We start from the raw sequence: 54,078 nt of genomic DNA, 5'->3' as shown, positions 1-54,078 counted from the left end.
CGGCGCGAAGCCTGCCACCGCGCAAAGTCCGCCGGGCTGTGCGCCACGACCACAAACCCCATCAGCGCGTGCGGGCCGCCGCAATATTCGGCGCATTGCCCCTTGTAGACACCCGGCGCATCGGCCTCGATCAGCAGGCGATTGGTGCGCCCCGGGATCATGTCCATCTTGCCCCCGAGCCGCGGCACCCAGAAACTGTGGATGACGTCAGCTGCTTCGAGTTCGAGCAGCACGGGCTGCCCTACCGGAATGTGGAGCTCGTTCGCATCGCGCAGCGTCTCGCGGCCCTGCCCATCCTGATAATGGACGCGCCACCACCACATCTCACCGATGATCTTGACGCGCATGGCGCCCTCGGGAACGCGGGCCGCCGAAAGCGAACTGGTGAGCAACAGGCCCCATACGAGCAGACCCGTGAGCACGACCGAGGGGAAGGCAAATCCCAGGATCCAGATCGCCTTCTCGCCGCCGAGCCGGGTCTTGAGCCGTGGCGATCCGCGCATCGCAACCCAGAGCGCGGCAAGCACGATCGCCAAGATGACGGTGCCCCCGACAAGCAGTACCCAAGCAAGGAGGGTCACAGGCTCCGAATAGGGTCCGGCAGGATCGAGGACGGCTGGCGGCCACCCTTCGGAAGGCAGCGCTGGCTCAGTCATCGAGGCTCAGCAGCCAGGCGGCGATGTCGTCGGCCTCGGCTCTCTTCATCGGTATCGCGGGCATCGCGGTCCCCGGCACCATTGCCGGCGCGTCGGTGACGAAGGCGGCAAGTTGGGGCGCGCGATTGGGGAGGCGGCCAGCGATCAGCGGGCGGGCGCCGAAGCCCGCGAGCGGTGGTCCCACCCGCCCTTTCGGCCACGCGATCCCGGGCATATCATGGCAGGCGCCGCAACCGAGGCGCGCCGCTGCGTCGCGGCCGCGCGCGACGGCGTCCGTGTCGGCGGGCGCCGTTTCGACCGGCGCGGGCGCGCAGGCACCAAGCAGCATCAAGACCGAAATCGCAGCGCCCCCTTTCATAGCCGTTCACCGTCCTCGTTTCACTTTGGGAACCACCTCGCGCAGCCATTGGTTCCCGATGCGTGCGCAAAGCCCCGTTTCTCCTCCTCTTGCTTCTGCCAGCATGCCATGCGCCGGCACCGCCCGATCGGTTTCGCGCGACCGGAGAGACGATCGCCATGAGCGGCAGCGACGCGGGCGCCGAGGCGGCATGCTTCACCTGTCACGGACTGAAAGGCGAAGGCGACGGGCGCGACACACCGCGCCTCGCCGGGCTCGATGCGGGCTATCTCCACCGCCAGCTCGACGATTATGCGAACGGTCGCCGCGAGCATCCGGCGATGCGCGCAATCGCCCGCAAGCTCAGCGACAACGACCGCTCGAAAGTGTCGGCATTCTACGCAGCGCGGCAGCCGGTAGCCTGGCTTGTCGAAGCCGCATCTCCGGCGGGCGCCCGCCTCTACGACGAGGGCGATCCCGCGCGCGGGCTCCCGTCCTGCGCCTCGTGCCACGGTATTATCGGCGGGGGCGATGCCGCCAACCCGCCGCTTGCCGGTCAGCCCCCCGCCTATATCGCCGGTCAACTTCGCGCCTGGCGCGAGGCAAAACGCTACAATGACCCGCTGGGCGAGATGCGCCGCGTCAGCCGCCTGCTCTCGCCCGCCGAGCTTGCGGCGGTGTCCCGTCATGCGGCGTCGTTTCCGCTCCGTCCTCCGGAAGCTCGGGCAGCATCCCCCGCAATACATCGTGCCGATCCCAGAAATGATGTTTCAGAGCCGCGCCGACGTGCAACGGGATCATCGCGACAAGAAGAATGATCAGCAGCGCGTGGATGCCTTCCGCCCAGTCGAGAATCCACCATTGGAATCCCTTATCCAGACTGTCGAAGGGCATGTGCGGCCAGGGAAGGATCCCCGCGACTTCGAGCGGCTCGCCGCCGACCACCGACCACATCGCCCAGCCGGAGAGCGGAAGACCGAAAAAGCAGACGTAGAAGAGGATGTGCGTGACATAAGCCGCGACCGTCTGCCAGCCGAGGCGGTCGGCATCGTTGACCGGTCCCGGCACGATCATCCGCCAGATCGCGCGGAGCACGGCCAGCACGAGCATCAGCAGGCCGAGTTCGGCATGAACCCGAAACGCCTCCAGCTTGTCGCCGCCCGCATCGATGCGGCTCATTCGCCAGCCCCAGCCGAGCTGGAACAGGATGAGCGCAGCCATCGTCCAATGGAATATCTGACCCACAGGCGAATAGCGTCCGTCAGCGGCATAACGCGCCGCCCACGCCTTGATCGCCTCGATCACCCTGCCACCCGCGGAGGCTCGCCGAGGAGGTGCCAGCCCGTCCACAGCGCCGCGCCGAGGTAGAGAAGTGCGGCGGGCGCCCACATGATGAGACCCGCGAGTTGCTGATCTTCGAGCGGTCCCAAGCCCCATGCCATCGTCGTCGCAAGATGGGGCGCGTAAAGCGGTGTCCCCGCGAAGGTGATGAGCGCCCCGAGCAGACCCATCTGCACCATCATCGCAAGCAGGAGGCCGATCACGAGCGGCGGCGACGATGATCGGAGCGAAGCCCAGAATCCGATCGCGGTCGCGAGCAACGAAAGCTGCATCAACCAGAAGGCGCCGTCGCTCGCCAAAGCGAGAGCATAGGGCGCCGGCGCATGCCAAACCCAGAAGGCGAGGATGTGCGCGGCCGCCCATAGCAATGCACCGCCGCGCGGCGGAAGCCGCGGCAGGCCGAAGGCAAACAGCGGAGCCGCGACTGCGGTCAGGATGATATGATGCGCGACGCGCACCGAGAAGAGCGCGGACGAAAGAGCGCACAGCGGCGACACGAACAGCAGGACGATCAGGGCGAACCCGGCCCAGAAAGGGCCGCGGGCCTGCTGCCGCATCGCGATCAGCGCCGCAGCGACCAGCGCCGCCAGCAGCCAGGGATCGAGATTCGAGCGCGTCACCCAGTCTCCCGGGATCGGCGCGGGACCGCAATAGGGTATCGAGGCAGGATCCATCGAATTGCCAACGTCGCGCCCTGCGCGCGGGTTCCGGGAAACCATTGGGCGGTCGGCGCATTATCCAGACGGGGGCCTGCATGGAGATCAATATGGCAACGGCCCCATCGCCCCGCATCGACCCGCCTTATCGCCGACACGCCCCTCATCCGCTGCACACCATCCTCCTCGCATTCCCGGTCGCCCTGTTCAGCAGCGCGCTCCTTTCCGACATCACCTATCTCAACAGCGCCGAGATGCAGTGGAGCAATTTCTCGGCCTGGTTGATCACGGGCGGGCTGATATTCGGGGCTCCGGTGCTTCTGTGGTCCGCCATAGCCCTCTTCCGTGGCCGGAAGCGGCCCACGCGGACGCCCGCTTTCGCCTATTTCCTCCTGATCCTCGTCATGTGGATCGCGGGCCTCGTCAACGCCTTCAAGCATAGCCAGGATGCCTGGAGTTCGGTCGGCACGACCGGCGTGACACTCTCGGTCCTATCCACGCTTGCAGCGATCGCCGCCGCCTGGCTTCTCCACGCCGTAAAGGAGCCGCGCGCATGAACCGCCAGACCTCCCTCGGCCTCGTCGCCGCCGCGGCGCTAACGGCTGCGCTCTCCGGCTGCGGCAAAGGCGATGAAAAGCTCGACCAGACGGGTGCCAGCCCGAACCTGCCGAAGATCGACGAGACGCTCGTCCCGCCGATGAAGATCGCCAAGCCTGCAGGCTGGAACGGCGAGCTTCCGACCGTTCCAGCAGGTTTCACGATCACGCCAGTCGCCACCGACCTCAAGATTCCGCGCCAGATCCTCATCCTCCCCAATGGCGACATTCTCGTCGCCGAAGGGTCGGGCGGCCATGCACCGAAGCTCCGCCCGAAGGACGTGATTGCGGGTTATATCAAGAGCCTTGGCAAATCCTCGGTTAAGGGCGGCGACCGCATCACCTTGCTTCGCGATACGAACGGCGACGGCAAACCCGAACTGCGCACGAGCTTCATCGAGGATCTCGACGCGCCCTATGGCCTCGCGCTGGTCGGGAACAACCTCTACGTCGCCAACCAGGGCGCGCTGCTGCGCTTCGCCTATACGCCGGGCGCGACGAATATCGCCGGCAAGGGCGAGGAAGTGACCAAGCTCCCGGCAGCAATCAATCATCACTGGACGAAATCGCTCGCCGCGAGCGCGGACGGGACAAAGCTTTATGTCGGCATCGGCTCGAACAGCAACATCGGCGAGCGGGGGATGAGCGTTGAGGAAGATCGCGCGGTCGTCTGGGAAGTCGATGCCGCCACCGGCGCGAGCCGCATCTTCGTCTCGGGCATCCGCAACCCGACCGCCCTCGCCTTCGAGCCATCGTCGGACATCCTCTGGGCAGTAGTGAACGAACGCGACGAGCTTGGCGCCGAGCTGGTGCCCGATTATCTCACCTCGGTGCGCGAGGGTGCATTCTATGGCTGGCCCTACAGCTATTGGGGACGCCATCCCGACCCGCGCGTCCATCCGCAAAAGCCCGAGCTCGTCAAAACGGCAGTCACTCCCGATTATGCGCTCGGTTCGCATGTGGCGCCGCTCGGGCTGAGCTTTGCGACCGAAGGGGGTCTCCCGGGATATGAGACGGGCGCATTCGTCGGAGAACATGGCAGCTGGAACCGCCAGACTCTCGCCGGCTACAAGGTCAGCTTCGTCCCCTTCGCGAACGGTCGTCCTGCCGGCAAGCCGAAGGATTTCGTGACCGGCTTCATCAAGGACGGCAGGGCGCGCGGACGCCCGGTCGGCGTCACCTGGGACCCGGCGCGCGGTGCCCTCTGGATCGCCGACGACCTTTCCAACACGGTGTGGCGCGTCACCGGCCCCCGCGCACTCGCGATGCGATCGCCGGTCTCGTCGGCGGCGGGTCAGAAATGATCAGTTGGCGCCGCCAGGCTTGAAGCGGATCACGCGCCAGACATAATAAGCGAAGAGGGCTGCCATGATCGCGGTGCTCACCGGGCCGACCCACGTCTCGACGCCCTCGAAGCGCTCGGCGAGCAGATAGCCCGCGATCGCGAGCGCCGCGGTCCAGACGCCTGCGCCGAGCGCCGACAGCAAAAGGAAGCGCGTCGGCGGCATCGCGAAGATGCCGGCCGGAATCGAAATGAGGGTACGAAGTCCGGGAATGAGATGGGCGAGCGGCACCGCCCATGTGCCGTGGCGGCAGAACCAGCGTTCGATGCGCGCGACATCGTCGCCGCTGAGCGTGATCCAGCGCCCGTGACGATCGGCCCAGCGGCGAAGCCGCTCGTCGCCGATCCTGCGCGCGATCATGTACCAGAAGAGCGCTCCCAGAAGGGTCCCGGCCAGCCCTGCGGCGATCACCAGCGGCAGGCTGTAGCGCCCATCGGCGGCGCCGAAGCCCGCGAGCGGCATGATGACCTCCGAGGGGATCGGCGGGAAGACATTTTCGAGAAACATGAGAAGGACAATGCCGGCATAGCCCATCGTCTCGACGAGGTCCGTTATCCAGTCGGTCATGCGGCGGCTCCCCCATCGCAATTCCCTCGGACGATCCGCACCGGCACCGATTTGGCGGCGGGCACATGGCTCTCCTCGGCATGATGATCGAGCGGCATCAGCAGATTGCATTCGGGATAATAGGCGCCGAGGCAGCCGCGCGGGATCCCATAGGGGGTCGCGATCAGACCATAGCGCCGGCGTCGCCTGCCATCACCGGCGTCGCTCTCGAGCGCGACGATCTCGCCTTCGGCGATCCCGGCCTCCGCCATGTCCTCGGCGTTGATGAACACTATGTCGCGCGTCCCCTTCACGCCGCGAAAACGGTCGTGATAGCCGTAGATGGTGGTATTGAACTGGTCGTTCGACCGCAGCGTCGTCAGCCGGTACCGGCCCGGGACATCGGCAAAGCCTGCCGCGGACAGCCCGGAAGGCGCGTGGAATTCGGCCTTGCCGCTCTTCGTTTCCCAGACGCGTTCGGCGGCCTTGTTGCCCTTCCAGAAGCCGCCGCGAGTGAAGAGCCGCTTCTCATAATCGCCGAAAATGTCGGGATAGGTCTCCGAGATCGCCGCGCGGATGCGGCTGTAGTCCGCCACCCACGCGTCCCAGTCCAGCCGGGGATTGGGGGGCAGGATGCGCTTCGCGATTCCCGCGACGATCGCGGGTTCTGACAGGAGATGCGGGCTTGCGGGCGGCACCTTGCCCCGCGACCCATGAATGCAGCTCGTCGAATCCTCGACCGAGACGGCCTGTGGTCCGCTCGCCTGCAGGTCGCGCTCGATCCGGCCGAGGCACGGCAGCAGGAAAGCCTGCCTGCCCGGGAAGAGATGGTTGCGGTTGAGCTTCGTCGCAATCTGGACCGAGAGGTCGAGGCTGGGCCAGGCAGCTTCCATCGCTTCGGTTTCGGGTACGGCCCGCAGGAAATTGCCTCCCAGCCCGACAAAGGCCCGCACCGACCCGTCGATGATCCCGCGGCAGGTACCGACCGTATCGAGCCCCTTCTTGCGCGGCGCGGTGAAGCCATATTGCGCCTCGAGCCGCTCGACAGGCACGAGTTCGGTTTTTTCGGTGATGCCGACGGTGCGCTGCCCCTGCACGTTCGAATGTCCGCGCACCGGCGTCGGGCCGGCGCCGGGCTTTCCGATGTTGCCGCGCAGCAGCAGGAGATTGACGACCATGCGGACATTCTCGACGCCCTTCACATGCTGCGTCAGTCCCATGCCGTAGATCGCCATGACCGCGCCCGCGCCTGCATAGACACGCGCCGCCGCCTCGAGGTCGGCGCGCGGCAGACCGGTTTCGGCCTCGATGTCGCCCCACTCGGCTGCCCGCACCGCATCGGCGAATTCATCGAAGCCGACCGTATGGCCGGCAAGAAATGCATGATCGAGCACTTCGGGCTTGCCGGCGGCGCGTGCCTCTTCGTCCCACAACAATAGATACTTCGCGATCCCGATCATCGCCGCAATATCGCTGCCCGCGCGCAGCTGGTGATATTGGGTCGAGATGGACGTTTCCGTGAGGGTCAGCATCTCGAGAGGATTCTGCGGATCGGTGAAGCGCTCGAGGCCGCGCTCGCGCAAGGGGTTGAAGGTCACGATCTCGACCCCGCGCTTTCGGCAGGCGCGCAAATTATGGAGCATGCGCGGCGCATTCGAGCCGACATTCTGACCGAAGAAGAAGATCGCGTCGGTCTTATCGAAATCCTCGATCCGCGTCGTGCCGACCGGCACGCCAAGCGCTGCCTTCAACCCGACCGACGTCGATTCATGGCACATGTTCGAGCTGTCGGGCAGATTCTGGTTCCCGTACATCCGCGCCATGAGGCCATACATATAGGATGCTTCGAGACTGGTCCGGCCCGAGGAATAAAAGGCGACCGCGGCAGGGTCGAGCGGGCGCAGCGCGGCGCCAATCGCGTCGAAGGCCTCGTCCCAGCTGCAGGCTACATATTTGTCGGTTGCCGCATCATAGCGAAGCGGGTGCGTGAGCCGCCCCTGCTGCTCGAGATCGTAATCCGTCCAGCCGCGCAGCTCCGACAGGCTGTGCTTCTCGAAAAAGTCCGGCGTCGTGCGGCGTCGCGTCAGTTCCCAGGCGGTGGCTTTCGCGCCTTCTTCGCAGAATTCGGCGGGATGATGATCGGCGGGCTTGGGCCAGGCGCAGCTCACGCACATGAAGCCTTGCGGCTTGTTCTGGCGCAGCAGCTCCCGGTACCCGCGTGCGTCGATCCGCTCGCGGGTCAGGATATCGGCGAGCGAGCGGACCGATCCCCAGCCACCCGCGGGCCCGCCGAAGCTGTAGATATGAGGCCGGTCGCCGCGTTGCCCCATCGTCAGACCGTGACCCGCGATGGCTCATGATAGGGGCAGGCGTTGAACGCGGCGCGGAAGTCGGCGCTGTGCCGGTAGGTATCGCGCCGCGCGCGGTTGATGTTGCCGAGCGGACGGTGCGCCTCGAGCCCGGTCCAGACCGAGAAGCGCATCGCCTCGTCGACATGTGAAAGGCGGCCCGCCTCCCAGCTGTCCTGCGCACGGGCGCGAAGCAGCGCGACGCGGCGGAACGGAAAGGCCTCCTCGTCCCATTCGACCGACGCATCCTCGACCGGCTGCTTGGCCAGGTCATGGCAGAGCTGGACCCGAAATTCCCAGAGCGCCTCGAACTCCGAAAGTTCTCGGCGCAGTTCTTCGCGGATCGCATCCTCGCGCCCCGCGACGTCGATCGTCCGGCCGGTCAGCGCCGTCATTTCGGGCGCGAGCGGCGCGAGACTGAACTTTGCGATATAATCGCCGAAGCGGAAGGCGGTCGCCGAATAATAGGTTTCGCCGAGCGGCTCGCTATTGGGCGCACCCCCGAGCGTATCGACCGCGGCGGGTGCATCGAGACCGACCGCCGCATAGGCGTGATGCACGCCGCGGAGCGCCGCCGATACGACCTTCTTCGTTCCCTCAAGCCGGTCGGTGGTCTTGGCGAGCAGCCTGAGGTTCGCGAGGAATTTATCGGCGGTTTTCGCCTGGAAGATCGGGCCGTTGACGAGAATGAAATCCTGCGCACCGCCCTCGGCGCCGGCGAGCCGCGCGCCCTCGGCATCCTCGACCTTGATGGCGATACCGCGCGGCAGGCTGATCGCGTCGGGCAGGATATCGCCGGCATTGGTCGAGATACGGATCCAGGCGCGGTGCGAGCCCGGTGCTGCGAAGAGGCCTTGCGCCAGCTCCTCTGGAAGGCCTTCGTCAACGACGAACTCGGCTTCGAGGACCGCGTGGGCCTTCGCATGAACCGCGCGCACGGCGTGGCCATAATCTTCCGACGTCTTCTCGAGGATCGTATCGAAGGCCGCGTTGATGTCGGCGACCGTCTCTGCCTCGTCTGGTAAAGGGGTCTCCATAGCGGGGGTGTAACGCACAGGGCTGGACATTGTCGTTCTCCATATCCCCGCTCCGGCCGGCTGGCCGCCTGCAGTCAACGAGCGGTAAGCCGGATGGATGCCAGAGGTCCAAAAAAGGCCCGGACACCGGCCCTTCCCTCGCTTCGCTCGGATGCCCGCCGGCTGGCCGGGCGGGTGCCAGCGATGCGCGAGAGGCAACCGCCGGGCCAGCCGACCGTTTGCAGCCCATGGCCAAGTCCCTTGCCGTTCCCGCAGCCCGAAAAGGCATGCCCAGCCCCAAGCTGCGCAAGGCCGAGTTTCTCGCCCGTTATCTCGAACAGTTTCGCGACCAAGGCTTCGACGCGGTTCGCGGCGAACTCGACGGCATCGCGGCCATCGCCTGGGAGGCCTATCGCTGCGAGCGGAAGAGCCCGCAAACGCGAAAGGCCGGCAAGGGCTTTGCCGATCCCGACTATGATCTTTCGGTCGACTGGCTCGCAGCGCACGCCGCGGTCGAGGAAGCGCGCAAGACGCACGCCCGGAAAGATGGCCCGTGCCGCATCCTGATCGTCAACGGATCGGCGTGATCGGAGCATACATGTCCCGGAGAAATGTCGAAGAGCTGGCGGATTGCAGAGATCGCGAAACGCGTGCTGGATCAGAAGGACACCGAGGTCGAGATGCTCGACCTCAGCCGGCTGAATTCCGAATATGGCCGCAACATCCACCCCTGCAAGGCCTGTTACTCCACCGCCGCGGCGCTCTGCCATTTCCCGTGCAGCTGCTATCCCAATCATTCGCTCGGCCAGACGCAGGACTGGATGAACGATATTTATCCGATGTGGATGCGCGCGCACGGCGTCTTCCTGATCTCACCGGTCAACTGGTTCATGGCGAGCTCGCCGATCAAGCTGATGATGGACCGGATGGTGTGCATGGACGGCGCCAACCCCGACCCCTCGTCGACCCATGGCAAGGAGGCGGGGGAAGCGAAGGCACTCGAACTCGCCGGCTGGGACTATCACCGCGAACTGGAAGGGCGACTGTTCGCCGTCGTCGTGCACGGCGATGTCGAGGGCGCCGAGAATGTCCGCCGTTCGCTCTCCGACTGGATGACGTCGATCCATATGGTGCCCGCGGGACCGCGCGCCGAGCTCGATCGCTACATCGGCTATTTCGAATCCTATGCGACGAGCCACGAGGCTTTCGACAAGGACAAGGCGGTGCAGGCCGAGGTCCGGAATGCCGCGCTGACGCTGATCGAGGCGGTGCGCGCCAAGCGAGCCGGCACGCAGGTTGCGGCAGGAACAAAGCTGAAGCAGCCGCGCGACAAGTGAAGCGGCGCCCCGGCGCCCTGCGCCGGATCTGCCCCTCTCGGCACGGCCCCTTTCCGGCCCTTCCCGCACCGCGCTGCAACCAGCCGCCAACGCAGGTGTTTGTTTCGCATAAGAAACAAGGAGCATGTTCCCATGTCGCACAAGAAAATCTCCCTTCTCGCTGCAAGCGCGATGCTCGCGCTATCGCTTCCCGCCGCTGCGCAAACGGGCAGCGAGCAATCGCAGGATGCGCAGGAAAATCGCGTTGGTGCGATCATCGGCGCGCTGTTCGGCGACCGCCTCGGCGCCTCGACTTCAATCGAGCGGCAATGGGCCGCGGGACGCAAGCCGCTTGCTACCCAGCAGAGCCAGTTCAACAGCCGCATCGACGCCGACGTCCGGTCGGGCGCGCTAACCAGCAGCAACGGCTCGCGCATGAAGAGCGAATATGGCGAGCTCGTCGCGCTCGAGGCGCGTTTCGCGGCCGATGGCCGTTTCACGACGCAGGAACGCACCGAGCTCGGCGATCGATACGGCGCGCTGACACAGGCGTTGTCTGAAGGCGGTTATGGTGACGATGAGCAAGATAACCGCAGCGTCGCCGATGGACGCGCCGAATTCGAACGCCGCGTCGATGCGGCCGTTTCGGCGCGGCGCCTCAGCCGAACGCAGGCGAGCACGCTCAAGCGCGACTATGCCGCGCTGATCCAGACCGAAGCCAGCTACGCGCGCGACGGCCTCAGCAGCCGCGAACGCGACGATCTCGATGCGCGCCTCGATGCGCTCGACGCGCGCGTCGGAGATACAGCCTATGGCGGCAATCCGGTCCTCGACAACCGCACGCGGCTCGCGAACGTCGAGCGCGCGCTCTCGGGCAGCGGTATCGGGTCGGCGGCGCAAGCGCAGATCCGCGTCGAGCTCGGCGATCTCACGCGGCTGGAGGCGGCTTATGCGAGGACATCGCCGAGCAGCGACGACCGGGCCTATATCGAGCGGCGTATATCCGACCTCGAAACGCGCGCTCGCGTACGGCGCTAGTCGCGCCGCGCCGAGGCGGCCATGGACGATGGGAACGCGTCCCGGGAACGTGAGACTTCGCCGGGCGTAGCTGTTCCATGACGCCTCGCATCGCCCGCCCATCGACCTGTAATGCAACTGCCTTCGGTTGTGCAGTCAGCGCGATCGTCGGCCGATGGTAGGCCAACCGCAGGCCGGAGAATCTCGCTCGCCGGCGCATCACATCAAGGCGAACATCGTGCTCTACGGAGCGCTTTTCGCCAATCTCGGTATTGCCGTCGCCAAATTCGTCGCGGCGGCGATCAGCGGCTCCTCGTCGATGCTATCGGAAGGGGTACATTCGCTCGTCGACAGCGGCAACCAGATGTTACTTCTCTACGGCCAGGCGAAGGCGAAGCGCCCGGCCGACAATCGCCATCCCTTCGGTTACGGCCGCGAGCTCTATTTCTGGGCGTTCGTGGTCGCGATCCTCATCTTCGCCGTCGGCGCCGGAATTTCGATTTATGAGGGCTGGATCCACTACCGCGATCCCGAGCCGCTGCGCGATCCCACGATCAACTATGTCGTGCTCGCCATTGCCTTCCTGCTCGAGGGAGCGTCGTGGACGATCGCGGTGCGCGAATTCAACGCCGGGCGGCGCGGCCTCGGCTGGTGGACCGCCGTGCGACGATCGAAGGATCCGGCAGGCTTCATCGTGTTGTTCGAGGACAGCGCCGCGCTCGCCGGGCTCGCGATCGCCGCGGGCGGCATCTGGCTGAGCCATGCGACCGGCGACCCCCGGATCGACGGGATCGCCTCGATGGCGATCGGCGCAATCCTCGCGGCGGTCGCGATCCTTCTCGCCCGGGAAGCGAAGGAGCTGCTGATCGGCGAAGCGGCGGATCCCGAACTGATCACGCGCATCTGGGCAATCGTCGAGCGGCACCCTGAAATTACCGCCGTCAATCATGTGCGGACGATCCACACCGCGCCCAATTCGATCTTCGTTGCGGTGAGCGCCGACTTCGAGGATCATCTCGCCATGGGCGAGGCCGAGACGCTGGTCGAGGCCATCGAGACCGAGCTCAAGGCGGCGTCGAGCGATATCAGCTCGATCTATATCCGGCCTGAAAAGCAGTGCGATGCGCTCGTCCAGCCTCGCCCGTCTGCGGCGCCCGATCCCGCGTCGCGGCCTCCCGGCAAAAGCTAGGCTTTCAGCTCGCCGGGTCGCAACTGGATCCTGATGACCGCGCTTGTTCCCGGCATGTCGCGCGAGGCATCGACCGCGCCGTAAGTCACGCCGGCCTTGTGGGTCCGCGCCAGCGCTTCGATGAGGCGCGTGCCGAGACCTGTGCCGCGCGCCGTCCCGTCCGCCGGCATCCCGGCGCCGTCGTCGACAACCGCGAGTTCGAGCGATGTCTCGTCGGCCCGGCGAAGCGATATCCGGATCTCGCCATCATGGCTGTCGCCATAGGCATATTTGCAGGCGTTGCTAACCCATTCATTGGCAATCATGCCAAGCGCCACCGCCTTGTCGGTGGCGACACGCATGGGCTCCACGTTCGCGATCACGCGCCGCGCCGCGACCCCCGTCGACCAGGTCGCCGTGAGATCTTCGGCGAGGCCTCCGAGATAATCGTCCATGGCCACATATTCGACATCGTCGGTCGTATAGAGGCGCCGGTTGACTTGCGCGACCGTTGCGATCCGTTGCTGCGTCTTCTGCAGCGCCTCGCGGGCTGCGGGATCGGCGAGCGTCTTCGTCTGGAGGGCCACGAAAGACATCACCATCTGGAGATTGTTCGCGACGCGGTGGTTCACTTCCTTGAGCAGCGCCTCGAGCCGGGCATTGGTCGCGCGAAGCTCGGTTTCCGCCTCCGCCCGAGCGCGGCGAAGCTGCGCGCGTTCGAGCACCTGCTCGAAACTGGAAGCCAAGAGATCGAAGAAATCCTCGCCGACCGACTTCACCACATAATCGTCGGCGCCCGACTTCAGCGCCGCAACGGCGATGCGGCTTTCCTCGGAACCTGTCACATAGACGACGGGCGGGCAGTCACTGAGTGCGCGAAGGGCCTCGAGCGTCGCAAGGCCGTCCTGACCGGGCATATAATGATCGACGGCAATAAGATCGAAGACAGTGACCTTCGCCATATCGACGCCCTCGGCGCCGCTCGCCGCGAGGCTGACCTCATAGCCTTTTCGGCCAAGCGCGCGCGACGCAAGCCGCCGCATGCCATCGTCGTCATCGATATAAAGGATGTGGGCCAGGGCGGATCTCAAACCGGATCCGGATCGGGAACCTGGATCACCGACAGGAAGAGACCGAGCTGGCGGATGGCGTCTGCGAAATTCTCGTAATTCACCGGCTTGGTGATGTAGACGTTGCAGCCGAGATCATAGCAGCGCTGGATCTCGACCTTGTCGTCGGTGGTCGTGAGCACGACGACGGGGGTGCGGCGGAGCGGACTGCTGTCGGCCTTCAGCTTGGCGAGAATGTCGGTCCCGCTCATGTCGGGCAGATTGAGGTCGAGCAGCACGAGCGCGGGGCCGTTGCGTACCGGGCCGTCCGCTGCATCGTAGAGGAAGTCGAGCGCCGAGGTACCGTCGAGGAAGTGATGGATCTTGTTCGAGATGCCGGCGCGCCGGATATTCTTCTCGATGAGGCGCGCATGCCCCTCGTCGTCCTCGATCATCACGATGTTGACGGGCAGTTGGTCAGGCATCTTCTTCTCCGTTTTGCCACACGAGGGGCAGGATCAGCCGAAAGGTGGAACCCGTGCCGAGTTCGGACTGGATTTCGATATTACCGCCGAGGCGATAGGCAAGCGCGCGGGCGTGGGCAAGGCCGATCCCCTCGCCCTGCTGGTCCTGGACACCGGACCTCCGGAAGAGGTCGAACACGCGTTCGTGATCGCGGGGCTCGATGCCCCGACCATTGTCGGCGACCGAGACCCATGCGCGCCCGAGATCCGTTCCGCCGTCGACCCGGATGATACCGGCCCGCCCCGGCTGCAGATATTTGAGGGCATTCTCGATGAGGTTCGAGAGGATCTGCTCGACCGCGACCCGGTCGTTGATCACGGTCGGCAGGTCAGACACCTCGACCGTCGTACCGGTCTCGTCGATGCGGTGCTGGAGGCTGCCGACGATCGCGCCTACGACGTCGCCGAGCGCAAGCGTTTCGGGTGCGAGCGTACGGCGTCCCTGGCGCGAGAGATTGAGGATCGCGTTGATCAGCCGGTCCATCTTCTGCGTCGACGTACGGATGAAGCCGATCGATTCCGGCAGATCTTCCTTGATCGCGAGCCGGGTCGCGGCGTCGGGTGCCTGCCAGCCGTGCGTGTCCCCCTGATCGAGATAGCCCGAGATCGCCTTGCGCGCGGTTTCGAGTTCGGCGGTGAAGCCCATCACATTGACCAGCGGCGAGCGCAGATCGTGCGACACGATATAGGCGAAGCGCTGGATCTCGGCGTTGGCGCGCTTGAGCTCGCCCGTCCGCGCATCGACCAGCTCCTCGAGCCCTTCGTTGAGGCGGCGCAGTTCCGCCCGCGAGACCCGGAGCTCGACGAGATTGTTGCGGACGAGCAGCAATGTCGCGGCGGCGACAACCAGCAGGAGAATGCCGGTGCCGATCAGCGTCAGGGTGAACAGCGATTGCGTGCGCTGCTGCCGCGCTTCGCGATCCTTGAGGAGGGCGAGTTCGCCCTCGAGCATCGTCTCGACGAGCGCGCGCGCGGCACGCACCTCGAGCACCCCCTTGTCGTTCGCGAAGTCGGCGATCAGCGCCGCGCGGTCTGCGCCGCGCAGGCCGAGTGTCGCCCGGTAATGGCGGCCATAGGCGTCGAGATGCGCGCGAAGCCTGGCGGCGCGGCCGCGCTGGTTCGGATTGTCGCTGATCAGCGCCTCAAGCGATGCGAGCTGGGCGCGCGACCGGCCCTCTGCTTCGTCCATGATCGTCGCGAACGCCGGGTTCTGCGTCAGGATCAGCCCGCGGCGCGCCGTCTCCATCCGTTCGGTCGCGCTTGCGAAGGCCCCGAGATTGGCTTCGACCGCGAGCGTATGCGCGACCATGCGGGCGTCGGCCTCATTCTGGCGTTGCACATAAAATGCTGTCGATGCCGCAGCGAGCAGCGCAGCAAATCCGATCGTCAGGAGAATGATGATCAGGCGGCTCGCCCGCGTGTCGCGGCCGAGCGACGAGATCCTGGCCGATTCCATGTAAATGCCCCTCGGCCGGTCGATCTGTGTCCGCTGTGCATGCACTGCAGAGCCCGTCGTGGCAAGCAGCAGCGCCGGCTCATCGAGCCCTTAACGCGCCGCGTTCGATCACGGATTAACATGGATCAATATGATTCTGGATGAGTGTCGCAGATACGGGCGCGTAGGTGCGACACAGCAACGCCGATCACCGGAATGCCCCGGACAGTCGAACGTTCTTAGCCGCGCCACGGGTGCCTCGAAGCTGTTGACAGGGAATATATGCCCAAGAGGATATTGGTCGTCGAAGATGATCCACTTGTCGCCATGATGCTCGAAGATGCGTTGGAGGCGCTGGGGCACGATATCGTCGGCGACGCTGGCGATATCGCATCGGCGCTCGGGCATATCGCGAAGGGCGAATTCGACGCCGCGATCGTCGACGTATACCTCGAATCCGGCTTGCCGTGCGATGCGGTAGCAGAGGCTCTTGCGGCGCGGTCGATCCCTTTCCTCGTCGCGACGGGCGGTTTCGTCGGTCAGCCAGGCCCCTGTTGGAGCGGCAGGCCGATCCTTGCGAAGCCTTTCACGATCGATAGCCTCGAAGCCGCGCTCGCCAGCCTCGCACAAGAATAAGGCGAGCGCGCGCCGCCGATCAGAGTCCGGCCTTCTCAAGGGCGGCGGCGACCTCATGGTCGAGCCCATCATACCCTTTTGGAGACATGCGGTTGAGCAATGTCTGTATCCGCTTCAGGGCGACCTGCAGGGCCTTGTGGCGCACCTCGCGCTCGCGGTTCGTCCGCCAGGATCGGCTCTCGCCAAGCAGCGCGGCCCATTTCGCCTCTTCAGCGGCAAGTAGGGCGAGGGCAAGCCGCAGACCGTCGCGTTGTCCGCGGGCATTATCGTCACTCATCGAAGCCTCCCCACGTCACCGGCAATCGCAACGAAAGGGCTTGCGCCAGACGTCTTCCCGCTCGCGGCTCCATCTCCGGGAGGAACCTTTGCCGCGCACGCGGGCTGTTTTGCGGAAAGGAGAGAGATCATGAAGGAAGAACCCAAGAAAGGCGACGAGGTGACCTGGAAGAGCCACGGCGGACGCGCCGAGTGCAAGGTCGTGAAAAAAGTGACGAAAGCGATGGACATCAACGGTCATCATGTCGCGGCATCGCCGGAAAACCCCGAATATCTCGTAGAAACGGCCGAAGGCAAGCGAGCGGCCCACCTAGCCGGCGCCTTGAAACGAAAAGAGCCGCGTTAAGGGCGGCTGCCGAACTCGGCCCCGCCCCGGCCTCTGGTCTCGCCCGCCGAAGCGCCTGCGATCCTCGTTCACGAGGCCGCATCGATCATGATCTGCAGTGCTGCGGCGACCGCCTGATCGAGAACATTGCGGCGGCCGATATCGCCGAAATGAAAATTCTCGACATGTACCGCGTCGGCAGTGGCCACACCGATGTAGACCAGTCCGACTTCCTCACGACCTTCGCGAGGCCCGCAAAACCCCGTGATCGCAACGGCGATATCAGCGCAGCTTTTGCCGAGGGCGCCCGTCGCCATCGCGGCCGCGACCTCGGGATTGACCGCCCCGCCCCGTTCGGCGTCTTTCCGAAGGACACCGAGCATCTCGCATTTGGCGTCGATCGAATAAGCGACGAAGCCGCGCTCGAGATGGGCGCCGAGCGCGGCGTCGGCGGCGAAGATGGCTGCGAGCTGGCCGCCGGTGCAGCTTTCGGCTGTCACGAACCGCAGCGACTTCCCGGCGAGATGCCGGGCCAGCTTGCGCGTCCGCCGTTCGATCAGCGTCGCCGCGCTCACCCTACATGGTGGCGAGTTCGGCGGGCGGCAGCCCTGCAGTCTCGGCCTGGCGCTTCAGCTCTTCCTTCCGGGCGAGCATCCTCTCGCCGAGCGCGTCGAGGTCGACATCGGCGGCACGCGCCTGCTGGAACATATTGTCGTGCTGCTTTTCCTCTTCTTTCACATGGTGCTTGATCTCTTCAGATAGCACCGCGACCTTTGCCTCGAAAAATTCGTCGGCGGGTCCCGAGGCGACGATGTCGTTGATCAGGATCTTGGCGCCGTCATGCTCGACATAGGCTTCCTTCAGCAGGTCGTCGTCGATCTTTCCCTTGAGCGCCGGGTAGAAGACCTCTTCCTCGATCTGCGCGTGAATCTTGAGCTCGGTGCAGATCCGGTCGGCGATCTTCGCCTTGCGGTCGCTCCCGCGGGCTTTCTCGAATTCCTCGAACAGGGCTTCGACCGCCCGGTGATCGGCTGCAAGGATATGGGTGGCGTCGGTGTCGATTTCGGTCGGTTTCATGGCAGTCTCCATCGTCATGCCCCGCGCCTGTTCAGCGCGCGGCGGACCCGAAAGTTGCGATCGACTGATTCACACCGCGCCATCCTCGGCATCGCGCTGTCGGGCTGTGCCGTCCGAGCGCTTGATGAAGCTGATCTTGCCTTGCGGTTCGAGGATCGCCCATTCGACGTCGGAGAGGTGGGCGATGCCTGCAAGCCGCATCTCGGATTCTATTTCGTCGGTGGTGAGCCGGTCGCGGCGAAGATTGTCGCGGATGATGTCGCCCTGCTTCACAACGACGCGCGGGTGGCCCTCGAGCAGATTCTTGAGCCGCGGAAAGAGATAGGTCGTCCAGCTCAGCGTAAGCGCCCAGAAGGCGAAGGTCACGATCGCGAGCAACGCGCCGGTCAGGCTGAAATCATTATGGGTGACGCCTTGCTGAATGAGGTCGCCCATGACGACGAGCAGAACCAGTTCGAACGGCGTCATCTGTCCGAGTTCGCGTTTTCCCATGAGACGGAGCAGCGCATAGAGCAGGAAAAACATCACACTCGCGCGAAGGACGATATCCATCAGGGCAGGACCTTGATCTGGAGCGGCATGCTGCCAAGCCGCCGTTCGCCGTCGAACAGCGCAATATCGCCCTTGGTTCCTGCGAAGAGCGGCGGGTTGATTTGCCCGTCGATCTTGACGACGAGCGTCTCGCCGGCGCGAAGCTCCCCATAGGAGAAACGATAGGCGCCGTCCTTGTAGCTTTCCTCGGCGGCGGCGGGGATCATCGTGTTGATCGTCATGTCGGTCCAGAGCGGCGGCGAGACCGCAACCACGGCGTCGGAAACGTCGCGGGTCGCCTCGATACGAATGCGCGTTTCAAAAAATTCGCCGTTGCGAATGACCGAGGGCGTCTTCACCTCGAGCCGCGCTGCTCCAAAATCTTTGCTGCGTAGCGGACTCGGCTGTCCGCCGACGAGGCCCGACAGCGCGACGGCGACGACGGCTGCCAGCAGGACGAAGGAGACGGGGCTAGCGTGGCGGTGCCAGCGCTGTCCGGAGATCATCTTCTCGCTGATTCCGTCGGGGCGACGGCTGTGGGCGGTAGCCGCGTCGCCCCCCGACCCACCTGAACCCGCCGTCAAGCTAGGGGCTCCGGCCACGGCCGCGCGAGATAGGTACGAACCGCATCGGCGCGATCGCCGACTGCCGCGACCGCGATCAATATCTCGGACTGACTGACGCCCACTATGCGCGCCCAGGCGAGCATCGCGTCGGGCGCGCTTCGATCGATGCGGCCACATTCGAACTGTTGGTGAGGCATGACCGTCTCCCGTCGATGATGACGGGCGAACGCTTACACGGTACGAAAGTTGCGGACGCGGCGACGTTCGCCGCGGGGCGAACGAAGGTTCGCAGGCGATGTTTAGTCGATCGCCGAAGATCCCCCTCCTTCTCTATCACGTCCTCTACCACGCGCGCCGCGAAACGCCGCGATGCGGCCAAAGTTGCGCACGGCGATGAAGATAAATCCGGGCGATCGCAGGCAACTTTCGTCTACGCCCAAGGGTTTCTCGAGCCAGAACCCACAGCCAATGGAGATGATCATGAGCGTCAAGGGACAGATCAAGGAAGCTGCCGGCTATGTGAAGGAAGAAGCCTTCGAAAACGGCGACAGCCCCGAGGCCAAGCGCAAGGCGCAGGAAGGCCGCGACCTTCGCAACGAAGGCCGCATCGAAGACGGCAAGCCGCCGAAGACGGGTACTCCCGGCACCGAAGACTAATCCTCCCAGCCAGTTGATGGCCCCCTTCGGGTCCGCGCATGCGGACCCCTTTTTTTGCCCGGCGTCCTCGATCACCTCCCGGAGGAGAATTCGCATTGACCCAGAGCAAGTCGGCCGAACTTCTGCGCGGCCGGGGCATTGTCGCAATATGACACCCCGCATAGCCTTTGTCGGTGCCGGCCCGACCACGCTCTACACTTTGCATGCGCTTCTCGCCCAGAACCCCCCGCCCTTCCGTCTTGCCGTGTATGAAGCGCAAGCGAGCGCGGGGCGCGGAACACCCTATCGGCCGGGCTGGAACGACCCTGCCATGTTGGCGAATATCGCCAGCATCGAAATTCCGCCGCTTGCCGAGACGCTCTGCGACTGGCTGATACGCCAGCCACCGGAGCGCCTAGCCGATCTCGGCATCGATCCTGATGCGATCGGCGAGCGGACTTTCTATCCGCGCGTCGCGCTCGGCGAATATTTCCGCGACCAGTTCGAAGCCGTTATCGACCTGGCACGCGCGCGCGGGATCGAGGTCGAGCTGCGTACGCGCTGCCGCGTCGAGGACGCCGTCAGCACACCCGGCGCGATGGTACTCAAGATCCGCACGCGATCGGGCGAACTCGCCGACGAGGCTTTCGACCATGTCGTCCTCGCGACGGGCCACCAATGGCCCGCCGAGCCCGAGGTTCGCCCGGGCTATTTCCTCAGCCCCTGGCCCGCCTCGGCTCTGGCCGCGGTGCCGCCCTGCGACATCGGCATTCGCGGCAGCTCGCTCACGGCCATCGACGCCTGTATCGCGCTCGCCGGCATCCATGGCTCGTTCGACGAGACCGAGGACGGCGAGACGCACTATCGTCCGGCACCCGCCACCGACGCGTTCCACATGACGATGATGTCGAGGAAGGGTCTGCTCCCCGAAGCCGATTTTTATGCGCCGCTGCCCTACGAGCCGCTCGCAATCTGTACCGAGGAGGCAATCACGCGTCTTGTCGCGAGCCAAGACGACCAGCTGCTCGACGCTGCCTTCGAACTGTTCAAGGCGGAGCTTGCCGCTGCCGATCCGGCCTATGCCGCGGGCATCGGCTTGCAAGGCCTCGACCTCGAGGGCTTCTGCGAGGCCTATTTCGCGCGGCGCGCGGCGACCGGCCCGTTCGAGTGGGCCGAGGCCAACCTTGCCGAAGCGAAGCGTCATTATGCCGCGAGGCACACCGTCGCCTGGCGCTACGCAATCCTGCGCATGCACGAAACTCTCGCGCTTCTCGCGCCGCATCTCGATGCCGCCGACTACCGCCGCTTCGTCCGCCATTTCAAGCCGGTGTTCGTCGACGATTATGCCACCGTTCCCCACAAATCGATCCGGCGATTGATCGCGCTCCACCGTGCCGGGAAGCTCGATGTCACGGCGATCGGCGACGACTACCGCATCGACACGAGCGGCAAAGAGGCAGGCGCGACGCTGGTCCTGGACGGAGAGCACCGGCACTTTCCGGTTTTCATCGAGGCGATGGGTCAGCGCCCGCTCGGCGCCGCCGCCTTCCCATTCCCCTCGCTCCGCCGACAGGGGATCGTGAGCGATGCAGCGCCTGGTGCCGGCAAGGGGGACGTGCGCGGCATCGCGATCGACGAAGCGTTCCACCCGCTTGCGGACGATATCCCGGAAGCCCGCCTCTTCTGCCTCAGCTTGCCTTTTCTCCTCGGCCGCCACCCTTTCATCCAGGGAATCACTAGCTCGCACGAAATGGGCCTGATCGTCGGCGAACAGCTTGCCGCGGCGATTGGTGGAGCGAGTGCTGAAGAGAAAGCGGCATGAAGCTCTTCGCCATCTATATCGGCGGCGAGATGGCTGGCGCTAATATCGAACTGCACGACATGCGCTTCGTCGCCGCGCCCACGATCACCGACACTTATGACGCGCTCCGCCGCCAATGGTGGGGCACGCCGGGCAGCCTCCATATCGACTGTTGGGCCGAGATCGATCACGCCGATGGCTATGACATCGTCCTGAAGCCCGAGCCTTTCGAGGGTCCGGAACGGCTCTATTATGTCAATCTCGGCGGCTACGTACCGGGCGAATTTCTCGACCGCCACCGCAATCTCTTCATCGTCGCGGACAGGCTCGCGCGGGCGAAGTCACGCGCGCTCGCCTCGGTGCGGCAGTGGCTGCAGCCGCACCGCGACGAGATGTACGAGGCCGAGCAGGCCTTTGCGCTCGATGCGGTCGCCGCCGAAGCCCAGCTCCACATCCATCTCGTTCCCGCCCCGCGGCGCGAGCTCGCGATCACCTGCGAATATCGTCCGATCCGCGCGCCGCAGCGGCAAAGCCGGACCGCCGCGTCCGGTCCCTGACCCGAGGCACAAGGCGCAGCGCCCCGCCGCAACTCCCTCCTTCGCGGCGCATTGATGCAGACATAACGCTCAAGAGAAAAGGCTCCTCCCATGACCATGACGATCGAACAGCTCTCCGAAAAGATGAAGGATATCGACTTCGCGATGCTCGCGACGCATACTGCGGGCGGCGCCATCGGGACGCGGCCGATGAGCAACAATCGCGAGGTCGATTATGACGGCGATGCGTGGTTCTTTACCGACGAGACGGCGCTTATGGTGGCCGATATCGCCGCCAACCCGAACGTCAATCTGAGCTACCAGGGCAAGTCCGGGCTACTCGGCATGCGTCCCTTCTTTCTCGCGGTCGAGGGTCATGCCGCGCTGATCCGCGACAAGGCCCAGTTCGCCGAACATTGGACGAAGGGCCTCGAACGCTGGTGGCCGGACGGGATCGAGACGCCCGGAATCGTCCTCATCAAGGTGTCGGGCACCCGCGCGCATTATTGGGACGGCGAGGACGAGGGCGAACTGTCGCTGTGACATGGCGCGGGAAGCGGTCCCGCGCCGCTTCCCCCTCCCCGGTCGGGCAGCCGGCGCCACTACGCCGCTGAGCCGTCCGCACCGTCCCCGCCAATCGCGCCCCGAGAAAGGCTCGTCCATGCCGAATCTGTCCGATAGCGACCCTGCAACCCCCGAAGACTTTGCTCTCGAAGGGGGCTGTGCTTGCGGGGCGGTTCGATACCGCCTCGAAGAGAGGCCCTATGACACCGGATGGTGCCACTGCCGCGTCTGCCAGCATGTCTCGGGTTCGGGAGGCATGGTCTTCACGACGGTGCATCTGGACCGGTACCGTATCCTCGCTGGCGAGGAGCATATCGGACACTTCGCATCGACGAGCTTCGGGACGCGCAGCTTCTGCCGGATGTGCGGCTCGCCGCTGACGATCCATGTGCGCCATCAGGCCGACGAGATCGATATCGCCGCGGGCACGCTCGACGATCCCGAAGAAATTGCGCCAGCCTTCCATCTCTATACTGCCGAGGCGCCGAGCTGGATGCCGATGGTGGCATTCCTTCCGCGCTACAAGGCCCTCCGGCCGAAGACGCGCGGGCTCGACGAGGGCGTGACGGAGGCGGGCTGAAGCACCTTGGAAAATCGAGGTGAACGCGATCGCGTGAGTGCTCCGCCTCGAACCAAGAGAGCGATAAACGGCAAAAGGGCTCCGCCGATCGGCGAAGCCCTTCGTCGCTCTCTAATCCGGACCGGCGGGAGCCCCCCCGCTCCCGGCCCGGACGAGAATCAGGCATGCGCCTTAGGCGAGCAGAATCTGGCCGACCTTGATCCATGTTTCCCAAGTTGGCGATTGCCGAGACGAGCCGTTCGCTCTTCCCCACGCAGACAGTTACGTCACCGCGCAGGTGAGGGATCGGCTCGACAGCTGCCCGCCGCGTCGGGGTCGGGCGCAACCGCTTGTCGAGCGGAGCGTTTCCGAACCAGATCGCGACGAAACCGAGCGTCGAACGGACGCTTGCTCCATCATTGAAAGGACCGATCATGCGCATCCTTCTGCTAGCTGCCTGCTCCGCACTTCTTCTCGCAGCCTGCGACAGCAAGCAAGAAGCGGCCGAAGACAAGATGGAACGCGCGGCCGAGACGAGCGCCACTGTGGCCGGTCCGGTCCCCGCGGCGCTCGGGCTCAGCGAGGCACAGCTTCTCGACGCCGACATCGTCGGTGCGGACGGGAAGGATCTGGGCGACGTATCGCAGGTACTGCGCGGCGCGGACGAAAAGGTCGACCGTCTTCTCGTCGAACTCGATGGCATCGGTCCGGACCGCTATGTTCATGTGCCGGTGCAGGGCCTCAAGGTCGTCGTGCGCGGCGACGACACCGATCTTCAGACGAGCATGACCAAGGCCGACCTCGACGCGCTGCCCGAAGTCAAGCTGCCGGCACCTTGAGATCATGAGGGATGTGAGCGGTGACGGTAGAAATCTTCCACCGGCGCATCGATGTCGGCGGCGTCGGGATCTTCTACCGCGAGGCGGGCGCGCCCGACGCCCCGGTACTATTGTTGCCGCATGGCTATCCCTGCTCGTCGTTCGAGTTTCGCAATCTCCTGCCGCGGCTTGGCGATCGGTGGCGGCTGCTTGCACCCGACTATCCCGGCATGGGCTACAGCGATACGCCCGAGCATTTCGATTATAGCTTCGATGGCTATGCGAAGCTTCTCGACGGGTTCGTGCGCGCGCTCGGCATCGAGCGTTTCGCGATCTATCTTCACGATTTCGGATCGCCGATCGGCGCGCGTCTCGCAATCATGCAGCCCGAGCGCATTCTCGCGCAGATCATTCAGAATGGCGATATTCCGTACGAGGATGCGCTTGGCGATAAATATGCCGAGATCGAGAAGAGCTGGTCGCTTCCCGAGCCCGAGATGCGTGCTGAAATCGGCACGGCCATCAGCGAAGAGGTTTTTCGCGAGGAGTTTCTGAACGACGTGCGGCCCGAGCTCGCCCCGCGCATTCCGCCCGATCTCTGGAAACTTCACTGGTCGCTGATCACCCCGAGGCGGCGCGAGATCGCCATCGACCTCATCGCCGGTCTCAAGGCCAACCGGACCTGGTTCAAGGAACATCGGCGCTATCTGCGCGACCACCGCCCGCCGACGCTCATCGTCTGGGGGCCGCAAGACTTTTATATGCCGGAGAAGTCCGCGCGCGCCTTTCTGCGCGACCTTCCGGGCGCCGAGCTGCATCTGCTCGATGGCGGCCATTGGCTGCTCGAGACCAATCTCGAAGAAGTTGTGCTGCTGATCCGGGACTTCCTGGACCGGACGCTGAGCTGACGCCAGCCGGCGCCAAGATTTCTTTCGCGCCGCCGGACCCGATCCGAGGCTCCGAAACGATAAAGGGCGCCGGAACCGGCGCCCTTCAGGCAGTCTTATTTCTTTTGGGTGTCGCCGACGCCGGTCTCGGACGGAGCGATCTCGCCATTGTCGTCCATCGCATTGGCTTTTTCTTCGCCCTGCTCTTCGACGACATCGGCCTTCTGCTCCATCGCTTCCTTGGCGGGGCCTTCGGGCATCGCGTCGGCCTGATCGTCGATCGCCTCGGCTTTCGCTTCGGCCTGGTCCTCGACCTTGTCGGCGGCGGGGCTCTGGCACGCACCGAGCGCGAGGGCCGAGGTTGCGGCGAGGGTTACGAACAGCTTCTTCATCGAAAGTCTCCCTGTTGATGACTGCCCTTGCTAACGCAGCGAGGGCCACGGGGTTCCGCAAGGCCGCCCAGTGAAAATCGTGAAGCCATGATCCGAGCGATCATGTCCTCGTCGCGAAGCCGCCGCCAACGCGCCTCGACGAAGCTGTGGACGCCGAAGAGGAAGAGGCCGGCGGCGACGAGCAGATAGAGAGGCGGATTGTCGGTCAGCGCCGAGAGCGCGTCGCCGAGACCCTTGACCTCTCCCGCGGCGCCGAACCAGCCGCCACGGATGAGCGAGGCGCCGATCACCGCGAACACGACCGCGCGCGCCGCAAGTCCCGCCCGTCCCACGGGCACTGCCCACCCCGGCGCGGCGGCATCGAGATGCTTTGCAAATTCGGTGGTCCAGGCCTTGACGGCTTGCTGCACGGCCGCCGCGAGGAAACCGGCGCCGACGAGCCCGAGCAGGAGGCCGCCAAGCGGCAAATCGAGCAGCATGCCCGCCGCTTCTTTTTCGCGCCCTTCTTCGGCGCCGCCGCCCGAGGCGAGGCGAAGCGCCGCCCAAGCCAGGATGAAATGGGCGATACCGCTCGCCGCATAACCAACGCGCACCGCGACACCCTTTGCGCCCGCCCCCTTATTCTCGCTGTCGAGCGCCGCCCCGTAGAGGCGGTATGCGCCGTAGAGCGCCAGCCCCATCGCGAGGAGGGCGAGAAGGATCGAACCGGCAGGCATGTCGCGGACCGAGCGGAACACAGCCTGCGGACGGGCGTCGTTGGCAGACGAACCGGTGAGCGCAATCCATGCGAGCAGGCAATAGACGACCCCGCGCGCGAACCATCCCGTCCGCGCAAATGTCTCGAGCCGCCGCAGCCTGTCCATGGTGCCTGTCCTGATGGTTGAACCATCAAGCCAACGCAGGCTGGACCCGGCAGTTCCTCGCCCCTCCCCAGCCGCAGGGGATCACCCCCTCCCGGCCACTCCATTTCGCTCACCACCGCCGCACCGCCCGTGCCGCCGCAGCAACCTCAGCTTCTCAGCCGGAAGATTTCGCGAAGGCCCCGGCCACGAAATTACGGCCTGTCCGCAGGCCGACCGGATCGACGCTGTGCCCGACGCCGTAGGAGACATGCGTCTCGACCTCGACGCCGAGCCGCTTCAACTGGCTCTCTGACATATGCAGCGCCGCGATCGGCACGACGGGATCGGCCGTGCCGTGCACCAGCAGCACCGGCGGTTTCGACGGAACATGATGCGCAAGATCCGCTGCCCCGGCGAGCATGCCCGAATAGCCGACGATCGCCGCGACGGCGCGCGGGCGGCGAAGTCCGATCTGAAGCGCCATCATCGTGCCCTGACTGAAGCCGACCAGCGCAAGATCGGACTCGCTGAGGCCATATTGCGCGAGCTTCCGGTCGATGAATGTGTCGATCGCAGGCGCTGCCGATGCAGCACCCGCGGCCAGCGCGGCCGGCGCAAAGCCCGACAGCCCCCACCATTGGTAGCCCGCGCCCATCATCGAACATCGCTGCGGCGCGTGTGGCGCCAGAAACAGTGTGTCCGGCAGGGCCTCCTGCCACTGCGGCGCAAGCGAAATCATGTCGGCGCCGCTCGACCCGAAGCCATGGAGCAGCAGCACGATGTTTTTGGGTGCGCCTCCCGAGCGAGGTTGCAGGCTGGCACCGTTCACGATCTTCGACAAACTTCTTCTCTCAGCTTCGACGCCGTCAGCCGCCGGCAGGCGGCAAGGCTGCATAGGTAGAAAGTCGGCCGCGCATTTCCACCCCTTGGCTATGCCCGGTGCATTCCTTTCTCTGCACTCGCCCCCACCGGCAAACGCCTCCGCACCAGCGCGTCATTGAACGCTCATGGCAAGGCAACGCGCGCTGTTTTCAAGCGTAATTCCAGTGGCTCGCCGTTTCGCAGCCCCCAAGGAGACAGCCATGCCGCTGTTCAAATTCGGTATGCGGCGGCGCAACGTGACCGAAACCGACGACACCGGTCTCGACCTGCCCGACCTGCATCATGCCTATCTTGAGGCACATCGCGCCATCCCGGACATAGCGCGCGACATGCTGATCGAAGGCAGGGATCCGCTCGAATGCGTATTCATCATCGCCGACAGGAAGGGCCGGCGGCTTATGGAAGTGCCGTTCGAGGAAATCCTTCCGCCCTCCGAGTGGCGCATGCGAAAAGCGCTGCGGGGCCCGTTGACCGGCGTTCGATCGGCCCCCGTCCGCGATGCGCTCGCCGGGGCAGCCTTTCAGCGCATCTTCGCGTCGGTCGATGTCGGCTGCGTGCTGCTGACGCCGGACCTGCAGGTGAAGGAGATCAACGAATTCGGCGCGCGGCACAGCCATGTCGACCGTGAGGCGATCCGCGACACGTCGATTCTCGATGCCTTCGATCTCGACGGCAAACCGAAAGAGGACTTCGCCAAATTCTGGGCCTTGTCGCAGTACGGCGTCGTCTCGGAGCTGATCGACATGCCTTATCTTGTTCTCGACGATGAGGGCAGGACGGCGAACGGTTGGTGGCGCGCGAGGACCTGGCCGCTCTTCGACGACAATGACCATCTCATCGGACACGTGGAATGGGCCGAACCCTTCACGTCGCCGACCGCGGGTGCAGGTACGCTGGTTCGTATCTCTCCCGGCTCCAGCCGTTAGCCGCTCCCGCTCGCGCGCGGCCTTGCCCAAAAGCAGCTCGGCTCGCGCAACCGCGCTGCAACCAACAGCAGGAGCAGCCGGTTTGTCGATGACGGACAGACGAAGAGGAGTTGGCAATGGCGCGCAAATCAGAGGCCGGAAAAGTCGGAGAAACCGCATCCGAAAAGCGCGGGAAGCAGACTGCTGCAAGGAAACTCCGCAAAGAGGTCGGCGACGCGAAGACGATCCGCACCCCGCCGAAAGACCGCGAGTCCGACCTCGACCGCGCGCCGAAATGGGAGCCGCGCTTTGCCGGCTCCGACCGGCTCAAGAACAAGGTCGCGATCGTGACTGGTGGCGACAGCGGCATCGGCCGCGCGGTATCTGTGCTGTTCGCCCGCGAGGGCGCGGACGTGGCCATCGTCTACAAGAGCAACAAGGCCGATGCCGAGGAAACGGCGGCGATGGTGAGCGCCGAAGGGCGCACCGCGATCCTCGTCAAGGCCGACGTCGGCAAGACCAGTGCCGGAAAGACAATCGTGGATAAGGTCATGAGCAAATTCAAGCGGATCGATGTCCTTGTCAACAATGCGGGCGAGCAGCATCCGGCGGGCGATATCCGCGACATCAGCGCGGAGCAGCTGCAACGCACCTTCGCCACCAATATCTTCGGCATGTTCTATCTTGTGCAGGCGGCGCTGCCGCACCTCAAGAAGGGTGCGGCGATCATCAACTGCACCAGCGTGACCATGTATCAGGGGAGCGGCGGCCTGCTCGATTATAGCGCGACCAAGGGCGCAATTACCGCCTTCACGCGCTCGCTCAGCGAGAATCTGATCGAGAAGGGCATCAGGGTCAATGCGGTCGCACCCGGTCCGATCTGGACCCCGCTCAATCCCCGCGGCGGAGCGCCCGCCGAAAAAGTCGCAAGCTTCGGCGAGACCACGCCGATGAAGCGGCCGGGCGAACCCAATGAGGTCGCACCGAGCTTTCTCTTTCTCGCCTGCGACGACAGCAGCTACATGTCGGGCCAGGTGCTCCACCCGAACGGAGGCACGGTCGTAAACGGCTAAAGCGCGACCGGGACGAATATCGAGACTGCGCCATCGGGGCGAACGGTTCGCCGGGCATTGCGCACGATGCGGCGCGTTCGTCCCTGCGCCCCACTGCGACGTCTTAAATGTCGCGGACCTTGTGCCTATATCGCCGCCATGACCACGCCACCGCTTGAACTTGGCAGGCGGACGCTCTTCGTGTCCGGCGCTGCCGCGCTTGTTGGCGCGCTCGCGGGATCGACGGTACGCCGGGTCGCGGCGCCGCCGCGCCTCGCCGCCCTATCCCAGCCTCCACCAGCACCTGCACGACCGATCAGCAACCCGGACGGCGCGCTTGACCCGCGGCTTTTGCGACGGGCGCTGGCAGCGCTCGACGAGCATGCAGGGACGATCCGGCATCGCGACCGGATCGCTATCGTCGATTTTTCGGCCCCGTCTTCGGAAGCCCGCTTCCATTTCCTCGACGTCGCAAGCGGCCGCGTCTCACGGCAGCTCGTTGCGCACGGCAGCGGCTCGGATCCCGGCCACACGGGCTTTCTGCACAGATTCTCGAACCTCTCCGGTTCCAATGCATCGAGCGAGGGCGCCTTCCGCACCGGCGACTATTATGTCGGGAAGCACGGCCGCTCGCAGCGGCTCGCGGGTCTCGATGCCACGAACAACAATGCTATGGAGCGTGCGATCGTCATTCACGGCGCCTGGTATGCCAATGAGGATATGATCGGGGCGCACGGAAAGCTCGGGCGAAGCCAGGGATGCCTTGCCGTCGGTGAGCAGTGCCTCGATGACACGTTCGCGCATCTCGGGGTCGGACGGCTCATCTACGCCGCGCGAGCCTGAAACGGTCGCGCACGTTTTCCTTCGCGACAAGGAAGGTCGGAACGGCACACCCACAAACGCGTTACGTCTCCAGTTTTCGAGGAGATAACTGTGCGTTATGGTGTGATTGCGTGTTCGTTGCTTGCCTTGTCCTTCACGCTCTCCGGCTGCGATAGCTCCAGAAATTCCTCACAATCCAGCGTCACCGCCGAAGAGGCGCGATGGACCGACAAGACCGTCGAACAGCTTCGCGAAGCAATCGACCGCCGTGCAGCGCACGGTCTGGACCGCATGGGTTTCGCGATCGAGGGCAAGCCCGGAAGCGTGCAAGGCGATGCGGCGCTGACAAAAAGCGCGCTCCGCTAGCGGCGTCCGCCTGTATCGATTCATGAGGCTCGCATTGCAGCGGCGAACGGGGCCCGCCGACGTCCCGATCACTCCCACGCAGAGCCGAGCAGGTGACCGGGCAGCCACCCGCCCACCTTCGTAGAGAAATCCGTATAACCTGCGTTAATCGGGCCGCGATTTCCGCAGCTTTGCGGCAAGCAGGGGCAACTCGGCCGGTTCCACCGCGTTCGTGCGGACATGACACATCGGCTCTCGACGTTCGGAAAGACGGACCGTTACCGCCCGTCGGCTCGCGGCAACAAGCGCGGCTGCTCGCCCACTCCGTTCCGGAGCCAGTGCCTCACGACCGCCGAATTTCGGCTGCTCGCAGCCGGCGCTGCGATCTGTGCGTCGCATAAACCCGACGCTCCCCAAATCAATAAGGCGATCAACGGCTCCGGATGCCGCCAGCGCGCCGCGAGAAGGTTGAACCCATGACTGCGACAATCCAGCCCGTCATTCTTTGCGGCGGCGCGGGAACGCGTCTCTGGCCCGCCTCGCGCGGCGCGCGAGCAAAGCAGTTTCTCGACATCATCGGAAAAGAGAGCCTGTTCGCCCGGACGCTCGATCGGGCAAGCGGTCCCGGCTTTTCGGCGCCGCTCATCGTGTGCGGAGCCGAGCATGTCGCGATGGTGCGCGAGCAGTCGGAGGGGCGCGACCTTCGGCTGATCGTCGAGCCCGCGGCCCGCAACACCGCTGCCGCGATCGCGCTCGCGGTCGCATCGTCGGCGGATGACGCGCTGCTGCTCGTGATGCCGAGCGACCATGTCATCAACGATGTTGCCGCATTTCGGAGCGCGATCGCGAAAGCGGCCGACCTCGCGCGCGACGACTGGCTCGTCACCTTCGGTATCGCGCCCGACCGGCCCGACACGGGTTTCGGCTATATTGCGAGCGGGCCGCCGCTCGGAGATGACGGATTCGCCGTCGCCCGCTTTGTCGAGAAGCCGCCGCTCGCCGACGCCGAAGCGATGCTTCGCGAGGGTGGCTACAGCTGGAACGCCGGCATTTTCCTTTTCCGGGCGGGCCGCATGCGCGTGGCGATGCTCAGCCATTGTCCCGCCATCTATCGCGCGGCGGAAGCCGCGGTCGCCAATGCGCTGCACAATGGCGATGCCCTCCATGCGGCGCGGGCGCCGTTCGAACAGGCGCCCTCGGAATCGATCGACTATGCTGTGATGGAGAAGGACGCCCGCGTCGCGGTCGTCCCCGTTTCGATGGGCTGGTCCGACCTCGGGAGCTGGCAGGCGGTGCACGCACTCGCCGGCGCCGACGCCGCGGGCAATGCTTGCGGCGACGATCTCTTTGCGCACGACAGCCATAATTGCCTCGTGCGCGCTCCGGGCAAGCGCGTCTCGCTCGTCGGCATGGACAATGTCGCCGTCATCGTCGACGGCGACGATATTCTCGTCATCGCGCTCGACCGATCGCAGGAGGTTCGGGCCGCCGCCCGGGCGCGCAGCTGACGTCGTTCTACCGTTCGAACTCACGCCGGTCAGCGCAGCTGACTATCCTTGCTTCCTCGGCGATTGAACCCCGCGGGGCGGCGCTCGGCGTCGCGAAGCGTCTGGCATCCGACGCAGGTGCGGCTTGCGGGGAGGGCCTTGCGCCGCGCGGCCGGAATGCGCTCGCCGCAGTCGTCGCAATAGTCCGCGCCCGTGCCGGACAGAAGCCGCAGGCGCGCTTCCTTCACGGCGTCGCTCACCGTGTCGTCGATCTGCTCCTGAACGGCGCCGTCACGCGCCCAGCCATTGGCCATTTTCAAGCTCCTTGTCCCGCCCGGGACGCCGGCAATACGCCGTCCGGACAAAGTGGGAACGCGCGGGCGCCTGGTCAAGTTGCCCATGGGGCGGGGAACGAATGCGCAGCCGGATGGTCTTGAGTCCATGGCCAGAAGGACCGCCAGCGACAGCCCAGCGAACCGCGCCCCCTCGTCGCCGCGCAGCGATCGGCGGGATGCGTCTCCCCCACCCTTCCGGGCCGTCCAGCTGGCGACGCTCGTCGACAGCATTCCCGCCGGCAGCGGCTGGGTGCATGAGATGAAATATGACGGCTACCGGTTGCTGATCGCAGTCGGCGGCGGCGAAGCGCGCGCCTATACACGCTCGGGTCTCGACTGGTCGGACCGCTTCGCGCCGCTGCTCGCCGAGGCCGCAAAGCTGAAGGTTCACGCCGCGCTGATCGACGGTGAAGCGGTCGTGCTCGATGCCGAAGGCCGCTCGAGCTTCCAGTCGCTGCAAAATGCCCTCAAGTCCGCCCCTGAAAGCATCGACTATTTCGCGTTCGATCTGCTCGAGCTGGACGGCGAGGATTTGACGGCCCTCCCCCTCCTCGACCGCAAGGCGCGTCTCGCCAAAATCCTCGCCAAGGCTTCGAAGCATATCCGCTACTCGGACCATCTCGAGGGCAGCGGCGAGAAAATGCTCGAGAGCTTCTGCGCCGCGGGTCTCGAAGGCGTCATCTCGAAGAGGGCCGACGCGCGCTACATCGGCTCGCGCGCCGGAAGCTGGCTCAAGGCCAAGTGCATCAAGCGGCAGGAGTTCGTCATCGTCGGCTGGACGCCTTCCGACAAATCGCGTGCGTTCCGCTCACTCATGCTCGGCGTCCATGAGAAGGGCGTGCTGCGCTACGCCGGGAAGGTCGGGACAGGCTTCGATACCGCGGAGCTCTTCCGCCTCCAGGCGATGATGAAACCGCTCGCACGGAAGGAGGCGACGGTGAAGGCGCCCCGCGCCGAGACCCGCGGCGCGCACTGGATCGAGCCGAAGCTCGTTGCCGAAATCGCTTTTACCGAGATGACGAACGAGGGCACGCTCCGCCACCCGAGCTATCTCGGGCTGCGCGAAGACAAAAAGGCGGAGGCGGTCGTCATCGAAAACGAAGCGCCGGTCGCCGAGGTGGCGCACGCCTCGCCCGTTCCGATCAGCAATCCCGACCGGGTCATCTATCCCGAAGCCGGGCTCACCAAGGGCGAGCTCGCAGCCTATTATGCCGCGGTCGCCCCGATCATGCTGCCCTGGGCGGGTTCGCGTCCGATCAGCCTCGTCCGCTGTCCGCAGGGCCGCGCCAAGAAATGCTTTTTCCAGAAACATGATGCCGGAAGCTTCGGCGATGCGGTCAAGCAGGTCGCGATCGAAGAGAAGGATGGCGACGACCAGCCCTATCTCTACATGGATACGGCCGAGGGCCTGATGACCTGCGTCCAGATGGGGACGATCGAGTTCCATGGATGGGGCGCGCGCATCGAGGATGTCGAGAAAGCCGACCGGCTCGTGTTCGATCTCGATCCCGACGTCGGCCTCGATTTCGAGTCGGTCCGCAGCGCCGCCTTCCAGTTCCGTGACATCCTCGAGCAGATGGGCCTTAAGACCTTCCCGATGCTCACGGGCGGCAAGGGCGTCCATGTGATCGCCCCGCTCGTGCCGCGCGCCGAATGGGGCGAGGTCAAGGACTTCGCGAGCCGGCTCGCCCGCGCCGTCGCGCAAATGGATCCCGACCGCTTCACCGCTGCCCTCCCCAAGGCGCAGCGCAAGGGCCGGATCTTCGTCGACTATTTGCGCAACCAGCGCGGCGCGACGGCGGTCATGCCCTATTCGGCGCGGGCCCGCGAAGGCGCGCCGGTCGCCGCCCCCATCAGCTGGAAAGAGATGGAGACGATCGACAAGCCGTCGCATTTCCGCATCACCGACGCGAAGGAGCTGCTGAAGCGCGCCGGCCTCAAGGCGCTGCAAGACTGGGGCCGCGCCGACCAGATATTGCCCGACCTGTGAAGATCGCCACCTATAATGTGAACGGCATCGGCGGCCGCCTCGACATTTTGCTCGGCTGGCTCGCGCAGGCCGAGCCCGACATCGTCTGTCTGCAGGAATTGAAAGCCCCTCAGGAGAAATTCCCCGAAAAGGCGATCCGCGACGCGGGCTATGACGTGATCTGGCACGGCCAGAGCCGCTGGAACGGCGTCGCGATGCTGAGCCGCGTCGGCGAGATCCACGAGACGCGCCGCGGGCTCCCGGGCGATCCCGGCGACGAACAAAGCCGCTATATCGAAGCCGCTGTCGGCGGCATCCTCGTCGCCGGCCTCTATCTTCCCAACGGCAATCCCTGGCCCGGTCCGAAGTTCGATTACAAGATGCAGTGGATAGCGCGCCTCGACGCGCATCTGGCGACGCTCTTCGACCTCGATGCGCCCGTCGTCGTCTGCGGCGACTTCAACGTCATCCCCACCGATCTCGACGTCTACAAGCCCGAGAATTGGAAGAAGGACGCGCTCTTCGCGCCCGAAGCGAAGGCCGCCTATCGGCGCATCCTCGACCAAGGCTGGATCGACGCGATCCGTCACCTGCATCCCGACGAGCGCATTTACAGCTTTTGGGCCTATTGGCGGCAATCGTTCGAACGCAATGCCGGCATCCGCATCGACCATTTGCTGCTCAACAAGCCCGCGGCGAAGCGGCTCGCGGCCGCCGGGGTCGACACGCGCCCGCGAGCGCTCGACAAGACGAGCGACCATGCCCCCGCGTGGATCGAGCTCGCCGAAAGTGCCGCAAAGCGAAAGCGCAAGGCGTCATGACGCGGACCGTCGCCGGCTGGAAGCTACCGCCCGGCGAGCGCGACCGGCTGCTCGAACGGTTCGAGCCGCGCTATGCCGAGCTGATTGCCGACCATGTGACGCTCCGCTTCGGGACCGCCGAGGACACTCCCCTACCCGCCGCACGGTCGGGCGAGATCGTCGGCGAAGTCGATGACGGCGCAGGCGTCCAGGCGCTCATCGTCCGCATCGGCGGAACCACCGATCGCGGCGACGGCAGCCATTATCACATCACCTGGTCGCTTGCGGCAGGCCGCGAGGCGAAGGAGAGCAACGACGTGCTCGCGGCGACGAAATGGCAGCGGGCGCATCCTCCCATCGCCATCGCGCTCGCGCCGGCGCGCTGGGCCGTCTGACGGGGACCGGCAGAGGTGTCGCGGGCTGACGCCGTAGGCGCGCGCGTCGTCGAAGCTGATCGGCCATTGCGGAGGCCGCCGCCTCGATCCCGTCGCCGCCGGTCCTGTCCCCATCGCTATCGCGGAACGCTCGGCGACTGCGCGCATTGAAGGATAATTGGCAAAGGAGTGAGTGACGATGGCTGCGCGCCCTTATTGGAAAGGCCAGATCCGCCTGGCGCTCGTGTCGATCCCGGTCGAGATCTATTCGGCGACGAAGAGCGGGGCGACGATCGCGTTCAACCAGATCCACGAGCCGACGGGCAAGCGCATCAAATATGAGAAGGTCGTGCCCGGCGTCGGCCCGGTCGATGTCGACGAGATCGTCAAGGGCTTCCAATATGCGAAGGACCAATATGTCCTGCTCGACGACGAGGAGATCGAGGGGGTCAAGCTCGAGAGCAAGAAGACGCTCGAACTCACGCAGTTCGTCGAGTCAGAGGATATCGACGAGATATATTTCGAGAAGCCCTATTATGTCGTGCCTGCCGATGATCTTGCCGAGGAAGCGTTCATCGTACTGCGCGAAGCGCTCCGCCGCACGGGCAAGGTCGGTCTCGGCCAGCTCGCGATGCGCGGCCGCGAATATGTCGTGAGCATCAAGGCATGCGGCCGCGGCCTCGTCATGGAGACGCTGCGCTATGCCGACGAGGTCAACAAGGCGGCGAGCTATTTCCGCGACATCGCCGACAGCGATCCCGACGAAGACCTGCTCGATCTCGCGACGACGCTCATCGACAAGAAGACGGGCAAGTTCGACGCGAGCGATTTTCATGATCGCTATGTCGAGGCGCTGAGGGAGCTCATCGAGCGCAAGAAGAAGGGCAAGACGCTCAATCTCGACGACGGGAAGGACGAGAAGGCGCCGAGCGGATCGAATGTCGTCGACCTGATGGCAGCGCTCAAGAAGTCGATCGGCGACGGCGGCGGCAAGGCGAAGGCCGCCAGCGCGAGGAAGGCGCCCGCAAAAAGGGCCCCGGCGAAAAAAGCGCCCGCCAAGTCCGCCGCGCGCAAGCGCGCATGAGCGGCGCCTTCGCAGTGACGAGGGTCGCCGGAGTGTCAGGCGCCGGGCCCGAACCGCCTGCGCGACGGGTCGCGCTCACACCTGAAATTTTCCTTGATATGCGCGTTGAAGAAGGCGCCGGGCGATTCTGCGGCGCAGAGCCCGTCGTAGATCGCGCGCGGGACGTCATGATAGAGATATTTGCCGCTGTCCCGGAAGGTGATGCAGAGGACCGACGCCGCCTCGTCATAGGCGACATGTTCGATCATGCTCGATCGGGTGAAACGGCGCGCGCGCATGAAGGCAGAGCGCGCCGCAGCCGCGCCGGTTCCCGGCGAGGCGCTGGCGAGGGCGCGCGGCGGGGAGAAACGGGCCACTCCCCACAGCCCGGCCCCGCCATCCCTTTCCGGCGCTGATCGATGGCGACCGAGCCGACAGCCGACGAGCTTCGCGCCATTGCCGAACATCGCGGGATGAAACTCGTGCGGTCGAGAAAGCGCACGCCGGGCGTCGGCGACTATGGAAAGTTCGGCCTCACCGATGCGGCGGGCAAGCCGCTCCTCGGGATCGGCAAGCAAGGGCTCACGGCGAGCGCTGCAGAAATCGCAGAGTATCTTCGCGGCGGTGCGGCCGACAGCTGGAAGCTCTCGGCCGAACGCGAGCCCGCAGCGAAGCCCGCAAAGAAGGCAGCCAAACCCGCCGAACCCATCGAGGAGCATTCGCCCATCCGCCGACGCGGAAAAGCGCGCACGTCGCCGCCGCCGGCGCGAAGGCGACAGGATCCGCCGCCGCCCCCGAAGGCCAGGCCGGTGCTCCGGATCGTCAAGCCCGACGCCTTGCCCGAACCCGAACTCGGCTTGCGGCCTGCGACGGCCAAGGACAGGAAGGCTCTCGGCCGACTCCTCGCCGAGCTTGCGGATCCGCCAAGGCGCATCTCGCTCGACGCGAACCTCGATGCGATCGGCAAGGCGAACGCCGGCCTTCTCGTCGCCGAAGCCGGCGGGCTGGTCGGATGCTGCGCCTGGGCCGCCGTTCCGACGTTGCAGCACGGCCTAGTCGGCCGCGTCACGCTGCTGCTCGTCGACGGCGATCATCGCCGCCGCGGCATCGGGACAACGCTCCTGACCGCCGCCGAGACGGCCCTCGCCAAGGCCGGATGCGGAACGATCGAGATCATGAGCGACATCATGATCAACAACGCCCACAATTTCCTTCGTACGCTGAAATTCGAGCAGAAGAGCTACCGGTTTGTGCGTCCGGCGGCAGCGCCGTCAAAGGCCCGGCGAAGCTGAGCGCGCCAGCATCAAAGCAGCCATGACGGACGCGAGGCGGCGCTCTTCACTTGCCCCGCCCCATGCCGATAAGGCATCACCGCCGGAACGGAGCAGCGGGCGCCGACGACCTTTCCCTATGCGGCCCGCAGGGTCTGCACATGATCGACCAATGGATGTAATATGTTCGAGCGCCTGAAAATCCTTGCCCAGCATGCGATGCCGAAGCGGCGCCTGACCGAATTCGCCGGCCGTGTCGCCGCGTCGTCGGGTCGGTGGACCCCGAGCCTGATCCGATGGTTCGTCGCCCGATATGGCGTCGACTTGAGCGAGGCCGAGAATTCCGATATTCGCAGCTATGCCAGCTTCAACGACTTCTTCACGCGCCCGCTGAAAGCCGGTGCCCGCCCGCTCGCCGAGGCCGATTTCATCTGTCCGGTCGACGGTGCCATCAGCCGGTTCGGCGCGATCGACGATCATCACATCGTCCAAGCCAAGGGTCACCACTTCACCACTGCCGCAATATTGGGCGGCGACGAAACACTCGCCGCGACATTTCGCGACGGCAGCTTCGCCAATCTCTATCTTTCGCCCAGGGATTATCACCGGCTGCACATGCCCTGCGACGGCGAGCTCTTCCGCATGATCTACGTTCCGGGCGCGCTCTTCTCCGTCAACCCGACAACGGCCCGCGGGGTGCCCGGTCTCTTCGCGCGCAACGAACGCGTCATATGCCTGTTCAAATCGGCAACCCACGGCCATTGCGCGATGATCCTCGTGGGCGCCACGATCGTCGGCAGCATAGCGACGGTGTGGCATGGCGTGGTGAACGCAAAGCGATCCGGAGCCATCTCCGAGTGGTCCTACGCTCCCGATCAAGTCGTGCTGCGAATGGGCGAGGAAATGGGACGCTTTCTTCTGGGCTCGACAATTGTCATGCTGTTCGAGAAGCAGACGATCGCGTTCAACCCCGAGTGGTTTCCCGAACGGCCGGTGCGCCTTGGAGAGGCGATGGGAACAGCCATGCAGAAAAAGGCGGCCGAATAACGATCACCACCTCTGATGGACCAGGCGGCAGCCGGCGTGCCTCGCAGAGCGTCTCGGTCGGCAAGACTGGAGAGTGCCAGCTGGCACAATCATATTGGCCGGCAACGGTCGCGCCGACTTCTCGCCGAGAGTCAGGGCTTGTGCCAGCCAGCCAGAATCCGGGCGCCGGGTTCGGCCTCGATGGTTCCGACGTCCTCGACCCAAAGGCATTCGCCCGCCCGCGCGGTCACCCCGTCTGCGGCGATCGTAGCGCCTAACGGAGTGATCATTGCCCCGTCCTTCGCACCGGCGAGTAGTGACAGGTCATCGCCCCTCAGATGGGCAACGGCAAGATGACGGCTGTCGAGCAACATCGCGCTCACCGCATCGTCGACCTCGCGGCAAAGATGGCTGGGTATAGGTGCGGCAGTCGCTACCGCCGCGCCATCGACGAGGTGCAGCTCGCGCGGGCGGCCGTAGTCGTAGAGACGATAGGTGACATCGACGTTCTGCTGGATTTCGACGAGCGTGACCCCCGCACCGATCGCGTGGACGGTTCCGGGCGGAATATGAAAGAACATGTTCGCGCGCACCGGATGCCACTCCATAAGCGCCTCTATAGCACCCGAGCGAGCGGCATCGGCGAGTTCGCGCTCGCTGAGCGAATGACGCGTTCCGATCCCGAGGACGGCGCCGGGTTCGGCGCCCAGAATATACCAGCATTCCTCCTTGCCTGCGGGAAGTCCGCGTGCCTGCGCTTGCCGGTCGTCGGGATGGACCTGGATCGACAGGCGCTCGCTGGTGAAGATATATTTCACGAGCAGCGGATTGGATTCCGGCGGACGAAACCAGATTTCGCCGACGCGGCCATCGGTCCGTGCGTCGAAGGGCGGAGGGAGCCGATCGACGCCCCACGGCTTCTCAACCCAGATCGTATCAAGCTTCTGCGCTTTCATGGTCTCGTGCATCATTTCCATCCTGGAGCATATGCCGGTTCACTGTGGCGGAGCGCGTCTTCCCAAGAGCGGCCGCGAATGCCGACAGCGCAAATGGCGTCGGCGAACCCCTGAAAAAGCGGGTGAAACTGTTCCTCGCGAGTCGGCATGATATCGAAACAATGGTCGCCCTGTCCGGGTTGCAGCGACTAACCCATGTTGTGACGATTTGGCCGTAGCGCCCCCTGCCTGCACAATCTGTGTCTCCAAGGCTGAAAGTCCTACCCTACGCCCGGGGGCGCAGCGCAAAACTCTTCGCTGCTTTCGGCAGAGTTTTCTCGCACAGGCGACGCTTCAACCCCTTGAAATCTTGACCAGACCTTTCCTACATCCGCGCCGCAGCCGTTCGGGCTGCAACATCCTCAACTTGGCATGGAGAAGAAGATGTCCAGCAAACATATCGATTATCTGCGGCGCGAGCATGCCCGCCTCTGTGGCGCCGCACGGCGCCACAGACCCACCTTATAAAAAATCGTTCGGAGTGCAGTGATGCCCAAGGTCAAGATCATTTCCCTTCTCCTCGCAACGCTCGTTGCGACTCCCGCCCAGGCGATCGACGTCGCCAAGGTAAGGGAAATCATATCCGACCCGAAGGGCCTCGCTGCGCCCGGATGCGCGGCCGGCGCTTTTCGCGGAGGGAAGACTCTCTTCGTCACTGCGGCCGGCTCCGGCGACATAGAGAAGGGCAAACCGCTCGATGGCGACACTCTCTTTTATGCGGCCTCGGTCTCGAAGCAGTTTACCGCGCTCGCCGCGGCCAAGCTGATCGAGCAGAAAAAGCTGTCGCTCGACGACGATGTCCGCAAGTACCTCCCGGAACTCCCTGAATATGAAGTTCCGGTCACCGTTCGGATGCTCATGCTGCACACCGCAGGCATCCGCGATTCGCTCGAGCTGATCCGCCTCGCCGGAATCGACAGCGCAGCCGATACCGACAAGGCCACCGCGCTCAAGCTGTTGTTCGCGCAGAAGAGCACCAACTTCACGCCCGGAATCGCCTACACCTACTCGAACGGCGGCTATTTGCTCCTCGCCGAAATCGTCGAGCGCGTCTCCGGCATGCCGTTCGCAGACTACGCCAAGAAGGCCATCCTTCGGCCGCTCGGAATGAAGCGCAGCTTCTTCATGAACGACGCAAAGCCCGGCGGAACTAACATCGCCCACGGCTACGTCCCGGTGGGCGAGGGGTTCGAGATTCGCGATACCTATCCGACCTTCAGCGGCTCCGGCGGGCTCATGGTCACCATCAACGATCTCGCCCGTTTCGACCGCGACATTGAGGTCGGCCACAAGGTCTGGACGCCAGCGGTCGCGAAGATCATGACGACGCCCGGCACCTTCACCAACGGTGAGCCCGCCCTCGAGGAGCGGACGGGGCTCGTCTATGGCGGCGGCCTGATGATCGGCAGCCGCAACGGCCAGTATTTCGTCCAGCACGGCGGCGGCGCCGAAGCGTTCAAGAACATGTACGCCCGCCTCCCCGAGCGGAAGCTCGGCGTAGCCGTGTTCTGCAACCGCGGTGACTGGGTGTCTCAGGATAAGGCCGACGAGATCATCGAAGTGATCGAGGGCGACATCCTGACGGCCGCGGATGCGTCCGCTGCTGCAAAGCCGGCCCTTGATGACCGCTATCTCTCGGATGAGCTCCAGGCAACCTACGACGTCAGCATCGTCGGCGATGAGCTGAAGGCCGTGGTCACGTCGCCCTACGCCCGCGCGCCAGGTGAGCCGCTCACCCTGAAGCGCAATCCAGACGGCTCGTTCGGCGGGCTCGGCACGCGGTTGATCTTCGACGAGGACGGTCAGGGCTTCACGATCAAATCCTCCCGAGTCCACGCGCTCCGTTTCCGCCGCGCCGACTGATCAAAAGACATCGGGGAGAACCCACTATGACTCTTTCCTCCACCACCTTCCGCGACCGCGGCGCGACGATGGCGAGCGCCCTCGGCTTGGCCGCGGCAATGGTGTCCCTCGCCGCAGCGCAGCCGGCGCAGGCCCAGGCTGTGCGAAACGCCGACTTGGTGATCCAGGGCGGCACCATTTACGATGGTTCGTCCCAGACGCCCATAATCGGCGACCTCGCAATCTCGGGCGATAAAATCGTCTATGTCGGTGCCGCCGCAAAGAACCCGTACAAGGGTGCGAAGGTGATCGACGCGCGCGGCCTGGTCGTCGCGCCGGGCTTCATCGATCCGCACACCCATGCCGACACCTTCCTGACCGGCACCGAAGCAACCACCCGCCTCAACCTGCCGTGGATGATGCAGGGCGTGACGACAATCTTCACCGGCGTCGATGGCCACGGCCAGCCCGGGGGCAAGGTCGACATCGCCGGATTGTTCGACGGCATCGACCGGAACAAGTTCGGCGTCAACGTCGCCGCTTATGTCGGCTTCGGTGCGGTCCGTCGCGCCGTAATCGGCGACGCGGACCGCGCTCCTACAGGGCCAGAACTGGACAGGATGAAGCGCGTCGTCGCCGACGGCATGTGCCAAGGCGCGCTGGGCTTCTCCACCGGCCTCTTCTATGCGCCGCAGAGTTTCTCTAAGACGAACGAAGTCATCGCGATCGCGCGGGAAGCTGCCATTCGCGGCGGGATCTACGACAGCCACCAGCGCGATGAATCCTCATACACGATCGGCGTGGTGGACTCGACCAAGGAAGGCATCGAAATCGGCCGTGCCGCGGGCATGCCGGTTCACTTCGCGCACTTTAAGGCACTCGGCGTCGACGTGCACGGCAAGGGGCCCGAACTGATCGCCACGATCGAGAATGCACGAGCCGAAGGGCTCCAGGTCACTGCCGATCAATATCCGTGGGAAGCCTCCGGCTCCGGCCTCGAAGCCTCGCTGCTGCCGCGTTGGGCCGTCGACGGCGGCCGCGCGCCGATGCTCAAGCGCCTCGACGATCCCGCCGCCCTCGAAATGATCAAGGCCGAGATGCGCGACAATCTGCGCCGCCGCGGCGGGGCGAATTCGTTGCTGCTGACCGCCCCCAATCAGCCCTGGACGGCCAAGCGCCTCGACGAGGTCGCTCGAGAATGGAATTTCGAGCCGATCGACGCGGCGCTGCGCATCATCCGCGAATCCGAGCGCGGCACCTCCGTCGTGTCGTTCAACATGGCCGAGAAGGACATCAAGTTGCTGATGAAGCAGGCTTGGGTCATGACGAGCTCCGATGGGTCCCACGGTCACCCGAGAATGTACGCCACCTTCCCGAGGAAGTACGCGAAATACGTTCTGGACGAGAAGGCGATCTCGATCGCCGAGTTCATCAACAGCAGCAGCGGCCAGACCGCCGACACGTTCAAGCTCGACCGCCGCGGCCACCTGCGCAACGGCTATTTCGCTGATGTCGTCGTGTTCGACCCGAAGAGCTACCGGCCCAAGGCCGACTATGTGAACCCCGAGATGCTGACGCTCGGCGTCCAGGCTCTGCTGGTCAACGGCGTCGTGGCCGTCGAGCGGGGCACTCCAACGGGCGCTGCCGCGGGTCGCGGGCTCAAGCACGTGCCGCCTGCTGGAAGCTGCTCTTGATCGTGGCGGCGGCCGCTTCGGCGGTTGCCAGCCGCGTCTGAGGAACTACGGCCGCATGGTGACCGGAGAGGTGGCCTCCTGTGCGCATTCCGCGATGTCCGGTGCAGCGGAAGCCTTGCTCAAGGACGGTCGGCTCATCCTGCAGCAACTCTACAGCCTCCCCGCCGCCGGAGCCGATGTCGCTTTGCGCCTCGCCGCCGGAGAGTCGCGACAGCATCGCCGTCGGCCGCGACGCAAGTCTCGGAACGGTGCGCGCGCAGCTCAAATCGGTCTTCGCCAAACTTGGCGTCGGTCGTGAGGTGGAACTGGCAGCGATGCTCGGAAGTCTGTTACACCGATAGAATGCAATCCTGATTCGGGGCTCAATGGCGGTTAGACGAGCGAGGCCGCCTGTTTCTGGCCGGCTGGAGACGGTCGGTTTCTTTCGTGAAATCGTTGAAGCGGACGTTGGCATTCCGCGCGAGCCGTCTACACGGTCCGAGATACACGGTCCGAGAAGTGCCCGACCCATCAGGTGGATCGCAATGGATCAATAAATGCCCTGTGGACGAGAAGGTTGATGCTGTTTCGATCGAGCCATGTCCTCGCTTCGCCGTCTCTCGCCTTGGCGTTCGGCGGCGACAGCCAATGCCAACGCACGGGGTTGGAATGACGGAGCGAATGGGCGCGACGATCGGCGGCTTTGCGTCGCCGTTCCGGGTTGTCCGAGCGCCGCTGGATCAAAAGTCCGAGCTGGCTCAACGCACCCGAGATATAGAGGCCTATTTCGTTCTGGATCGCAGGGGACAAAGGGGCCGGTTCGCCAGGCGCCCTCCAAGACGAAGGTGAAGCAGCGCGGATTGCATCGATCGACACGCTCTGACCCGCGTTGTGCACAGCCGCGCCGCCCGTCTGTTGACATGCCAGGGACTGCGAGGACAGCTACGCGCCCTTGCGCTATGACAGACCTAGGCCCGCCATGATCACAAAGGACCAGCAGACCGCCGTCTTCGATCTTTTCCTCGATGCGGCAGAGGCGAAGGCCCGCGCCGCCGACGAGCTCGAGAAACGCGGCGGTGATATCGACACCGTCTGGCGCCTTCGCCAGGCAGCCAGCGACAATTTCCGGCGCGCCGAGCTTGCCGCGCGCGACCTTGGCATTCTTACCGCCGAACTTCAGGAAGCGCTCGACCTCGAGCGGCGCCTTGGCGAGCAGCGCGATCGCGATCGGAGACGGCGCTAATATCACTACCGAAGTCGCGTCGCAGGCCACGAGGGATGAGGTGGATTTCGCACGTCGGCGCTACAGCTTGGCGTTCAGGGCGGTCACGAGCGAGAGCTGCCGCCCCGGCGCTGTCTGCTCGGCCATAAGCAGCTCGCCATGCGACGCGCGCATTCCAAGAATGCGCTGGAAAAGCTTGCCGACGCGCATGCGGGAGATTTCCTCGACAATCTCCGCCGTCCCGGCAACCGCCGCCTTCACCGCGCCGCTGACAAATTTGAGATTATGCGCGCTCATATAGCGCTCATAGTCGGCGAGCGTATCGCTCACATGCTCGGCGGCGAGCGCCGCTGTCATGCCGGGCTTCGCAAGTTCGGAAGACCAGAGCCTGAGCTTCCGCGCGCGGTCCTGCAGATCCTTGTCGCCCTTGAGATCCAGGACCGCCTCCCAGCCGCAAGTCGCTCCCGGAAGCGTAACCTTATCGATCGCGATATGGATGATCTCGCCGAAATGAACGCCGTCCGCCGGCGCAAGGTCGAGAATCGGGATCTCGCAGTTCGCCGCCGCGAGGCCGCCGGTGGCGTTGATCGCCGCAGCGTGCGCACGGAGGCGAAGCCCGCGCCAGTGGCGCGATAGTTCGGACATGCGCAGCGTATCGGGGGTGTCATCGGACCCGGACAGCAGAATTTCGACCGCCTCCGCCGCCCTGCGGGTCACCGCGTCATATTCGGCGAGGAACGCGTCCGATAGGCGCGAGCGAATGGCACTGATATTTTCGTCGATCGAAAGGAAGAATGGCGTCTCGAACAGCGATTCGAGCTCGTCTGCGAAGGCCCGATCCTCGTCAGACCGGAATTGGCGCCCGGTGCGCCAAGTCTCGATCATGCGCGAGCCCCCGCGAACCGCGATTCGCTCGAAGAACAATATGTCGCGTTTGAGGGTAGAAGGTCCCTCCTTGATCAGCGACGACGCATCGACAATTCCCAGCATGCTTGCCCCTCTCGGTCCGTCCCACGCGCATGGTCTCAAAAAGGCCGGTTTCGCCTGCTGAACTTCTGCGCCAAGAATGCGTTGCGGACTAATGGCTTCGACATATCCTGTCACCCACGGACCCATCAGAAGCTTCGAAACCGGCTCCAGGCGCATCAGGCTCGCCAACGCGGGATTGGCGCGGCTGTGGAGAGCGTATCCAAAGATGCAACCGGCCCTCGATCAGACTGAGATTCTGAAGAGCGCGTGCCGCATGGCCGGTGGCCCATCTGACCGGCTTTCCTCCGAATGGCGCGCGCGCCTTGAATTGCTTCTCCGTGATCTCGACACCGGCGCCGGCCTGACACCGCTCGGGCGAACGCTCGCTTACGGGCAGCTTGTTTCGGCCACCGCCAACATGGTCGGCATGCACCGTTTGTGGGCCCAGCATCCCGAGATCGACGCCGTACGGATCGAGCGTCCGATCATCATCGTCGGGCAGATGCGCTCGGGAACGACGCGCATGCAGTGGCTTCTCGCATGCGACGAGCGCTTCCGTTTCACGCGCTTCTACGAGAGCTGGGCACCGTTCCCGCGTATCGCCGCGAACAGGTTCTTCGACGATCGAACTTGGCGCGCCCGGGTCGCACTGGTCGCGGCGAAAGTCCTCAATCCCGAATTTCAGACGATCCATCCTACGAGCGCAAACGCGGCGGACGAGGAAATCGGATTCTACAACATGTTGATGCTGCCCGCCGCCTATGAGGCACAATGGCGCCTGCCGCGGTTCGTCAGCCACTGCGAGGCAATGGACAAGGCTTCGCTCTATTTCGATTTCCGCCATATACTGCAAAGCATCGCGTGGCTGCGCGGATGTGCAAGCGATCGGCCATGGATTCTGAAAGTGCCACAATTTGCCGAGGATCTCGCCCCGCTGCTCGCGGTTTTTCCAGACGCGCGGGTCATCCATGTCACACGCGACGAGCGCGCGGTTGCCGCCTCTTCCGTGTCGCTCGTGACGAATCAGATGAAGTTGCAATCTGACGATGTCGATCGAGGAGCCATCGGCCGCGAATGGTCGCGCAAGATCGCCTTACGCAAGGCACGGACGGCGAAGGCGTTGTCTGAAACGGCCGGCCCGGCGATCGAGGTCCGCTATGCCGATGTCGAGCGCGATTGGCGCGGCTCGATGCGCCGCGTCTATGCGATGCTCGAAATGCCGTTCGACCAGGCGACCGAGTGTCGTATGCGTCTTTATGTTCGTGCCAGCACGTCCCGCAAGCCCCACCGCTACGACACAGGGGATCCCGCGCGATAAGCTCGTCTGGCCGCGCAGTAAGCGGCATCGTGACGCACGCGCCCGTCAGCAAGCCTAATTCACGTCCAAAGCAAGAATGGCCGATTGCGGACTGGCAGGTTCGAGCCGCGAAAGCGGGAAAGCCGTCGCAGGATAGGCGAATTGGTGCCGGCCATCAGGCTGAAGGTAGGCGGCGGCTCCTCCTCCGGCTATGATTCGAGCGATGAAGTAATGTATCGGCGGGGCATTAGACCGCTGAGGATCAAGGATCACCATTGAGATTTCCGCCATCCCGCCATACGCAATGGCACCGGGAGGAAGTCATGCGAATCCGACTGACATTAGCGTTTGCGGCGCTCATCGCGCCGGTACCTCTCGTCGCGCAGGACGGTTCGATCCCTCTCGACTATCGCGCCGCCCAGCAACGCCTGTTCGAGCGATCGGACGCGATCGCTGCATCCGAAGCCAATGTTCGCGGCAAGGAGGCGCAGGCCGGCGCGACGAGCACATTGGGCCGTCCCGAGTTGGATTTCGAGGCGCAGCTTCTCGACTATCAGAAGACGCTCTATCTGCCTCTGGGATCGCTGGCGCCGCTCGCGCAGCCGTTCGGGATCGAGGACCCGATGCGGTTCCGGCGGCGGGAAACCGCCGTCCGCCCGATTGCAACCGCTACCGCGCCTTTCTATTCGGGTGGCCAGATCGCGGGCGTCAAGGCGGGCGCCCGCGCCCAGCTCGATCAGGCGCGGGCGGAACGCAGGGGGTCGGTCGACCGGGCGCTCCTACAACTCGCGCAGGCCTATTACGGCCAGCAGCTCGCCGAACGGGCGCTCGGCGTGCGGCGCGACGTACTGGCCGGGCTCGACCGGCATGTCGCCGACGCGGTCAAGCTGGAGCGCGAGCAGTTCATCAGCCGCGCCCAGCGCCTTCAGGCCGAGGTGGCGCGCGACGACGCCGCCCGCGAGTTCGAAAAGGCTGTCGCCGACCTCGAGACCGCGAACGTCGCTCTCGCCGGCCTGCTGCGCGCGCCGCAGGGCGTGCGGCCCACGACGCCCCTCTTCGTCCTGTCGCAGCGCCTGGAGCCCATGGAGACCTATCGGACGGCGGCGCTCGACGCGCATCCCGAACTCGACCGGCTGCGCGCGATGGAGGCGCAGGCCGAGGCAGGAATCGCGATCGAGAAATCGAAGCAGCGCCCGACGATATATGGTTTCGGCCAGTATAATTTCGACCGGCGCGACGCGCTGCTGACCGACCCCGACTGGACCGTCGGGATCGGCCTTCGCTACAAGATCGCTTCCGGCATGGGGCGCAACCAGTCGGTCGAGGCGGCGCGCCAGACCGTGCTGCAGGCGCATGCCGGATTGCAGGAAGCGCGCACGCAGATCGAGATCGGCGTTGCAAAGGCTTGGAACGAGGCGGAGGCCGCGCGGCGGCGCTTCCTGCTGCTCGACAGTTCGCTGGAATCGGCGGCCGAGAATCTGCGCCTGCAAAGCCTGTCCTACCGTGAACAGCAGGCGACGTCGCTCGACGTGATCGACGCCGAGCTCGGCCTCGGCCGCGCCCGCATCCAGCATGCGCAGGCGGCGCATGACTATGTGCTGGCGCTCGCGCAGTTGCTGGACGTCAGCGGACAGGGTGCGCGCCTGCCCGACTATATCGCCCGCGCCGACAAGGAGGTCCCGTGAGCGAGACGCCCGTGAGCGAGAAGAAGGCGGAGACGCTGCCGGAGGACGAGCCGGCCCCCGGTCGGCCGAACACCAAGCGCAGGCGCGCGATCGGCGCAGCAGCCGGGATCGCGCTGCTGCTCGCTTTTGGCCTGTGGCTCGCCTATCGCCCGACGCCCGGCGAGATTCAGGGCATGGTCGACGCGCACGAGGTGCGGATCGCCAGCAAGGTCGCCGGCCGGATCGCTGCTTTCCATGTCGAGGAAGGCCAGGCAGTGCGTGCGGGCCAGCTGCTCTACACCATCGACAGTCCCGAGGTCGCGGCACGCTCGCAGCAGGCTGACGGCGCGCTCGCCGCCGCCGAGGCGATGGAGAGCAAGGCGCGCAGCGGCACGCGGCCCGAGGATATCGGGGCGGCGGAAGCGCAATGGCGCCGGGCCGAAGCCTCCGCCGATCTTGCACGCACCACATATCAGCGCACCCAGCGCCTTTTCGACGAAGGCGTGCTCGCGGGGCAGAGGCGCGACGAGGCCCGCACCAATGCAATCGCGTCGAGCGAGGCCGCGAAGGCGGCGAAGGCGCAGTACGACCAGGCGCTGGCGGGCGCCCGCCGCGAGGATCAGGCCGCCGCCGGGGGCCAGACCCAACAAGCGCGCGGGGCCGTCGCGGAAGTCGAGGCCGCCGCCGAGGAAACCCGCATCACGGCGCCGATGGCGGGCGAGATCGGCCGCCGCCTCGCCCAGCCCGGCGAACTGGTGCCGCAGGGCTTTCCCGTCTTCGTGCTGACCGACACCGCGCGTCCCTGGGTCACGCTCAACGTGCGCGAGGATCAGCTGCGCGGGCTCGCGCGCGGCACCGAAGTGACCGGCCGCATCCCGGCGCTGGACGACCGGCGCGTCCGGTTCCGCGTCGCCTATCTTGCCCCGGCAGGCGATTTCGCGACATGGCGCGCGACGCGTCAGTCGAGCGGGTTCGACATCAAGAGCTTCGAGGTTCGCGTCCGGCCGGTCGCCCCGGTGCGCGGCCTGCGGCCGGGCATGACCGTGCTATTCGACTGGCCGCAATAGTGCCGGACGCGCGCGAAGCGTCGGGACCGGCGGCGGCCTTTCGCGAAGGTTTCCGGCGGGAAATCCGCTTCCTCCGGTCGAGCTTCTGGGATTTCGCCCTCATCAGCTGGATTCCCCTGATGCTGATGGCGGTGGTGGCGGTCCAACTCGCACCCGGCGTGATGCGCGACCTGCCGATCGCGGTGGTGGACGAGGACGGCGGCGCCATCGCCCGCGAGCTGGTGCGGCGGTTGGACGCGTCGCCCGGACTCCGCGTCGCGGCCCGTCCGCCCGACATGCCCGAGGCCGAGCGGCTGGTGCGCTCGCGCATCGCCTATGCCGTCGTGCTGGTCCCGCGCGGAACGCAGCGCGCCGTGCTGCGGGGCGAAACCGCCGGCCTCACCATCTTCTACAACGCCAGCTATTCGACGCCGTCGGGCGCGGCGCTGCGCGACATCGGCGATGTCGTGCAGGGTCATGCGGCGCGGCTCGCCGTCGACCAGCAGGCCGCGATCAAGCCGGGGAAGGTCCGTCCGCCGCCGGTCGCCGCGCGGACCACCATCCTGTTCAATCCGCAGGGCAGCTATGAACTGCAACTTGTCGCGCTGCTGCATCCGGCGCTGCTCCACCTCATCTTCATGGTCGCGGTGGCGAGCGCGCTCGGCCGCGAGCTGCGCGACGGGACCATCGGCGCCTGGTTGGGCGGCAAGCCGTGGCCGGCCGCGGCCGCGGCCGTCGCGGGCAAGGTCGCCATCTATATCATCGTCTTCATGGGATGGGGGGTTCTGGTCACCTTCTATCTCGCCGGGCTTCGCGGCTGGCCGGTCCTCGGCAGTCCGATGATGATGCTCGCGGGCTATGCCGCCATGTATCTCGCCTATGTCGGCGTGACGCTGCTCGCGATCGGCCTGACGCTGTCGATGGGCAAGGCGCTGTCGATCGCGGGCCTCTATGCCGGCGCCTCCTTCGCCTTCGCGGGCGCGATCTTCCCGATCGAATCGGCGTCGGGCTTCGCGCGGCTGTGGAGCGCAATCCTTCCCTATACCGCCTTCGCCAAGCTGCTCGCCGAACAATGGATGATGGGGTCACCCGCGGCGGTCTCGCTGCCGCATATCTTCGTCCTGCTGCTCTTCCTCGGCGTCGGCGCGGCCGCCGGGCTGCCGCGCTACATCGCCGCGGCGGGAAACCCCGCCGTCTGGGGGCGCCGATGACCGGACGCGCCTTCCTCGCCACCTTCCGCGCGATCCTGACCGACAGCACGGCGATCATGCTGCTGATCGGCTCAGCGATCCTCTATTCCTTCTTCTACCCCAGCGCCTATTCGGGCGAGGTGCCGACCCGCATCCCGATCGCCGTAGTGGACATGGACCATAGCGGCATGAGCCGCTCGCTGACCGCCAGACTGATCGCGCTGCAGCAGGCCGAAGTCGTCGCGCGTCCAGCATCGCTTGCCGACGCGCTGCGCTGGATCGAGGACCGACGCGCGAGCGCCGTCGTCGTCATCCCCGAAGGGTTCGAGCGGCATATCCGGCGCGGCGAACAGGGAAAGGTCGCGCTCTACGGCAATGGCGCCTATCTGCTGCGCGGCAGCACGGCGCTGGCCGGGGTCGGCACCGCGCTGGCCGACCTGGGCCGCGCAGCGGCGACCGATCAGGCAATGATGCTTGGTGCGCCCGCCCCGCCGGCGCTGGGCATGGTCCAGCGCCCGCTGTTCAACACGCGCGAAGGCTATGGCAGCGCCATCTTTCCCGCCGTCACATTCGTCATCATCCACCAGACGCTGCTCATGGGGCTGGCGATGCTGGCGGCAACGATGCGCGAACAGCAGGGGCCGCTGGCCTTCAGCCCGCGCGGGCTGCTGGGGATCGCGCTGGCCTTCTTCGTCATCGGCTACGCGAATGTCGTCTATTACACCGGCTTCGTCTTCTGGTTCCAGGACATGCCGCGCGCCGCGGGCACCCTCGGTGCGCTCGCGGTCGCGAGCGGCCTTTTCATCGCGGCGACGGTTGCGGGCGCGCTGGCGCTGGCCAGCTTCTTCAAGGTGCGCGAACGCCCGATCCAACTTTGGATCATCACCTCGGTCCCGATCTATTTCCTCGCCGGCCTGTCCTGGCCGGCCGAGGCGATGCCGGATTGGCTCGCGCTGCTCGCCCGGCTGCTGCCGACGACGCCCGGCATCCACCTGATGGTCGGCATCAACCAGATGGGCGCCAGCCTGTCGGAGCAGACGGCCGAGCTGGCCAACCTCGCGGCGTTGACCCTTCTCTATGGCACCGTCGCGGTCCTCCGCTATCGCGTCCGCCCCGTCGGCGGGGAGAAAAAGGCAGATTCAGGTAGCCTACAGGGATAAGAGCATCTCAGACGAACGTCCGCTCTCGAAAGCGCCCGTTTCGCCTTTGGAATGACGCATCTCGGGCGCAAAGCCGCCTGAGAGATGCTCTCAGTTTGGATGCATCTCTGGTCGACGGCCTCGCACTTATCAGCTGCGACGCTAAGCTAGGCCACGGAAGTTCAGCGGGAGTGGCGATTTGCGTCCGATAATGACTTTGGCGGTTGCCGCCACCTTGGCGGCGTGCGGTCGAAGCGAGCCGCGGAGTCTGCAGTATTTCGAGAGCCATCTGGAGGAAGCGCGGGATATCGTCGCTGCGTGTGAGAATGATAGTAAGCGTGTCCTGAAGGCCGCAGCTAGGCGGCCTGAGCGATCTGCTGCTGCTCTGGCTGCCAGTTCCACGGCATAAGGTCGCCCCAGCGGGAGGCGGGCCAGCCTGAGGCGATCTTCTCGATGACATCGGCGATATAGGCCTGCGGCTCGACGCCGTTGAGCTTGGCGGTCTCGATGACGGAGTAGATGGCGGCGGCGCGTTCGCCGCCGGCCTTCGATCCGGCGAACAGCCAGTTCTTGCGCCCGATCGCGATCGATCGGATGGCGCGCTCGGCGATATTGTTGTCGATCTCCGCCATGCCCTCGCCCGTGTAGCGGGTCAGCGCATCCCAGCGCTTGCGGCCATAGGCGAGCGCCTTTGCCATCGCCGACTTGGGCGACAGGCGGCGCAGGGCGTCGTCGATCGCGCCGCGAAGCGCGTCGATCTGCGGCCTGGCCTGCTCTTGTCGATGTCGGCGCCGGACATCGGGCGGCTGGCCGCGCACCTCCTCTTCGATCCGGTAAAGCCCGGCGATACGATCGAGCAGGTCGGTGGTGAGTGGCGTCGGACTCGTCTGGTGGCACTCGAAGATCTTGCGGCGGAAGTGCGCCCAGCAGGCGACCTCCTGGATGCGACCTCCCTCGTACAGCTTCTCATATCCGGCATAGCCGTCGGCTTGGAGGAGGCCGGTGAACGGCCCCAGCTCGCTCTGTGGATGGATGCCGCTGCGATCGGGAGTGAACCGATACCAGGCGAGCGCCGGGGTGGCGGCGCCCGATGCGCGGTCATCGACGACATAGGCCCAGAGCCGCGCCTGCGCGGTGCGGCCCTTGCCCGGCACGAGCATCGGCACCGGCGTGTCGTCGGTGTGGAGCTTGGCGGCCTTCAGCCCTTCCTCGCGGATCCGGCTGACGATGGGGTCGAGCAGGTGCGCGGCCTGGCCCGCCCAGCCGGCGAGGGTCGAGCGATCGATGTCGATACCCTGCGCCGCCATCATCTCTGCCTGGCGGTAAAGCGGCAGATGGTGATCGAACTTGTGGACGACGACATGGGCGAGCGTGGCAAAACTGGCCTTGCCGCGTGCTATTGCCTTCACCGGCGCCGGCGCCTGGACGATCCTGTCGCAGGCGCGGCAGCTATACTTGGGCCGGACGGTTCGGATGACGCGCCACTGAACCGGCGCAACATCGAGCTGCTCGTCGCTATCCTGCCCGAGCGGGCGCAGCGCGCCGCCGCAAGCGGGACAGGTGCAACTGCCGGCCTCGGGCTCGATCCGCCGTTCGGCGCGCGGCAGGTGATCGGGCAATGCGCGCACGGGCACCCGTTCGGCGCGCGCCGTGTCAGTCGTTCGGCTATCCGCGACCTCGGCTTCGCCTTCGAGCTCCTCGAGGGCGAGCTCGAGTTGCTCGATCTGCAGCGCGAGCTTCTCCGAGGACTGGCCGAAGGTCATGCGGCGAAGCTGAGCGAGCTGGTGGCGGAGGGTATCGATCAGCGTATCGCGGGCCGCGAGAGCGGCTTCGAGCTCGGCGATCCGGGCGTCCTTGTCGATGCTGGATGAGGCTGGTTCCGACACCCGGAACACCTAGCAAAACGGGGATCGCGAGGCCAGTAAAACCGACGATAATCCGCCACTTTTTACCCTGCGAGCAAGGGCGCCGCGGTGCGTTCGGGACGCCGCCAGTCGATGCCTTCGAGTAGCATCGAAAGCTGCGCCGCGGTGAGGCATACCTTGCCCGCCTTGGTGATCGGCCAGATGAACCGGCCCCGATCCATGCGCTTCGAGAAGAGGCACAGACCCTGGCCGTCGTACCAGAGCAGCTTGACCAGATCGCCCCGCTTGCCGCGGAACGCGAACAGCGCGCCCGAGTGCGGACTCTTCTCCAGCACCTGCTGCACCAGCACCGCGAGGCCGTCGAACCCCTTGCGCATATCGGTGGCTCCGCAGGCCAGATAGATGCGTGTCGTCGGCGGTAACGGGATCATCGGGCAAGGACGGACATCACCCGGGCCAGCGCGTCGGTATCGACCGCCGCGTCGACGGTGAGACGCACGCCCGACGGCAGCTCGATCCCAATGTGGCCGCTGCCTGCCAGCGCCGTGGTCGGCACCGACACCTCGACCTCGGCGAACGACGGCACCGACGCGCGCTTCGCTCCCGTCAGGTCGCCCGCCAATGCCTGCCGGCGCCACGTATAGAGCATCCCGCTGCCGACCGCGTGCCGCTGGCACGTCGCCGAAACCGAGCCGTCGGGGCCGAACGCTTCGCGCAGGATCGCCAGCTTCTGATCCACCGACCAACGGCGACGACCGCCAACGACCGCGATCCGACTGCTCATACGATTACTCATATGACCGGTCACAAGAGCACTCGCTCCCGCCGCTCCGATATCCTCGCTCATCACCGCTCCTCGCAAAGAGCGGCTATCAGCACCCCGCAGCAGCTTTCCGCAAGGCGGCCTTCAGGAGTAAGCGGTGTTCTCAGCCCACGTCGGTCCAGGGCATGAGATTTCCGACGTTGTTTGCAGGGTGACCATTTGCCAGTTTGCTGAGCGTCTGGGTCAGCCAGTCGTGCGGGTTAATGCCGCTGATCTTGCAGTTTTCGA

The 54,078-nt window shown here is 65.4% G+C and carries 62 protein-coding genes and 1 pseudogene (1 of these 63 only partly in view); 35 read left to right on the top strand and 28 right to left on the bottom strand.

Going from position 1 to position 54,078, the window contains the following annotated elements; all coding sequences use genetic code 11:
* Positions 1-656, bottom strand: the 5' portion of a protein-coding gene (gene coxB, locus VGN62_RS01800; RefSeq protein WP_327450580.1) for a cytochrome c oxidase subunit II. The gene continues 292 nt to the left of window position 1, outside the view; only the first 656 of its 948 coding nucleotides appear in the window; its start codon is at positions 654-656; the stop codon falls past the left edge of the window.
* Complete coding sequence (locus tag VGN62_RS01795; RefSeq protein WP_327450578.1) at positions 649-1,014, bottom strand: c-type cytochrome; 366 nt, start codon at positions 1,012-1,014, stop codon at positions 649-651. The genes coxB and VGN62_RS01795 overlap by 8 nt, the downstream gene beginning before the upstream one ends.
* A 158-nt stretch (positions 1,015-1,172) precedes the next feature.
* Between VGN62_RS01795 and VGN62_RS21340 the strand changes: the two are divergent.
* A pseudogene (locus VGN62_RS21340) lies at positions 1,173-1,601 on the top strand (c-type cytochrome); the annotation flags it as partial.
* Positions 1,602-1,635: 34 nt separating this feature from the next.
* Here the strand turns inward: VGN62_RS21340 and VGN62_RS01790 are convergent.
* Together VGN62_RS01790 and VGN62_RS01785 are read right to left on the bottom strand one after the other, a co-directional pair.
* Positions 1,636-2,298, bottom strand: a complete 663-nt coding sequence (locus VGN62_RS01790; RefSeq protein WP_327450576.1) for a cytochrome b — start codon at positions 2,296-2,298, stop codon at positions 1,636-1,638.
* Positions 2,295-2,954 (bottom strand): cytochrome c oxidase assembly protein, encoded by a 660-nt coding sequence (locus tag VGN62_RS01785; RefSeq protein WP_327450574.1) that lies wholly within the window; start codon positions 2,952-2,954, stop codon positions 2,295-2,297. Before VGN62_RS01785 ends, VGN62_RS01790 begins: the two co-directional genes overlap by 4 nt.
* Before the next feature lie 146 nt (positions 2,955-3,100).
* Here VGN62_RS01785 and VGN62_RS01780 point away from each other — a divergent pair, with 146 nt between their 5' ends.
* Together VGN62_RS01780 and VGN62_RS01775 are read left to right on the top strand one after the other, a co-directional pair.
* Positions 3,101-3,547 (top strand): DUF2231 domain-containing protein, encoded by a 447-nt coding sequence (locus tag VGN62_RS01780; protein WP_327450572.1) that lies wholly within the window; start codon positions 3,101-3,103, stop codon positions 3,545-3,547.
* Positions 3,544-4,890, top strand: coding sequence for a sorbosone dehydrogenase family protein (locus VGN62_RS01775; protein ID WP_327450570.1), 1,347 nt, complete (start codon positions 3,544-3,546; stop codon positions 4,888-4,890). The genes VGN62_RS01780 and VGN62_RS01775 overlap by 4 nt, the downstream gene beginning before the upstream one ends.
* On the opposite strand, the gene VGN62_RS01770 is transcribed toward VGN62_RS01775, so the two are convergent.
* The 3 genes from VGN62_RS01770 to VGN62_RS01760 are packed head-to-tail and all read right to left on the bottom strand — an operon-like array spanning position 4,891 to position 8,890.
* Positions 4,891-5,496, bottom strand: coding sequence for a DedA family protein (locus VGN62_RS01770; RefSeq protein WP_327450568.1), 606 nt, complete (start codon positions 5,494-5,496; stop codon positions 4,891-4,893).
* A complete protein-coding gene (locus tag VGN62_RS01765; RefSeq protein ID WP_327450566.1) occupies positions 5,493-7,805 on the bottom strand; it encodes an FdhF/YdeP family oxidoreductase in 2,313 nt (770 codons plus the stop codon). The genes VGN62_RS01770 and VGN62_RS01765 overlap by 4 nt, the downstream gene beginning before the upstream one ends.
* A gap of 2 nt (positions 7,806-7,807) precedes the next feature.
* Positions 7,808-8,890, bottom strand: coding sequence for a catalase family protein (locus VGN62_RS01760; RefSeq protein WP_327450564.1), 1,083 nt, complete (start codon positions 8,888-8,890; stop codon positions 7,808-7,810).
* A 236-nt stretch (positions 8,891-9,126) separates the two neighbouring features.
* Here VGN62_RS01760 and VGN62_RS01755 point away from each other — a divergent pair, with 236 nt between their 5' ends.
* The 4 genes from VGN62_RS01755 to VGN62_RS01740 all read left to right on the top strand — a co-directional run bounded on the left by VGN62_RS01755 (position 9,127) and on the right by VGN62_RS01740 (position 12,361).
* A complete protein-coding gene (locus VGN62_RS01755; RefSeq protein ID WP_327450562.1) occupies positions 9,127-9,426 on the top strand; it encodes a hypothetical protein in 300 nt (99 codons plus the stop codon).
* A gap of 24 nt (positions 9,427-9,450) precedes the next feature.
* Positions 9,451-10,176 carry a flavodoxin family protein gene (locus VGN62_RS01750; protein ID WP_327450560.1) on the top strand — a complete coding sequence of 242 codons (726 nt, stop codon included), beginning with the start codon at positions 9,451-9,453 and terminating at the stop codon, positions 10,174-10,176.
* Positions 10,177-10,308: 132 nt separating this feature from the next.
* Positions 10,309-11,193, top strand: coding sequence for a hypothetical protein (locus tag VGN62_RS01745; RefSeq protein ID WP_327450558.1), 885 nt, complete (start codon positions 10,309-10,311; stop codon positions 11,191-11,193).
* Positions 11,194-11,347: 154 nt separating this feature from the next.
* Positions 11,348-12,361 carry a cation diffusion facilitator family transporter gene (locus tag VGN62_RS01740; RefSeq protein ID WP_327450556.1) on the top strand — a complete coding sequence of 338 codons (1,014 nt, stop codon included), beginning with the start codon at positions 11,348-11,350 and terminating at the stop codon, positions 12,359-12,361.
* Here the strand turns inward: VGN62_RS01740 and VGN62_RS01735 are convergent.
* The 3 genes from VGN62_RS01735 to VGN62_RS01725 are packed head-to-tail and all read right to left on the bottom strand — an operon-like array spanning position 12,358 to position 15,369.
* The gene (locus VGN62_RS01735; RefSeq protein ID WP_327450554.1) at positions 12,358-13,431 is read right to left on the bottom strand and encodes a sensor histidine kinase; all 1,074 of its coding nucleotides are present in this window, start codon (positions 13,429-13,431) and stop codon (positions 12,358-12,360) included. The genes VGN62_RS01740 and VGN62_RS01735 overlap by 4 nt on opposite strands.
* Positions 13,428-13,874 (bottom strand): response regulator, encoded by a 447-nt coding sequence (locus VGN62_RS01730; protein ID WP_327450552.1) that lies wholly within the window; start codon positions 13,872-13,874, stop codon positions 13,428-13,430. The genes VGN62_RS01735 and VGN62_RS01730 overlap by 4 nt, the downstream gene beginning before the upstream one ends.
* Positions 13,867-15,369, bottom strand: coding sequence for a sensor histidine kinase (locus VGN62_RS01725; protein ID WP_327450550.1), 1,503 nt, complete (start codon positions 15,367-15,369; stop codon positions 13,867-13,869). The genes VGN62_RS01730 and VGN62_RS01725 overlap by 8 nt, the downstream gene beginning before the upstream one ends.
* 261 nt (positions 15,370-15,630) lie before the next feature.
* On the opposite strand from VGN62_RS01725, the gene VGN62_RS01720 reads away from it, so the two are divergent.
* Positions 15,631-15,984 carry a response regulator gene (locus VGN62_RS01720; RefSeq protein WP_327450548.1) on the top strand — a complete coding sequence of 118 codons (354 nt, stop codon included), beginning with the start codon at positions 15,631-15,633 and terminating at the stop codon, positions 15,982-15,984.
* Positions 15,985-16,003: 19 nt separating this feature from the next.
* On the opposite strand, the gene VGN62_RS01715 is transcribed toward VGN62_RS01720, so the two are convergent.
* On the bottom strand, positions 16,004-16,261 hold the full coding sequence (locus tag VGN62_RS01715) for a hypothetical protein (protein WP_327450546.1): 258 nt from the start codon (positions 16,259-16,261) through the stop codon (positions 16,004-16,006).
* Between the two features lie 129 nt (positions 16,262-16,390).
* Here VGN62_RS01715 and VGN62_RS01710 point away from each other — a divergent pair, with 129 nt between their 5' ends.
* Positions 16,391-16,606, top strand: a complete 216-nt coding sequence (locus tag VGN62_RS01710; RefSeq protein ID WP_327450544.1) for a DUF2945 domain-containing protein — start codon at positions 16,391-16,393, stop codon at positions 16,604-16,606.
* 68 nt (positions 16,607-16,674) lie between these two features.
* Here VGN62_RS01710 and VGN62_RS01705 read toward each other — a convergent pair whose 3' ends face one another.
* The 5 genes from VGN62_RS01705 to VGN62_RS01685 form a co-directional block, all read right to left on the bottom strand.
* Positions 16,675-17,160 (bottom strand): nicotinamide-nucleotide amidohydrolase family protein, encoded by a 486-nt coding sequence (locus VGN62_RS01705; protein ID WP_327450542.1) that lies wholly within the window; start codon positions 17,158-17,160, stop codon positions 16,675-16,677.
* 1 nt (position 17,161) lies between these two features.
* On the bottom strand, positions 17,162-17,662 hold the full coding sequence (locus tag VGN62_RS01700) for a hemerythrin domain-containing protein (RefSeq protein WP_327450540.1): 501 nt from the start codon (positions 17,660-17,662) through the stop codon (positions 17,162-17,164).
* A 69-nt stretch (positions 17,663-17,731) separates the two neighbouring features.
* On the bottom strand, positions 17,732-18,214 hold the full coding sequence (locus tag VGN62_RS01695) for a DUF421 domain-containing protein (RefSeq protein WP_327450538.1): 483 nt from the start codon (positions 18,212-18,214) through the stop codon (positions 17,732-17,734).
* Positions 18,214-18,699 (bottom strand): hypothetical protein, encoded by a 486-nt coding sequence (locus tag VGN62_RS01690; protein ID WP_327450536.1) that lies wholly within the window; start codon positions 18,697-18,699, stop codon positions 18,214-18,216. Before VGN62_RS01690 ends, VGN62_RS01695 begins: the two co-directional genes overlap by 1 nt.
* A 74-nt stretch (positions 18,700-18,773) precedes the next feature.
* Positions 18,774-18,956 carry a DUF3606 domain-containing protein gene (locus tag VGN62_RS01685; protein WP_327450534.1) on the bottom strand — a complete coding sequence of 61 codons (183 nt, stop codon included), beginning with the start codon at positions 18,954-18,956 and terminating at the stop codon, positions 18,774-18,776.
* 283 nt (positions 18,957-19,239) lie between these two features.
* On the opposite strand from VGN62_RS01685, the gene VGN62_RS01680 reads away from it, so the two are divergent.
* From VGN62_RS01680 to VGN62_RS01650, 7 genes are all read left to right on the top strand, one after another.
* Positions 19,240-19,416, top strand: a complete 177-nt coding sequence (locus VGN62_RS01680) for a hypothetical protein (RefSeq protein ID WP_252170971.1) — start codon at positions 19,240-19,242, stop codon at positions 19,414-19,416.
* Positions 19,417-19,564: 148 nt separating this feature from the next.
* Positions 19,565-21,217 (top strand): FAD/NAD(P)-binding protein, encoded by a 1,653-nt coding sequence (locus tag VGN62_RS01675; RefSeq protein WP_327450529.1) that lies wholly within the window; start codon positions 19,565-19,567, stop codon positions 21,215-21,217.
* The gene (locus tag VGN62_RS01670) at positions 21,214-21,753 is read left to right on the top strand and encodes a DUF1543 domain-containing protein (RefSeq protein WP_327450527.1); all 540 of its coding nucleotides are present in this window, start codon (positions 21,214-21,216) and stop codon (positions 21,751-21,753) included. The genes VGN62_RS01675 and VGN62_RS01670 overlap by 4 nt, the downstream gene beginning before the upstream one ends.
* 90 nt (positions 21,754-21,843) lie before the next feature.
* Positions 21,844-22,275 (top strand): pyridoxamine 5'-phosphate oxidase family protein, encoded by a 432-nt coding sequence (locus VGN62_RS01665; RefSeq protein WP_327450525.1) that lies wholly within the window; start codon positions 21,844-21,846, stop codon positions 22,273-22,275.
* 118 nt (positions 22,276-22,393) lie between these two features.
* Positions 22,394-22,876: a GFA family protein gene (locus VGN62_RS01660; protein WP_327450523.1), complete on the top strand. Its 483-nt coding sequence runs from the start codon at positions 22,394-22,396 to the stop codon at positions 22,874-22,876.
* A gap of 413 nt (positions 22,877-23,289) precedes the next feature.
* Positions 23,290-23,694 carry a PRC-barrel domain-containing protein gene (locus VGN62_RS01655; protein WP_327450521.1) on the top strand — a complete coding sequence of 135 codons (405 nt, stop codon included), beginning with the start codon at positions 23,290-23,292 and terminating at the stop codon, positions 23,692-23,694.
* Between the two features lie 20 nt (positions 23,695-23,714).
* Positions 23,715-24,581, top strand: coding sequence for an alpha/beta hydrolase (locus VGN62_RS01650; protein WP_327450520.1), 867 nt, complete (start codon positions 23,715-23,717; stop codon positions 24,579-24,581).
* A 95-nt stretch (positions 24,582-24,676) separates the two neighbouring features.
* Here VGN62_RS01650 and VGN62_RS01645 read toward each other — a convergent pair whose 3' ends face one another.
* The 3 genes from VGN62_RS01645 to VGN62_RS01635 form a co-directional block, all read right to left on the bottom strand.
* On the bottom strand, positions 24,677-24,952 hold the full coding sequence (locus tag VGN62_RS01645) for a hypothetical protein (protein WP_054727924.1): 276 nt from the start codon (positions 24,950-24,952) through the stop codon (positions 24,677-24,679).
* On the bottom strand, positions 24,949-25,815 hold the full coding sequence (locus tag VGN62_RS01640; RefSeq protein WP_327450518.1) for a DUF1206 domain-containing protein: 867 nt from the start codon (positions 25,813-25,815) through the stop codon (positions 24,949-24,951). The genes VGN62_RS01645 and VGN62_RS01640 overlap by 4 nt, the downstream gene beginning before the upstream one ends.
* A gap of 154 nt (positions 25,816-25,969) precedes the next feature.
* Positions 25,970-26,635, bottom strand: a complete 666-nt coding sequence (locus tag VGN62_RS01635) for an alpha/beta hydrolase (protein WP_327450516.1) — start codon at positions 26,633-26,635, stop codon at positions 25,970-25,972.
* Positions 26,636-26,876: 241 nt separating this feature from the next.
* On the opposite strand from VGN62_RS01635, the gene VGN62_RS01630 reads away from it, so the two are divergent.
* From VGN62_RS01630 to VGN62_RS01610, 5 genes are all read left to right on the top strand, one after another.
* Positions 26,877-27,602, top strand: a complete 726-nt coding sequence (locus VGN62_RS01630; protein WP_327450514.1) for a DUF6894 family protein — start codon at positions 26,877-26,879, stop codon at positions 27,600-27,602.
* Positions 27,603-27,718: 116 nt separating this feature from the next.
* Complete coding sequence (locus VGN62_RS01625; protein WP_327450512.1) at positions 27,719-28,654, top strand: SDR family oxidoreductase; 936 nt, start codon at positions 27,719-27,721, stop codon at positions 28,652-28,654.
* Between the two features lie 138 nt (positions 28,655-28,792).
* The gene (locus VGN62_RS01620; protein WP_327450510.1) at positions 28,793-29,476 is read left to right on the top strand and encodes a murein L,D-transpeptidase catalytic domain family protein; all 684 of its coding nucleotides are present in this window, start codon (positions 28,793-28,795) and stop codon (positions 29,474-29,476) included.
* A 90-nt stretch (positions 29,477-29,566) separates the two neighbouring features.
* Entirely contained in the window at positions 29,567-29,821 is a 255-nt protein-coding gene (locus VGN62_RS01615; RefSeq protein ID WP_327450508.1) for a hypothetical protein, read from the top strand.
* Positions 29,822-30,276: 455 nt separating this feature from the next.
* Entirely contained in the window at positions 30,277-31,308 is a 1,032-nt protein-coding gene (locus tag VGN62_RS01610) for a mannose-1-phosphate guanylyltransferase (protein ID WP_327450506.1), read from the top strand.
* A gap of 29 nt (positions 31,309-31,337) precedes the next feature.
* Here VGN62_RS01610 and VGN62_RS01605 read toward each other — a convergent pair whose 3' ends face one another.
* Complete coding sequence (locus tag VGN62_RS01605) at positions 31,338-31,601, bottom strand: DksA/TraR family C4-type zinc finger protein (RefSeq protein WP_327450504.1); 264 nt, start codon at positions 31,599-31,601, stop codon at positions 31,338-31,340.
* A gap of 127 nt (positions 31,602-31,728) precedes the next feature.
* Between VGN62_RS01605 and ligD the strand changes: the two genes are divergently transcribed.
* From ligD to VGN62_RS01585, 4 genes are all read left to right on the top strand, one after another.
* On the top strand, positions 31,729-33,612 hold the full coding sequence (gene ligD, locus VGN62_RS01600) for a DNA ligase D (protein ID WP_327450502.1): 1,884 nt from the start codon (positions 31,729-31,731) through the stop codon (positions 33,610-33,612).
* Positions 33,609-34,412: an exodeoxyribonuclease III gene (gene xth / locus VGN62_RS01595; protein WP_327450500.1), complete on the top strand. Its 804-nt coding sequence runs from the start codon at positions 33,609-33,611 to the stop codon at positions 34,410-34,412. Before ligD ends, xth begins: the two co-directional genes overlap by 4 nt.
* Positions 34,409-34,786, top strand: coding sequence for a hypothetical protein (locus VGN62_RS01590; protein WP_327450498.1), 378 nt, complete (start codon positions 34,409-34,411; stop codon positions 34,784-34,786). The genes xth and VGN62_RS01590 overlap by 4 nt, the downstream gene beginning before the upstream one ends.
* A 178-nt stretch (positions 34,787-34,964) precedes the next feature.
* Positions 34,965-35,849, top strand: coding sequence for a Ku protein (locus tag VGN62_RS01585; protein WP_327450496.1), 885 nt, complete (start codon positions 34,965-34,967; stop codon positions 35,847-35,849).
* Between the two features lie 35 nt (positions 35,850-35,884).
* Here VGN62_RS01585 and VGN62_RS01580 read toward each other — a convergent pair whose 3' ends face one another.
* Positions 35,885-36,205 carry a KTSC domain-containing protein gene (locus VGN62_RS01580; RefSeq protein WP_327450494.1) on the bottom strand — a complete coding sequence of 107 codons (321 nt, stop codon included), beginning with the start codon at positions 36,203-36,205 and terminating at the stop codon, positions 35,885-35,887.
* Positions 36,206-36,247: 42 nt separating this feature from the next.
* On the opposite strand from VGN62_RS01580, the gene VGN62_RS01575 reads away from it, so the two are divergent.
* Positions 36,248-37,120 carry a GNAT family N-acetyltransferase gene (locus tag VGN62_RS01575; RefSeq protein ID WP_327450492.1) on the top strand — a complete coding sequence of 291 codons (873 nt, stop codon included), beginning with the start codon at positions 36,248-36,250 and terminating at the stop codon, positions 37,118-37,120.
* Positions 37,121-37,282: 162 nt separating this feature from the next.
* Complete coding sequence (asd, locus tag VGN62_RS01570) at positions 37,283-38,146, top strand: archaetidylserine decarboxylase (protein WP_327450490.1); 864 nt, start codon at positions 37,283-37,285, stop codon at positions 38,144-38,146.
* A gap of 131 nt (positions 38,147-38,277) precedes the next feature.
* Here asd and VGN62_RS01565 read toward each other — a convergent pair whose 3' ends face one another.
* The gene (locus tag VGN62_RS01565) at positions 38,278-39,093 is read right to left on the bottom strand and encodes a mannose-6-phosphate isomerase (RefSeq protein WP_327450488.1); all 816 of its coding nucleotides are present in this window, start codon (positions 39,091-39,093) and stop codon (positions 38,278-38,280) included.
* A gap of 516 nt (positions 39,094-39,609) precedes the next feature.
* Here VGN62_RS01565 and VGN62_RS01560 point away from each other — a divergent pair.
* Both VGN62_RS01560 and VGN62_RS01555 read left to right on the top strand, forming a co-directional pair.
* Positions 39,610-40,983, top strand: coding sequence for a serine hydrolase domain-containing protein (locus tag VGN62_RS01560; protein ID WP_327450486.1), 1,374 nt, complete (start codon positions 39,610-39,612; stop codon positions 40,981-40,983).
* 26 nt (positions 40,984-41,009) lie between these two features.
* A complete protein-coding gene (locus VGN62_RS01555; protein WP_327450484.1) occupies positions 41,010-42,656 on the top strand; it encodes an N-acyl-D-amino-acid deacylase family protein in 1,647 nt (548 codons plus the stop codon).
* Here the strand turns inward: VGN62_RS01555 and VGN62_RS01550 are convergent.
* Entirely contained in the window at positions 42,622-42,936 is a 315-nt protein-coding gene (locus VGN62_RS01550; protein ID WP_327450482.1) for a hypothetical protein, read from the bottom strand. The two genes, VGN62_RS01555 and VGN62_RS01550, sit on opposite strands and share 35 nt — an antisense overlap.
* Before the next feature lie 678 nt (positions 42,937-43,614).
* On the opposite strand from VGN62_RS01550, the gene VGN62_RS01545 reads away from it, so the two are divergent.
* Complete coding sequence (locus VGN62_RS01545) at positions 43,615-43,878, top strand: hypothetical protein (RefSeq protein ID WP_327450480.1); 264 nt, start codon at positions 43,615-43,617, stop codon at positions 43,876-43,878.
* Positions 43,879-43,938: 60 nt separating this feature from the next.
* On the opposite strand, the gene VGN62_RS01540 is transcribed toward VGN62_RS01545, so the two are convergent.
* Complete coding sequence (locus VGN62_RS01540) at positions 43,939-44,847, bottom strand: hypothetical protein (protein ID WP_327450478.1); 909 nt, start codon at positions 44,845-44,847, stop codon at positions 43,939-43,941.
* Between the two features lie 205 nt (positions 44,848-45,052).
* Here VGN62_RS01540 and VGN62_RS01535 point away from each other — a divergent pair, with 205 nt between their 5' ends.
* The 5 genes from VGN62_RS01535 (at position 45,053) to VGN62_RS01515 (ending at position 51,183) form a co-directional block, all read left to right on the top strand.
* Positions 45,053-46,144, top strand: a complete 1,092-nt coding sequence (locus VGN62_RS01535) for a sulfotransferase (protein WP_327450476.1) — start codon at positions 45,053-45,055, stop codon at positions 46,142-46,144.
* A gap of 302 nt (positions 46,145-46,446) precedes the next feature.
* On the top strand, positions 46,447-47,808 hold the full coding sequence (locus VGN62_RS01530; protein WP_327450474.1) for a TolC family protein: 1,362 nt from the start codon (positions 46,447-46,449) through the stop codon (positions 47,806-47,808).
* Positions 47,805-48,854: an HlyD family secretion protein gene (locus VGN62_RS01525; protein ID WP_327450472.1), complete on the top strand. Its 1,050-nt coding sequence runs from the start codon at positions 47,805-47,807 to the stop codon at positions 48,852-48,854. Before VGN62_RS01530 ends, VGN62_RS01525 begins: the two co-directional genes overlap by 4 nt.
* Positions 48,854-50,044, top strand: coding sequence for an ABC transporter permease (locus VGN62_RS01520; RefSeq protein ID WP_327450470.1), 1,191 nt, complete (start codon positions 48,854-48,856; stop codon positions 50,042-50,044). The genes VGN62_RS01525 and VGN62_RS01520 overlap by 1 nt, the downstream gene beginning before the upstream one ends.
* Positions 50,041-51,183: an ABC transporter permease gene (locus VGN62_RS01515; protein WP_327450468.1), complete on the top strand. Its 1,143-nt coding sequence runs from the start codon at positions 50,041-50,043 to the stop codon at positions 51,181-51,183. The genes VGN62_RS01520 and VGN62_RS01515 overlap by 4 nt, the downstream gene beginning before the upstream one ends.
* Before the next feature lie 335 nt (positions 51,184-51,518).
* Here VGN62_RS01515 and tnpC read toward each other — a convergent pair whose 3' ends face one another.
* The 4 genes from tnpC to VGN62_RS01495 form a co-directional block, all read right to left on the bottom strand.
* Positions 51,519-53,057 (bottom strand): IS66 family transposase, encoded by a 1,539-nt coding sequence (gene tnpC, locus VGN62_RS01510; RefSeq protein ID WP_327450466.1) that lies wholly within the window; start codon positions 53,055-53,057, stop codon positions 51,519-51,521.
* Between the two features lie 53 nt (positions 53,058-53,110).
* The gene (gene tnpB / locus VGN62_RS01505) at positions 53,111-53,458 is read right to left on the bottom strand and encodes an IS66 family insertion sequence element accessory protein TnpB (protein WP_327450464.1); all 348 of its coding nucleotides are present in this window, start codon (positions 53,456-53,458) and stop codon (positions 53,111-53,113) included.
* Positions 53,455-53,874, bottom strand: a complete 420-nt coding sequence (tnpA, locus tag VGN62_RS01500; RefSeq protein WP_327450462.1) for an IS66-like element accessory protein TnpA — start codon at positions 53,872-53,874, stop codon at positions 53,455-53,457. Before tnpA ends, tnpB begins: the two co-directional genes overlap by 4 nt.
* A 79-nt stretch (positions 53,875-53,953) precedes the next feature.
* The coding region (locus VGN62_RS01495) for a transposase domain-containing protein (RefSeq protein ID WP_422663653.1) at positions 53,954-54,078 on the bottom strand (125 nt) is incomplete at its 5' end.

Source organism: Sphingopyxis sp., from assembly GCF_035998905.1.
GTDB lineage: Bacteria > Pseudomonadota > Alphaproteobacteria > Sphingomonadales > Sphingomonadaceae > Sphingopyxis.
The sequence above is the reverse complement of the archived record's forward strand: the minus strand, read 5'-3'. Positions and strand labels throughout refer to the sequence as shown.

Coding starts and splice junctions, on each gene's coding strand:
- VGN62_RS01515 (WP_327450468.1), top strand. CDS start 50,041: ATGACCGGACGCGCCTTCCTCGCCACCTTCCGCGCGATCCTGACCGAC.
- VGN62_RS01755 (WP_327450562.1), top strand. CDS start 9,127: ATGCCCAGCCCCAAGCTGCGCAAGGCCGAGTTTCTCGCCCGTTATCTC.
- VGN62_RS01700 (WP_327450540.1), bottom strand. CDS start 17,662: ATGAAACCGACCGAAATCGACACCGACGCCACCCATATCCTTGCAGCC.
- VGN62_RS01535 (WP_327450476.1), top strand. CDS start 45,053: ATGCAACCGGCCCTCGATCAGACTGAGATTCTGAAGAGCGCGTGCCGC.
- tnpB (WP_327450464.1), bottom strand. CDS start 53,458: ATGATCCCGTTACCGCCGACGACACGCATCTATCTGGCCTGCGGAGCC.
- VGN62_RS01795 (WP_327450578.1), bottom strand. CDS start 1,014: ATGAAAGGGGGCGCTGCGATTTCGGTCTTGATGCTGCTTGGTGCCTGC.
- VGN62_RS01565 (WP_327450488.1), bottom strand. CDS start 39,093: ATGCACGAGACCATGAAAGCGCAGAAGCTTGATACGATCTGGGTTGAG.
- VGN62_RS01585 (WP_327450496.1), top strand. CDS start 34,965: ATGGCTGCGCGCCCTTATTGGAAAGGCCAGATCCGCCTGGCGCTCGTG.
- VGN62_RS01670 (WP_327450527.1), top strand. CDS start 21,214: ATGAAGCTCTTCGCCATCTATATCGGCGGCGAGATGGCTGGCGCTAAT.
- VGN62_RS01610 (WP_327450506.1), top strand. CDS start 30,277: ATGACTGCGACAATCCAGCCCGTCATTCTTTGCGGCGGCGCGGGAACG.
- VGN62_RS01690 (WP_327450536.1), bottom strand. CDS start 18,699: ATGATCTCCGGACAGCGCTGGCACCGCCACGCTAGCCCCGTCTCCTTC.
- VGN62_RS01770 (WP_327450568.1), bottom strand. CDS start 5,496: ATGACCGACTGGATAACGGACCTCGTCGAGACGATGGGCTATGCCGGC.
- VGN62_RS01715 (WP_327450546.1), bottom strand. CDS start 16,261: ATGAGTGACGATAATGCCCGCGGACAACGCGACGGTCTGCGGCTTGCC.
- VGN62_RS01545 (WP_327450480.1), top strand. CDS start 43,615: ATGATCACAAAGGACCAGCAGACCGCCGTCTTCGATCTTTTCCTCGAT.
- VGN62_RS01780 (WP_327450572.1), top strand. CDS start 3,101: ATGGCAACGGCCCCATCGCCCCGCATCGACCCGCCTTATCGCCGACAC.
- VGN62_RS01590 (WP_327450498.1), top strand. CDS start 34,409: ATGACGCGGACCGTCGCCGGCTGGAAGCTACCGCCCGGCGAGCGCGAC.
- VGN62_RS01540 (WP_327450478.1), bottom strand. CDS start 44,847: ATGCTGGGAATTGTCGATGCGTCGTCGCTGATCAAGGAGGGACCTTCT.
- asd (WP_327450490.1), top strand. CDS start 37,283: ATGTTCGAGCGCCTGAAAATCCTTGCCCAGCATGCGATGCCGAAGCGG.
- VGN62_RS01730 (WP_327450552.1), bottom strand. CDS start 13,874: ATGCCTGACCAACTGCCCGTCAACATCGTGATGATCGAGGACGACGAG.
- tnpA (WP_327450462.1), bottom strand. CDS start 53,874: ATGAGCGAGGATATCGGAGCGGCGGGAGCGAGTGCTCTTGTGACCGGT.
- VGN62_RS01630 (WP_327450514.1), top strand. CDS start 26,877: ATGCCGCTGTTCAAATTCGGTATGCGGCGGCGCAACGTGACCGAAACC.
- VGN62_RS01725 (WP_327450550.1), bottom strand. CDS start 15,369: ATGGAATCGGCCAGGATCTCGTCGCTCGGCCGCGACACGCGGGCGAGC.
- VGN62_RS01655 (WP_327450521.1), top strand. CDS start 23,290: ATGCGCATCCTTCTGCTAGCTGCCTGCTCCGCACTTCTTCTCGCAGCC.
- VGN62_RS01625 (WP_327450512.1), top strand. CDS start 27,719: ATGGCGCGCAAATCAGAGGCCGGAAAAGTCGGAGAAACCGCATCCGAA.
- VGN62_RS01645 (WP_054727924.1), bottom strand. CDS start 24,952: ATGAAGAAGCTGTTCGTAACCCTCGCCGCAACCTCGGCCCTCGCGCTC.
- VGN62_RS01750 (WP_327450560.1), top strand. CDS start 9,451: ATGTCGAAGAGCTGGCGGATTGCAGAGATCGCGAAACGCGTGCTGGAT.
- VGN62_RS01740 (WP_327450556.1), top strand. CDS start 11,348: ATGGTAGGCCAACCGCAGGCCGGAGAATCTCGCTCGCCGGCGCATCAC.
- VGN62_RS01665 (WP_327450525.1), top strand. CDS start 21,844: ATGACCATGACGATCGAACAGCTCTCCGAAAAGATGAAGGATATCGAC.
- VGN62_RS01760 (WP_327450564.1), bottom strand. CDS start 8,890: ATGTCCAGCCCTGTGCGTTACACCCCCGCTATGGAGACCCCTTTACCA.
- VGN62_RS01710 (WP_327450544.1), top strand. CDS start 16,391: ATGAAGGAAGAACCCAAGAAAGGCGACGAGGTGACCTGGAAGAGCCAC.
- ligD (WP_327450502.1), top strand. CDS start 31,729: ATGGCCAGAAGGACCGCCAGCGACAGCCCAGCGAACCGCGCCCCCTCG.
- VGN62_RS01560 (WP_327450486.1), top strand. CDS start 39,610: ATGCCCAAGGTCAAGATCATTTCCCTTCTCCTCGCAACGCTCGTTGCG.
- VGN62_RS01680 (WP_252170971.1), top strand. CDS start 19,240: ATGAGCGTCAAGGGACAGATCAAGGAAGCTGCCGGCTATGTGAAGGAA.
- VGN62_RS01530 (WP_327450474.1), top strand. CDS start 46,447: ATGCGAATCCGACTGACATTAGCGTTTGCGGCGCTCATCGCGCCGGTA.
- VGN62_RS01685 (WP_327450534.1), bottom strand. CDS start 18,956: ATGCCTCACCAACAGTTCGAATGTGGCCGCATCGATCGAAGCGCGCCC.
- VGN62_RS01640 (WP_327450518.1), bottom strand. CDS start 25,815: ATGGACAGGCTGCGGCGGCTCGAGACATTTGCGCGGACGGGATGGTTC.
- VGN62_RS01620 (WP_327450510.1), top strand. CDS start 28,793: ATGACCACGCCACCGCTTGAACTTGGCAGGCGGACGCTCTTCGTGTCC.
- VGN62_RS01765 (WP_327450566.1), bottom strand. CDS start 7,805: ATGGGGCAACGCGGCGACCGGCCTCATATCTACAGCTTCGGCGGGCCC.
- VGN62_RS01745 (WP_327450558.1), top strand. CDS start 10,309: ATGTCGCACAAGAAAATCTCCCTTCTCGCTGCAAGCGCGATGCTCGCG.
- VGN62_RS01695 (WP_327450538.1), bottom strand. CDS start 18,214: ATGGATATCGTCCTTCGCGCGAGTGTGATGTTTTTCCTGCTCTATGCG.
- VGN62_RS01605 (WP_327450504.1), bottom strand. CDS start 31,601: ATGGCCAATGGCTGGGCGCGTGACGGCGCCGTTCAGGAGCAGATCGAC.
- VGN62_RS01675 (WP_327450529.1), top strand. CDS start 19,565: ATGACACCCCGCATAGCCTTTGTCGGTGCCGGCCCGACCACGCTCTAC.
- VGN62_RS01720 (WP_327450548.1), top strand. CDS start 15,631: ATGCCCAAGAGGATATTGGTCGTCGAAGATGATCCACTTGTCGCCATG.
- VGN62_RS01575 (WP_327450492.1), top strand. CDS start 36,248: ATGGCGACCGAGCCGACAGCCGACGAGCTTCGCGCCATTGCCGAACAT.
- VGN62_RS01775 (WP_327450570.1), top strand. CDS start 3,544: ATGAACCGCCAGACCTCCCTCGGCCTCGTCGCCGCCGCGGCGCTAACG.
- VGN62_RS01660 (WP_327450523.1), top strand. CDS start 22,394: ATGCCGAATCTGTCCGATAGCGACCCTGCAACCCCCGAAGACTTTGCT.
- VGN62_RS01555 (WP_327450484.1), top strand. CDS start 41,010: ATGACTCTTTCCTCCACCACCTTCCGCGACCGCGGCGCGACGATGGCG.